Here is a 54560-nt window from a genome sequence, read left to right as displayed (position 1 = left end):
AAAACGATGTTCCCAACGCTGTCGCCGTTTTCTCTGTCCAGAAATAGCTGTGTGAAAACACCACAAGAAAGGCAGCAAAAAAGCGCATCTGGTCAACCGATGTCAGGCGCTGCGTTCGTGCCGACCGGCCCCCCTGAATATCGGTTGCGATGGGATTGAAACTATTCATCCTGTCCCGGTCCCTGTCTGAAGCAGACGCCGCGATGCGCCCTCAAGCACCAATGCCGTCAACCGTCCGCTGCGGTAGGCGCCGGTGTCGATGCCGATGCGATTGTGCCGTGTCTCCACAGTGTCGCTGATGCTGTGACCATGCACCACGACGAAGCCATGATCGCGGTCGTCATCGAGAAACGGTTGCCGGATCGAGAGCAGGTCGCGCCGGTCCTGCCTGGCAAGCACGACTCCCGGCCGGATGCCGGCATGGACAAACACATAGTCGCCGATCACGGCGTGGTGCTCCAGCGCTGCCAGAAAGGCCCGGTGGTGGGGCGGAATGCGCGACAGGGCATTGTCCAGGATGATGCCGCCCGCCGCCATCTCGCGACGGCTGATTCCATAGCTCTCGAGCGTTTCAAGCCCGCCATAGCCGATCCACTCGGACATCAGCTCGAAATTGCCGGCCAGGACGCTCGACATCGCGTCCTCGTGGTTTCCGGCGAGAAAGCGCCACGAGGCAAAGTCCGGCAGCGGCGAGGCGAGCCGCTCGATGATTGCGGCCGATGCCGGCCCCCGGTCGATATAGTCGCCAAGGAAAACCACCTCGGTGCGCACCGGCTCGGCCGCATGATCGGCGGTGATCATCGCCAGCATGTCCTCGAGCAGGTCGACACGGCCATGGATGTCGCCGATCGCATAGACGCGCAGGTCGTCGGGCACCGCCGGCGGCATGGCCGGCGACGCTGCCGGCGAGTTGCGGCTACGGGCGAACCAGCCGAACATCGTCAGGCGGCCGTCGCCACTTGCATGACCTTGGCCATGGCGGCGGCGCTTTCATCCATGTCGCCCTCGTCCAGCGTCGGATGGACAAGCAGGGTAAGGCTTTCGTCGGCAAGCCGCATCGCGCCGGGCAGACGCTGCGCCGGGCCGATGCCGGCATCGACAAAGGCCTTTTCGAGATAGATTTCACTGCAGCTGCCGGTGAAGCATGGAATGCCCTCGGCGGTCACCGCTTCGGCGATGCGCTGGTTGGTCCAGCCCGGCGCCAGCCGTTCGGTGCGGGCGAAGCAATAATATTTGTACCGCGCATGCGCGATGCCCTGCGGCGGCTTCGCCAGCCGGAGGCCCGCCAGCCCCGCCAGCCCGGCGTCGAGCCGCGCGGCATTGGCTTGTCGCTGCGCCGTCCATGCCGGCAGCTTGGCCAGCTGCAGGCGGCCGATGGCGGCCTGGATCTCGGTCATCCGCCAGTTGGTGCCGAAACTCTCGTGCAACCAGCGAAACCCCGGCGGGTGGCTCCTGCCGAACACCGCGGCCAGGGATTTTCCATGGTCCTTGAAGGCCCATGCCCGCTCGAACGCCGCCTGGTCGTGCAGCACGAGCAGCCCGCCTTCACCCGCCGTCGTCATGATCTTGTCCTGGCAGAAGGAGAAGGCCGCCGCATGACCGAAGGTGCCGACCGCACGGCCGTTGATCGCAGCCCCATGCGCCTGCGCGCAATCCTCGATGACCATCAGCCCGTGGCGTTCGGCCAGCGCCATGATCGCCGGCATGTCGCAGGGCCAGCCCGCCAGATGCACGGCGATGATGGCGCGGGTTGCGGGGGTGATGCAGGCGGCGATCGTTTCCGGCGTGATGTTCTGCGTGACCATGTCGACATCGGCAATGACCGGCACCGCACCGCGCATCACGACGGCACTCGCCGAGGCAATGAAGGTTCGCGCCGTGGTCACCACCTCGTCGCCGGGCCCGATGCCGAAAGCGAGCAGTGCGAGTTCGAGCGCCAGCGTGCCATTGGCGAGCGCGATCGCATGCGGCACGTCGAGCGCTGCCGCATAATCGGCCTCGAAGCCGCGGACCTCCTGCCCCGTCCATTGGTTGACCTTGCCCGAGCGCAGCACGGCGGCCGCCGCCGCCACTTCATCCTCGCCATGATGCGGCCAGGGCGCAAAACCACGGGTGCGGAGCGGCTCGCCGCCGTCGATTGCTAACGTCTGGTGCATGATTCAAGACCTGTTGAGAGAGATGCCGGATTTCCGACGACACATGTTCCTTCGGCAACCGGGCGGATGACGACCGCCCCGGCGCCGACAATGCAACTCCCACCGATGGCGATGCCGGGCACGACGACTGCGCCCACGCCGATCAGGCTCCGGTCGCCGATGCGGACCGCGCCACAGATCCGCGCCCCGGGTCCGACATGCACCGCCTCGCCGACAATGCAGTCATGGTCGACCGAGGCACCGGTGTTGACGATCGTTCCGCGACCCAGCCGCGTCTCGGCATTGACGATCGCTCCCGGCGCCAGCACGCACCCGGGGCCGATGCTCGCGCTCGGCGAGACGATGGCGCCGGGGTGGATGACCGTCGCCAGCGTCAGCGCCTGCTCCGCCGTCCACTCCATCACCGCCCATCGTGCCCCGTTGTCACCGATCGCCGGAACGATCGGCACCCGCGGGTGCGCCACGGCATGGTCGCGCCCGCCCACCACCTCGACACCGAGAAGCCGCCGGCCCCGGTTGCCGGGATCGTCATCGAGAACGCCGATCGCGGCGTGCGGCATGGCGGCGCGGATCGCCTCGATCACCACCTTGGCATGGCCCCCGGCGCCGAAGACGAAGATGTCGGTCACCGCTCGGGCCCCTCTCCGGTGAACACCGGCGTCGTCTGGTTGCCGGTGAACACCGGCATCGTCTGGTCTCCGCTCGCATCGACGTTGGAGCGACGCACGACCAGCCCGACAGTTGCCATGACGATCCGCAGATCGAGGCGGAACGATCGATTGTCGACATACCAGACATCGAGCGCGAATTTCTCGTCCCAGCCGAGCCCATTGCGGCCACTGACCTGCGCCAGCCCGGTCAGCCCCGGCCGCACCTCGTGGCGCCGCGCCTGGGTTGCCGAATAGAGCGGCAGATAGCTCGTCAGCAACGGCCGAGGGCCGACGATGCTCATGTCGCCGAGCAGCACGTTCCAGAGCTCGGGCAATTCGTCGATCGACGTCGAGCGCAGCACCCGGCCCAGCCGCGTGATCCGCGCCGTGTCGCCGGTATCGGGTCCGGACGCGACCGTCATCGTGCGAAACTTCACGATCCTGAAGATCCGGCCGTGGCGCCCGGGGCGCGGCTGGCGGAACAGCACCGGGCGACCATCGCAAACGAGGATCGCCACCGCCGCTGCCACCAGCACGGGGGACAGCACGACGAGCCCAACCAGCGCTGCCAGGATATCGAACGCGCGCTTCATGCCGCCAGCCCCATGCCCTCGACCATGTCGGCATTCACCTTGTTCACGTCGTAGCGATCCCGCGCATAGCTCAGGCTTGCGTCCGCCATCCGCTCGGTTTCCGCCCGGTCGCCGAGCAGCTTCAGGATGGCGTCGGCAAGCCCGGCCGGATCGTGCGGCGGCACCAGATAGCCATTCCAGCCGTCGCGCACCGTCTCGCGGCATCCGGGCACATCGGTGGTCACGATCGGGCGGCCGGTGGCCAGCGCCTCCAGCACCGTCCGCGGCGTCCCTTCATAATAGGAGGGCAGGCAGAACACCGTACAGGCGGCCAGCGCCGGACGAACATCCTCCAGCGCGCCGAGATACTCGATCGTCCCCTCGCGCACCCATTCCGCAACCTCGGACCGCGAGATGGCAACGGGATTGGCATCATCGAACCAGCCCGCGAGGCGGAACACGATCCGCGGATCCCTGCTGCGGACGATGCGGGCGGCCGCCACGAAGTCCAAGATGCCCTTGGCCTTCACCAGTCGTGCAATCAGCAGCACAACGCGACCTTCGGCAAGCGGCACCGGCAGGAACCGCTCGAGATCGATCCCCGACCCGCTGACAACGATGCTCCGCTGCGCCGGCGCCACCAGCCGCAGCCGCCGCAGCGTGGCTTCATCGTCGGGGTTCTGGAAGATGACCATTTCAGCACCCCCCAGTGCAGCGCGGTACAGCGGCGAGATCGCCAGCCGGATCATCCGTGCCCGCAGCGACGCGCTTTCGAACACATAGCCCAGCCCGGTGAGCAGCGCCGTCCGGTGGGGCACGCGTTCCAGCCGCGCAGCCAGCGTGCCGAGCACGACCGGCTTGATGGTGTAGCAAAGCACATGCGCCGGCCGGATGCGGCGGATCAGCTGCCGATAAACGGCAATCTCCCGGAGGTTCGCCATCAGCCCGGTGCCGGTTCGATCGACGGGCGTGTCATGCGCAGTCACGATCGACGCAAGCTCCGATGCCGCGATGATCGCCCGAACGCCGGGTGCTGCCACATGAACCTCATGGCCGAGCCCCACCAGCGCCCGGATCAACGGCCCGCGAAAGTTCACCAGCGAGGGCGCGAACGACGCAATCAGCAGAACTTTCGACATTTCCGCCTCCCGCCAGCAGCCTTGTTCACACGGCGAAAACCAATAGAAGTTAAGTTGCTCCCCGGCCCGTGCCGCTTGCGACCCCCGCATTCGACATCATCATCCGAGGACCCTTCATGAAACTGCAGACTGATCTCCTCGCTGCCGAGGAAGCATCGCGGATCTATGGTCGGCGCGGCGGACGCCGCATCCTCCACAGCATCTTGCCGACCGGCGCCTATGACTGGCTGCGCGGCTATCGCCTTCGCTTCAATGCTTCCGACCTCGGCCGCCGGTGGCACAGTTTCGAAGCCGGGCTGCTCGCCCTGACCGCACGCAGCGGCGTGCTGTCCGGCCTGCACTACACGCTCTTCTCGCGCGAGTTCGACCGCGAGCACCGCGCCGTGCTGGCCGCACGGGCGCGGCATGTCGCCGATGTCTATGCAGGGCGCGGCAACCTCTACATGCTTCGCCGCAACGTCCACCGGATCGAGAAGGGGCTCATCATGAAGCCGGCGCGGCCGCTGTTCGCGCTTGCCATGATCGAGGAGACCGTTCGCGCCTTCGGGGACTGCCTTGCCCGCGCGCAGGAAAACCAGTCCGCGGACATCGTCTCGCTGCAATGGGCGGACCAGATCCTGCAGGAGTATTTCGGCCGCGTCGACAATCACCCGATCGTGGCGCGGGCCCGCACCGCCTATGAGGCGGTGGTCGCACGTGAAGCGGCGCGGCTGGCCGACGAGCAGAACCGCACGCCCTTCAAGCGCGGCACGTCGGCGGGCCTGCCGACCATCGAGGCGATGGAAGCCCTGGCGCTCCACCGCCGCTCGGTGCGCTGGTTCGACGATCGCCCGGTGCCCCGCGCCGTCATCGACCGCGCCGTCGACGTCGCCGGTTTCTCGCCCACTGCATGCAACCGCCAGCCCTTCCGCTTCGAGGTGTTCGACACGCCGGAAGCCGTTGCCCGTGTGGGTGCCATCCCCAAGGGAACCCCCGGCTGGCTGCACCAGATTCCCTGCTTTCTGGTGATCATCGGAAAGTTCGAAGCCTTCCGCTTCGAGCGCGACCGGCACATTCCCTATATCGACGGCTGCCTCTCCGCGATGTCGCTGATCTATGCGCTCGAAGTGCAGGGGGTTTCGAGCTGCTGCGTCAACTTCCCCGACTATGCCGATACCGAGCGACGCATGGCCGAAACCCTCGGGCTTCCGCCCTGGGAGCGCGCGGTGATGTGCCTGGCCATCGGCTATCCCGACGCGGAAGAGCGCGTGCCCTATTCGCAGAAATTGCCGCTCGCCGCGCTCAGACGCTATAATCACTTCGCCGATCCGGACTGAACGTCGATCCCCAGCCCGGCAAAGGCGGCGTCAAGGCTGGCACGAAGCTGGTGACGGGCGGCATCACGGCATCCTGTCTGTTGCGCAAGCGCCGTGGCCCGGTCGTTCCTGATCTCGGCAATCCTGGCCAGGATGGCATCCTGCCACCCATCACTGCCGAGCCGGATCGGCTGGGCGTCGAAACCGGCCTGACGGAAGAACCCGGTCAGCTTGAAGGTGCCCGACTCGACCGGCACGACAACACTCCCCGCCAGGATCGCCAGCACACATGTGTGGAGCCTGCTGCTCACCACCACGTCAAAGGTGCCGAGCAGCGCCATATAGGCGCGATAGTCGGCGCTCTGGCCCACGGCAGTGATCTTGCGATCGGCGAGCAGCGGCTTCCAGAAAGGCTCGTCGGTCGACCATTCGTTGCTGGTCAGCACGGGATGGTGGCCGGCTTCGGCCAGGCGCACGAGCAACGCCCGCCATTCGGGCTCCAGCCCGGCCTGGTGTACCTGCAGTCCATTGATGGCAAGTGCCATCGGCGCGCGTGAAGCCGGATCGCTCACCGGCAGAAGCGGCGGCGTCAGCAGCGCCGCGTCCGGCAGCACGAGTGGCTTGGCCCGGCCGCCAGCCGCCGCATATCGGGTGCTGCTTTCGCTGTCGCGGAATTCGAGCAACGCACATTGGTCGAGCACAAAGGCCGACAACCGGCAAACGGTCTCGTCTTCCACTTCGAAGCTCAGGTTGACCATCGCCGTCGGAATGCCGAGCAATTGTGCGCACCGCACTTCGAGCAGGTAGGCGATCGCTGTGTCGGTGGCGTCGGACTGAAACTCGCCGGCCGGATTGACAACGACAAGCGCTGTTCCGGGAAACAATGCAAGGCGCTGGAAATAGGCGCGCTTCGCCAATCCAAGACCGGCGAGGCGACTGCGCAACGACAGCAATCGCCGGACCTGCCGAAAACGGACGACCTGACGGATGCGACCATCGTGCCGAATCTCGGCATCGATCGGCGGCCGGGGCACGCTTCGCGGGATCTGCGCCACCAGCCGATGGGCAACCTTGTCGAACGCTGCAACCGGGTCGGCAGCCTTTGCAAAGAAGCGCGCGCGATAGCGCTTCAGATACGCCGGCGCGCGCTCGACAGGCCGAACGGCATGTCCGGGGAAGCGCTCGGTCAGAAAATCGCGCCACGCGATCGACAACGCCTGGTTGCCCTGGTTCTGGGTTGCAGTCTTGGTGACCAGGATGATGTCGGTTGCTGCGGCATTCGGCGTCGCCATTCAATGATCCTGTGGTTTGATCGCCAGCCGCACACCGCGATTGACATAGTGCAGCCAAGGTTTGTCGGCGCCGAAATACTCGTCCACGGCCTTGCGGGACCCAGCCCAAACACCATAATCGTCGATGATCATGACGCCTCCGGGCTGCAGGCGCGGATACAGGATCTCGAGCTCCAGCTTGGTGCTTTCGTAAAAGTCGGTGTCGAGCCGCAGAATGCTGATCTTCTCCGGAAGATTGGCGGGATCGAGCAGTGTGTCCTCGACGCGGCCCTTGACGAGCTTCACCGCGACATCACCGACACACGACCGATACGCTTCGACAACCTTCTCGATCGGCACGAAACACCAGTCGGTCACAGCGCCCGAGTTCAAGGCCGCGAACTTCTTGCTCGCATCGACCGCAAAGCCCGGCTTCACATCATTCTCGGTCGGCGCGGTCATTCCCGCAAACGTGTCATAGCCCCAGATCTCCCGTTTGAAGCCAAGCTGCTGCCGCATCAGTCCCGCAATGATGAGATTGCCGCCCTTCCAGACGCCGCACTCGACAATGTCGCCCTCCAGGCCGGCGCGCTCGACCATCTTGATGGCCTGGATGAATGCCCATTGCGCAGGCGGGTTGGTCGAGGTGTAGGCCGATGCAATCTCGATGACGCGACGTTCCGCAGCTGTCGCATCGGGGATCAGCCAGGCAAGGTCATTCAGCGTCGGGGACAATTTCGTGCCGACGTTGATCAGCTTCTTGGAAAAATATGCACGCATTCGGCTATCCCCGCTCTTCTGTCTTCTTGATCGATTGAAACCTGTCGGCAGTCCGGTGCCACAACGCCGCTCGCGCAGTGCGCAACTGGATCGGCAACCAGCGGTCGGGCAGGAAAGCGGCAATCGCCAATGCCAGCAAGCCATAGGCCGGCAGCGTATAGGCAAGCGTCGCCAACAAACCGCCATCGGCCAGCGGCACAAGCGCATATTCGCCCAGCGCCAGCAGGGCCGCGCCAAGGCCGAGCCCGGGGGCCATCGCGCCCAGCAGCGCCAGCCTGCCGCCCGTCAACGTGCGCTCCTTGGCCCGCGCCGGGAGCAGCAAGGCAAGATACAGCGCCGCGCAGACGACGCCGGCCACGGCAGCAATGCCATGGGGCGCAGCCAGATATACGCCGCCCCCCATGACCACGCACAGGATGGCGTGGCGCAACATCATGTTCGGCATGGACCCGGTGGTCGCTGCCAGGGCATCGAAGAAATTGAGTGCGATCCGCGCCGGCAGCCCGAGGATGAGGATCGCCAGAACCGGCGCGGCCGCCTGCCACTGGTCGCCCAGAAGGATCAGGATGATCGGTTCGCGCAACACGACGCAGATCGCCGCAGCGCTGGCGGTCGCGATCGTCAGCAGGCGCAGCATCACCACCGCCTGGGCAACGACATTGCCGTCGCGCTTGCGCACCGCGATCAGCCCCTGCCGCGTCGGCGCGTCGAGCGCCACGAACGGCTCCTTGAACTGGATCGTGATGTTGTAGGCCCGCGTATAGATGCCGACGGCGGCCGGCCCGAGTGCCGCACCGACAGCGATCGTGTCGATCGAGGACCAGAACCAGGCAAGCACCCTCGAGCTCACACCATAGGCGCCGACCTGCCCGACGGCGGCGAGCGACAGGCGTTTCGGCCAGCGCAGGTCGATCGACGTCAGCCGTGCCAGCAGCACCACCGTGAAGAGCACCGACACATTCTGCGCGATGATGATGCTCCACAGGCCGACATCCAGCAGCGCCAGCACAACCGCCGTCACCAGATACACCGCCACCGAAGCGATCGACACGATCGCCACGGTGTTGAACCGGTGCTGCAGCCGCAGGACCGAGCTTCCGGCGACAAAGAACGTCTGCAGCAGCATCACCGGGAGGACGGCGCGCAGCGCGGTTGCCAGCTGCGGAATCCCCAGCGCCCGTTCGATCATCGGGGCCACCGCGAAGATCGCCGCCGCAAGGGGCATCATGAACAATAGCGTCGTCCAGATCATGCTCCGCATCGCATCGCGGGTCATTTCGGTGTGCCGAAGCGAGGGCAGGTCGATCGCGCCCTCGACGATGACGAGCGACAGGACGGTCAGCGTGGTGGTGAGGGCCACCACGCCGAATTCCGCAGGCGTGAGCAGCCGCGCCAGAACGACCATGCCGGCAACCGTCAGCAAGGTTCGCACAAGGCGCGCGGCGACCATCGAAGCACCACTGCGAAGCACCAGCCCCGAAGCGCTTTTCGCCTTGCCGCGTGGGATCGCGGTGCCGGCCCGGCCCGCATCACGAGGAATTTCGGTCATCGCCCCGTCCCCGCGCACGACTCGACCGAGGCCGGCGCATCCGCGAAATGCGATGGCGGCACGGCGGTGCCAAGGGCAGGGCTAAGCACAGCCGGCGCCAAAGCCTCTTGCCGGGCACGAAGCGCCAGCGCTTCACGCGCCGGCATGGCCGGGTTGGCGCCACCATAGGGCCGCGCCCCACGATCGAGGCGCCGGCGCGCCAAGACCGGCTCGAGGAGCAGCCCGCAGCAGACAGCGAAAATCGCCGACATCGCTGCAGTGCGCAGCGGATAGTCCACAAGGCTGTGCACGAGGATGATGGCAATCGAGACCGCCGCCACACGCGGCACTGCGCCGGCATTGTCGCTCCGGGCACGCCAGCTGGCGCGTGCAGCGCCCACGAACCACCAGAGGAAGCCGAAAATCAGCGCCGCTGCCGCCAGTCCGCCGGTCAGCCAGAGCTCGACATAATCGTTATGGGCATGGTTGACGAAGTTCGTGCCCAGGTTTGCATCACCGCCGACCAGCCTGAAGATCGGGTCGAAGGTGCCGAACCCCGTTCCCACGGGAAATGCACGCCAGCCAGCCTCCGCGGTCGTCTGCATCGCGACAAGGCGGGTATCGTCCTCGTTCAGCAACGCCGTCTTGCGGAAGGCCCGCGCCAGCGAGGGGCCGAAGGCAATCGCTGCAACGATGAGCGCGCTCACACTGCCTGCGGCAATGATCAGCAGCCGCGGGCTCTGCCCGCTATGCGCGCGCATGCGCAGCCCCAGGCTGGTGAGCAGCACCGGCAAGGCAAGGCCGATGCCCGCCCGCGAACCCGTGAACAGGATGCCCAGCAGCAATATTGCCAGCAGGCCGAGGAAGACGATGTCACGCGAGGACCAGCCCGGCATCCCCCGCCCCGGCATTCCCGTCACCGGCGTCCCGGCCACCGACAGGTGGAGCGTCAGCGCCGGAAGTGCCACGAGCAACAGCGTCGCCAGGTGGTTCCGGTTGGCGAAGAACCCCACGGCGCTGCCCCCGCTGGTGATGTCGTAAAAATAAAGGTCGCCCGACCCGAACTGCGCCATGCCGATCAGCGCCGACACCAGGGCCGCCCCGAGCACGGTCCAGCCAATCCATACCCGCTGGTCCGCTTCGAGCGTCATCACTGCCAGAACAAGTGCGGCGGCCGGAAGCAGGGCCAGCCACGATGCCAGCGTCGCCGACGGATCGAGCGAAACCGGCAGCCAGGGCAGAGCCATCCCGAGCGCTGCGAACCCGCCGGCAATCCCATCCCGAAACGGCAGGCCCTGCCACGCCGACGGCGCCATCGGCACAAGCTGCATCAGCGGCAGCAGCGCGGCGGCACCGGCAATCGCCAGCAATGCCACGTGCCGCCGGCCAAGGGTCTTGCCGCTCAGGCGGACAAGCGACAGGATCAAGAGCGGGATGGCGCAAAGCTGCAGGACCAGATTAGCAAGAACACCCGCCGCACTGGCCCCGCCGAGCACGATGCACGAAGCCAGGTAAATGCACAGGATCTGCGAATGGCGCGTGTCCGCGATCATCCAGCGCCGGTCCCGACGCGTTCGAGCCCCACCCTTGTCAGCACGGCGCGGCCGGGCGTCGACTGCGCTGTCGGCGCATAGACGAGTTGCAGCGTCGCCACAGGACATAGCGCGGAAACAGTGATTGGAACGCCGGCGGAGTCGCCGCCCATGCTGCCGTCATCAACCTTCATGCTGCCGAGTTCGCCCCGCGTGCGATCGCACGTCAGCAGCCACTTCAGCCCCTCGATCGAACCGGCAAGATCGGGCGCACTGGCGCTCGACAGGATATAGTCGCCCGGCGCAAGCAACAGCGTCTGGGTGGCAAGCGTCGCCGGCTCCGCGCCAAAGGTCTGCACCCGCAGCCGGCCACGCGAATTGAGCGGCTCGATCCGCGCCGATCCGGATGCCGTGTTGCTCAGCTCCCAGTTGAAAGGTGGCGGGCCGGCAGCCCCCTGGAACTCGGCATCGAACACCTGGTTCGCCGTCGCAAGCGCCGATCGCGGCGCATATCTGCTGTAGATCGTCCAGGCGCTGCGCACATCGCCGCGCGCCAGCGCCGTCTTCACGATGCGGGTCAGCTGTGCATCGCTCAGCCTGAATCCCCGGTTCTCACCCAGATCGAAGACCAGCCTGTAGAATGCCCTGGCAATCTGCCCCTCCCGCACCGCGGCATCGACAAAATCGGCCTGCCAGACCGGGTTATCGACCAGCGCCTCGGCAATGGCCTGCCGTGCCTCCGGCGCACCGACGAGCGGAATGATCACCGATACCAGCTTGCGCCGCAGGGCAGGGCGGATCCGCATCACCGCGTCGAGCTGCACCACCAGATCTGCAAAGCGGGCGGCGCGCAGATACCGGTCGGCCAGCCAAAGCCGGACGGCGATGTCCCGCGGGTCTCGCACAAGCGCCGCTTCGAACAATCTCGTCGCCAGGGCGGTGTCGCCGTCCGCTTCCGCGGTGCGCGCGGCCACGAGCAACGGGGTCGGAGACAGCGGCTGCCGCGCCAGCAGCACACGCGCATCGGCCATCAGGGCAGGCGGCGGCACCGCCGGAGCGGGGGCCATCGATGCCCGGTGGAGGCCGCGTTCAAGGTCGCCGGCGGGGCCGCCGCGCAGCCCGGGCAGCGCCGAATGGATCGCGGCTGCCGCCATGCCCGCAGCCGCAGCCGCGAGCACCCCAAGCCGAACATGATGGATCGGCAGGGCAGGGCTGCCCAAGCTCACGCAGCGTCCTGGTTGTCAAACTTGATGAAGCGCTCCTTGCCCGCCGCGACCTTGGCGGTGCCGGTTGCGCCATAGCTGTACCCATAGTCGCCGTAGCCTGAGTAGCCGCCATAGCCCATCCCCGACATCCGGACGTTGTACATGGTCAGCAGGCCGCCGAGAATCTGCGCGCCCGCCCCTTGCAGGCGGCTGATCGCGCGCCGCGCGGCAAGACGCCTGGTGCCCGCCTCGATCGTGAAGACGGTGCCCTCCGCCAGCGCCGAGAGCAGCGGCGCGTCGGCGAGGCCGAGCACCGGCGGCCCGTCGAGGATGATCATGTCGAACAGGTCATGGAGCCGCGCCAGCGTCTCGGCGGTGCGGGGGCTGGCGAGAAGTTCGGCCGGATTCGGCGGCACCGGGCCCGAGGGCAGCACATAGAGATTGTCCGTGCTGGTCGCGAAGATCGCGTTCTCGATATCGTCGGAGCCGGCAAGCAGGTTGGACAGGCCGAACTTGTCTTCACGCGCGACGGTCATCGTCGGCAGCCGCATGTCGGCATCGACAAGGAGCACGCGCCGCCCGGTGCGCGCAAAGGCATTGGCCAGCGCGAAGGCGCTGGTCGATTTGCCCTCGCTCTGCTTCGTGCTGGTCACCAGCAATGTTCTCGGCGCCCCCGAGGACGTTCCGAACTCGATCGCCGTCCGCGCCGATAGATAGGCATCGGCAATCGCGCCCTGCCCGCCGACGACCTTGTCGATCACCCGCTCGCCCAGCGGCAATTTCGGGATCGCCCCGAGAAGCGGCATGCGAAGCTTCTTCAGGACATCGTCGGGCGTCTTGATCGAGTCGTCGAGGAACTCGCAGATGAAGGCGCCAAGCAGTCCCAGCACAAGCCCGAGGGCGAGGCCTGCACCAAGATTGAACAGGACATTCGGCCGGACAAGGACGGCGTTGCGCGCATCATCGACAAGCAGGACATTGCTGGTGTCGGCACCGTCGGCGACATCCACCTGCTTGAAACGCTGGAGCAGGGCATCGAAGAACTGGCGGTTCGTATCGACCTCGCGGCGCAGGATGTTGTAGCGGATGCTCTTGTCGTTGATGTCGAGCACGCCCGACTTGAGCGCGGCGACGCGACGGTCGAGCGCCGCCTCGCGGGCGACAGCCGATTCGTATCCGGCCCGGATGGAGTTGCGGATCCGCACCTGCTCGGCGGCGATCGACCTGTCGATGTCGGCAAGCCGGGCTCGCATCTGCTCCATCTGCGGAAACACATCGCGGTAAAGACCGCCCATCTCGCTGTACTGGGCCGTGAGCGCCGCCCGCTGCTGGAGCAGCGCCTGGATCGTCGGATTGACCAGCTCCTCGGTCGATGTTTCCCCGGCCTGCCGGAACTTCTGCTCGGCCTCGATCCGGCTGCGCTGGGCATCCGACAGGGCTTCGTTGAGCTGGAGCAGCGACGATGAAATGAGCGAGGTCTCGCCACTCCCGGCCCCGGTGGCGGCCGACGGCTGAAGATTGATGATTCCCTCGTCGCGCGCATAGGTCGCGACGGCGCGCTCGGAGGCTTCGAGCCGCTCCTTGGCAACCTGCAGCCGCTTGGCGAGCAGATTGCGGATCAGCACCGTCGACCGCATCTGCCGCTCGAGGTTGGACGCAATGAAGCTCGACGCATAGGCATTCGTCACCCGCTCGGCCATCCCCGGGTCCGACGCCTCGAACGAGATGTTGACAAGCCGGCTATCGGGCACAGGCGTCACTTCAAACCCGTCGACCAGCACCTGCGCGGCCCGCGCGGAGGCTGCAGTCATGTCGCGATCGGGCAGATCATCGCTGGCAAAGCCATAGCCCGGCACACTGGCAAGGTTGAGCGAGCTGACCACGCGCTCGGCAAGCGAACGACTCGCGAGCAGCCCGAACTGGGTGCGAAGGTAATCGTTGCGCGCCATCGAGACCGACGCGGTGGCACTTTCGTCGGTGTTGATGACCTTGAATTCTTCGGCCGCAATCTCGAGCGTCGCCGATGCACGATACATTTTCGTGGTCATGAACGAAATCGCCGCGGCAAGCGCCACGCAGACGACCACGACAGCCGGAACGACCCAGCGCCACTTCAGCACCACCAGCCAGAGATCGGCATAGGCGGATCGGTCGACGTCATGGCCGAGGCCGTCGTAAAGCACGACATGCCCGCTGTCGGCCACGCGAACCGCACGCCGCCCGGGATTGTCCGGAGCAGCCCGCAAATGGTCGCCGGAACTGAAGGAGTCGGGATTGTGATCGTTCAAGGCGCTGTCCGTCGCTGGAGGGTCAGAAAGGTCTGAAAATGGCGAACAGCGGGAAGGTCGAGACAAAATCCCTGAACATCTGGCGACTGGCCGACCCGTCGACGACGATGAGATCGTCACCATGGATCACGGGGTCGGGATCTTCGCCGGCGCGGATCGTGCTCAGATCGAAAGCCGCCGCCTGGCGCCGGCCGTCGATCTGCCGAAACACCACGACGCGCTTGATGTTGGCATTCACATCCGGCCCGCGCGCGAGCGAAATGGCCTGCAGCAGCGTGATGTTGCCCGGAATGGGGTAGACGCCGGCCTGCTTGACCGAGCCATCGATGGTGACCAGCTGCGGGCGAACCGTCTTCAGCAGCACTTCCACCCGCGGCGAGCGCAGATAGGTCGCGTCGAGTCGCTTGGTCAGATCGGCCGCAAGCTGCGTGATCGTCTGCCCCTGCGCCGGTACCGCGCCGATCAGCGGGATCTGCACCTGCCCCGCAGCATCGACTTCCCGGTCACCCGACACCGCCTCGACCTGGAAGACGTTGACAGTGACGATGTCGCCAGGGCGCAGCAAATGCTGATCGGTACTGCTTGTCATGCGCGGCAGGTCGGGTGCCACGAAATCGGCGCGCGAATAGGCCACCGGGCCACCCCTGCTGCCGGCACAGCCAGCAAGAACCATCATCGCCGCAACGAGCGTCAGCGCCGATACCGGCCGGATCATCCTTCGCCCAGCGGTCCGATTCCACGCCAAGACATGGCGGCCAAGGGGTTTTCCTGTCCCTTCACTGTCCGGATACATACGATGACCTTTATTATTCAGATTAAACTGATCCGCAATTCGCAACGGCGCATTGGTCAAACTGACAGTCATGTGAAGTAAATTCTTTCACTCACATTAACAATACTGCTGCATTGCACGAAGTGCTTTCGTATTCGCCCTTGTTTCGCACTATCGCTCGACAATTGCAAACCGATTATAGCTTAAACACTTTTTCAATGCGGCCCTAATTATCTCGTAATTGGTCAACGAATAGTGAACCGAGGCGACCGAGCTTGGCAGGCGCGTACCAGCATGCTATTGCCGCATCTCGAATTTCAGCCTGTATTTGGAGAATAATAATGTCTGGCAGGAAGCTTGTTGCCGTAGCTCTGATGGCTGCGGTGGCGTCCATGCCGCTGGCGTCGTACGCCCAATCGACTGCGGGGGCCCGTGCGCCTGCGCCCGTTGGTGGGCAGGCCGATCTGGCGGACGCAGAGGGGACCGGTCTGGTCGGCGGCGAACTTTCGACGTTCCAGACGATCCTACTCAGCGTGACCGCACTGGCTGCCATCTCGGTCGGCGTCATGCTCGCGACCGAACTCGACGATGACGATCGGCCTGTCAGCCCCTGAGGTTTACCCCCTCGAATTGCCTCCCGGCCTGCGCTAGAGTGTGTTTCGCAAAAGTGGGCACCGGTTTTTCGACAAAAACACACGGAAACAAAGTTTTAGACCCTGTTGCGTTTTGATCACATCAAAACGCAACAGGGTTTAGCCTTGGTGCTGCGCCTCGAACGCTATCTGCAACGCCTCCGCCAGGGTGCGAACGCCCAGCCGGTCCATCATGCGGGCACGATGCATCTCGATCGTCCGCACGCTGCGGTTCATCTGATGCGCAATGACCTTGTTGGAAAGGCCGGCAGCAAGGCTACGGAGCAGCTCCCGCTCGCGAGCGGAAAGCCTCGCGATCCGCGTCTCCGCAGCAACAGCGCGGTCGTTGGCCGACGCTGTCACCGGCGGCCGGAAGCTGGCCTCCACCGCATCGAGCAGCCGCTGTCGCACAAACGGCTTCTGCACGATGTCCCTCGCTCCGAGCTGCATCAGCTGCACGGCCAGGGGAACGTCGGCATGCCCGGTGACGATGATCACCTGCGGCTTGTCGCGCCGCCCGGCCAGGGCCTTGAGCACCTCGACGCCCGACAGGTTCGGCATGTGCAGGTCGAGGAGCAGGCATCCCGGCTTTGAAGGCGCGCTGTCGGCCAGATAATCGCTTCCACTGGCACTGACGTTGACGGAAAAGCCTGCCGCAACGAGAATGAGCCGGCTTGCCTCACAAAAATGCGGATCGTCGTCAACAATGTGCACTTGGCGCATAGCAAAACTCAACACTACGAAATGGCATAAAAAGAATAAATACTAACAAAACACTCACATTGATTGCCGTCCGGCACGCGGCATCAATCTGAATATTGCTAGACGATATGCCACACCCGCAATGCAGGCAACAGGTTATGTTTACATTGGAAAATTGCGTAACTGCTGGCCGCTCGCACAGCGACGCTCGTCGCGGAAACATGGCGCTGGGCCCGAGGTTCACCGCACACGGCACATCGGTAACGGATTCGGACGCAAATTCCGGGCCAGATGCGCGCGGCTGACCGCGGCAACATCATCCCGCTGCAAAGTCGGGAACACAATCGGCCGCCATCTCCCGACGCCCGACCGAATGCGCTCAAACCCTGCGACCCATGCCCTGATGCAGGCCGCGAATGTGTCCGCAAATCAAGGCCAGGCTAGGACAGCCCGCGCCCAGGTCTAGAACGGCACATCGTCGTTGAGATCGTCATCGAACGCCGCCGGTCGGTTGGACGCCGGGCTGCCACCGCCAAAGCCGCCGCCGCGCGGCGCGCCATAATCGTCCCCACCGTCACGGCCACCGCCGCCACCACCGCCGCCGCCGCCACCGCCACCGCCACCGCCACCGGGGCCATCGAGCAGCGTCAGCTCCCCACGAAACGCCTTCAGCACCACCTCGGTGGTGTAGCGGTCCTGGCCCTGCTGGTCCTGCCACTTGCGTGTTTCGAGGCTGCCTTCGACATAGACCTTCGAGCCCTTGCGCAGATACTGGCTGGCGATCTTGCCGAGGTTCTCGTTGAAGATGGCCACATTGTGCCACTCGGTCTTTTCCTTGCGCTCGCCGCTCTGCTTGTCGCGCCACGTCTCCGAGGTGGCGAGCGGAAAGCGCACCACCGAGCCGCCATTGGCAAAGCTCTTCGCTTCCGGGTCCTTGCCCAGATTGCCGACCAGAATGACCTTGTTGACGCCTGCCATGTAAATTCTCCTGCCTGGTCGCACCCTAGCCAGCGCCACGGCCCTCGGCAACGGGAACACGCTGTGTTGGCTTGCCATGACACCTTGTTGCAGGCATTTTGTTGGGGACAAGTCGGGAGCGGGCAATGGCGGGCGAATTCGAGGCAGCAGGCGATCTGGTGATGGCTGGCGCCAGCGCCCGCGCGCTCGATACGCCGTCCGCCGGCGCTGCCCATGCGCCCTCCCATGGCGGAGCCGCCTGCGCCAATTGCGGTACCACCCTCACCGGAGAATTCTGCAGCCATTGCGGCCAACGCGCCCATTTTCACCGCACGCTCCACGAGGTCGGCCATGAGATCCTCCACGGCGTCACCCATTTCGACGGCAAGACCTGGACGACGCTGCCGATGCTGCTGCTCAGCCCCGGCCAGCTCACCCGCGAATACATCCACGGCAAGCGCGCGCGCTACATCGCCCCCGTCAGCCTGTTCCTGCTCGTCGTCTTCCTGATGTTCTTCGTGTTCTCCTTCGTGAAGATCACCGACAACACGCCCTATGATGCCGCCAACGCGAAAGCCAATCTCGCCGAGATCGACAGGGGCCTCGCCGATCTTGAACGCCAGCGCACCACCGCAGTCGCCAAGGGGGACCGTGAGGCCCTCACCGAAATCGCGGCCGCCATCACGGCCCTCAAGGCGCTTCGCCGCCCGCTGGCCACCCAGATCGCCAGCCCCGTCGATGGCGTGACGAGCATTCCGGAGATCATCACGCAAGACATCAAACGCGCCGCCGCCGAAGACAATCTCAAACTGAACCTCGGCAGTTCCGAGCTCAACCGCAAAGCCCGGGCGGCCTTCAAGAACCCCGAACTCGTGCTCTACAAGCTGCAGACCAAGGCCTATAAACTCAGCTTCCTGCTCGTGCCGATGTCGGTCCCCTGGCTGTGGCTGATGTTCTTCTGGCGCCGCGATATCCGCCTGTACGATCACGCGGTATTCGCGCTCTATTCGATCAGCTTCATGTCGCTGCTGTTCATCATCGGCAGCCTCGCACTCACCTTCGATTTCCTGCATTCGGGATTCTGGTTCGCGCTGGTCTTCGTGGTGCCCGGCATCCACATGTTCCTGCAGCTCAAGGGCGCCTACCAGCTCAGCAACACCGGCGCCCTCGTCCGCACCTTCCTGCTCTCCTGGGCCGCGGTCATCACCCTGTCGCTTTATCTGATGCTGCTCATCATCCTCGGCGTGATCGACTGAGCTATTCGGCCGCGTCGGCTGCCGGCAGCGCCTTCAGCTCGGCACCCGAGGGCAGGGTGGGCAGCGACGCCACCTGACCCAGTTCGCCGATCTCGTCGAGGCCGGTCGCTGCACCCAGGTCGCGGAAGCGCCGCGCCCGGCTCACCACCCGGCTCTCGGCCTGGTTCACCAGCTTGTTCCAGTTGCCCACCGTGCTCTCGAGGGACTTCTGCACGGCGGCAAAGTTGTTCCCCATGATGCGGATCGAATCGTAGAGGTCGCGCCCCAGCTTGGCGATCTCCGCCGCCTCCTTGGCCAGCCGCGCCTGGTCGCGCAGGGCCGCCACTGTCCGCGCCACCGCCACCAGGTTGACCGGACCCGCCAGCACCACCTGCCGCTTGAAGAAGTCGTTCATCAGCGCCCGGTCCTGCTCGAGGGCCGCCCCCAGGAAATTCTCGCCGGGCACGAACAGCACCACGAATTCCACCGCATTGCCGATGGCCTTGGCATAATCCTTCTTCGCCAGCCCGTCGGCATGGGTTCGCACCGCCCGCGCATGCGCCCTCAAGAAAACCGCCCGCGCCTCGGGGTCATCGGCTTCCGCCGCCGACACATAGCTGTCGATCGAGCATTTCACATCGATGATCAGCGCCCGGTCGCCCGGCAGCATCAGCTTGAAGTCGGGCCGCTGGCGGTTGCCCTCCTCGCCATCGACCGAGAATTGCGCCTCGAAATCGATGCCTTCCACCAGCCCCGCGGCTTCGAGCACATTGCGGCACTGCTCCTCGCCCCAACGCCCCGCCACCTTGCCCGAGGACCTGAGCGCCGTCTCCAGCTTCGCCGCCGCCCCGCTCACCGCCGCCTGCCCCAGCACCACCTGTTCGAGCTGCTGCTTCAGCTGGCCATAGCTTTCGGCGCGCACCGCCTCCACCTCGCCCAGCCGCGTCTCGTATTTCTTCAGCGTCTCCGCCACCGGCTGCAACAGCTGTTTCAAGCTCGCTTCGGAGGTCGTCGCCTGCTCGGTGAAGCGCGCCTGCGCCCGCTCCAGAAACGCCTTCTGCGCCCCCTCCAGCGCCTTGCCCGCCAGTGCCTCGAACCGCTCGGTGGTCCGCGCCACTTCCGCCACGAACGCCGCCTCGCGCGCCTCAAGTGTCGCCCTCAACCCCGCAAGCTCGCTCCCAAGCCGGCGGCTCTCGGCATCCGCCCCCTCCAGCTCGTCCAGCCGGTTCTTCAGCATCATCACTTCGGTGGCATTGGCCGCGCGCTTTGCCTGCTCCTCGCCCACCGTCTGCCGCAGCACATCGCGTTCCGCCGCCGCCGCCGCCGCCTCCGCGCGCGCGCCCGCCAAAGGCCGCGCCCAAAGTGCCCAGCCGAGCAGCAGGGCAACCACCAGCCCTGCACCAACGGCCATCATCACCTCAAGCATTCGAGTCTCCAGCGGAACGAGACGAGAACATACCCGTGCAGCGCGCCGCTGCAAACCCCCAAACCCTCTTGTTTTGCAGGTGCCCGGCGCCGCCCTTTGCGCGCATCATCCAGCCAATCGAACAGGAGACCGTCCATGCACCCGCACCAGATCGTCGCAGAAGGCCTGGCGTTCCCCGAAGGCCCGGTGGTGATGGACGATGGCTCGGTCATCGTCGTCGAGATCGCCGCCGGCCGTATCACCCGCGTCCTCCCCGATGGCCGCACCGAGACCATCGCCACCCCGGGCGGTGGCCCCAACGGCCTCGCCCTCGGCCCCGACGGTGCGCTCTATGTCTGCAACAACGGCGGCTTCGAATGGTCGAGCATGGAGGGGATGATGATCCCCGGCAACGCCGCGCACGATTATGCCGGTGGCCGTATCGAGCGCATCGACATCCGCACCGGACGCGTCGAGCGCTTCTACGATGCCTGCGATGGCGTGCCGCTGTCGGGCCCCAACGACATCGTCTTCGATGGCCAGGGCGGCTTCTGGTTCACCGATCTCGGCAAGCATCACGCCCATCACACCGATCATGGCGGGCTGTTCCACGCGAAAGCCGATGGCAGCGGCATAAGTTGCGCGGTGCGTGGCCCCAATTTCAACGGCGTCGGCCTCTCGCCGTCCGGCACAACCGTCTATGCCGCCACCACCTATGAGCGCACCATCCTCGCCTTCGAGGTCACTGGCCCGGGAACCGTCGAGCCCTCGCTGCTCGCCGCCGTCCCCGGCCGCGTCGTCACCAGCTTCCCCGGCCATGTTCTGCTCGATTCGCTCGCCATCGAAGCCGATGGCCGCATCGCCCAGGCCACGCTCGTCGCGCGCCCCGGCATCTGCTCGGTCCACCCCGAAACCGGCGAGCAGGAAGATTTCGCCTTCCCCGATCTGCTCACCACCAACATTGCCTTCGGCGGCGCCGACATGATGGACGCCTGGGTCACCCTCTCCACCACCGGCAAGCTCGCCCGCTGCCGCTGGCCGCGCCCGGGCTTGCGCCTCCACCATCAGGCGTGATCCGCAGCACAGCATGCGCTATAGGGCTCGACCATGCTCCAGATTGTCGAAGTCTCCCCCCGCGACGGCCTCCAGAACGAGAAGATCGAAGTCAGCACCGCCGACAAGCTGGCGCTGATCGGCCGGCTCATCGCCATGGGCGCCACCCGCATCGAAGTCGCGAGCTTCGTCAATCCGCGCCGCGTGCCGCAGATGGCCGATGCCGAAGCCGTCGTCGCCGGCCTCCCCGCAGCGCCGGGCGTCAGCTTCATCGGCCTTTGCCTCAACCAGCGCGGCGTCGATCGCGCCATCGCCAGCAAGGAAAGCGGCCGCGGGCTCGACGAAGCCGGCTGCGTGCTGGTCGCGTCGGACAAGTTCGGCATCATCAACCAGGGCCAGAGCATCGTGCAGGGCATCGCAGCCAACATCGCGATGCTCGCCAGCGCCCGCGCCGCCGGCCTCAAGGCACAGATCACCATCTCGGCGGCGTTCGGCTGCCCCTATGAAGGCCATGTGCCGCCGGCGCGCGTCATCGATCTCGCCCGCCGCATGGCCGATGCAGGTGCCGAGGAAGTGGCCCTCGCGGATACCATCGGCGTCGCGGTGCCCGGACAGGTCCGCGATCTCGTCGGGGCCGTCATCGAGGCGGTGGCACCCATCCCGGTGCGGCTGCACCTCCACGATACCCGCGGCCTTGCCCCCGCCAATGCCTGGGCGGGGTATGAGGCCGGGGTGCGGGTGTTCGATTCCGCCCTCGGTGGCCTCGGCGGCTGCCCTTTCGCACCGGGTGCGGCCGGCAACGTCGGCACCGAGGAACTGCTCTACCTGTTCAGCCGCTCGGGCCTCGACACCGGGCTCGATCTTGCCGCTGCGGTCGAGGCGAACCACTGGTTCACCGGCATCATGGGCCGCGCCTTGCCAAGCCGCGTCGGCAAGGCCGGCGATTTCATCATCGACGGCGCCCGCGTGCCCGCCGGACTCAGTCTTTCCTGAGCACCGCGAACGGGCTCGATGCCACCCGCGCCTGCTCCTCGCTGAGCACGCCGGGTGCCGGCTCGTCGCTGCGCGGATAGGGGTCGAGCGCCAGCGCCAGCGCCTGCGCCACATATTCGCCAAGGTCGATGATGTCCGAGGACAGCGGCTCCGAATCGAGGTCCTCGCTCGCCAGCTCCAGATCCTCCCCGGCCGGCGCTTCGGGAATCAGTCGCAGCGAGATCGGCTCGGCCAGCGCAAACGGCACCGGCGCCCGCGTGCGCACACACGGCTGGGCCCCTGCGGCCGAAAAATGCCCGGTCAGCAAGATCACGCCACCATCGGCGCGCAGCTCCAGCGTCGCTTCCAGCCGGTCGAGCGCCAGCAGGTCGAAGCGCGCCGCCAGTGCCGCCCGCTCGCCGGCATTGGCGCCAAGGCTGTGCTGCCGGCGCTGGCTCACGTCCGATGCGCGGACGGTGCGGCTGAACTCGGGCGCGATCGCGGGAGCCGTCATGCCGAAGGCCAGCCGCCGCCATGCAGCGTCGCAAACGGCGTCGCCGCCAGCCGCGCCTGCAGCCTTCGCGCCTCGGCGGTCACCCAGGCCAGCGCGTCTTCGGCGTGTGGCTGGCCGCGCCACAGGTTGCGGGCCAGCGCCTGCGCCAGCACCGCATCATCGGCCCCGGCTTCGCGATAAGCACCCAGCCGGCCGCCGAGTGCAGCCATCATCCGCCCGAGATGCTTGCCCACCACCTGGTCGCCCACGCCGTCCTGCCGCAGATTGCCGTCCATGTCGGTGATGAAGCGGTCGGTGATGTCGGCACTCGCCTGGGGAGCGGCCCGGTCGGTGTCGGCCTCCAGCCGCATCAGCGTCAGGCTGAGCACCAGCGCCACCATGTCGAAGCGCCCATCCATCGTGTCGGGCACTTCACCCGCCACATACCAGTCCGGCCGCCGCGCCTCACCGACGATCGCGGCATAGAGTGCGGTCCCCGGCTCGTCGGCAGGCATCGCGCCGATGGCGCGCTTGAGGGCGGAAAAGAGGCTCATCGGCGTTCGGATTCCCGCTTTGGCTTGGATAAAAGGGCAGAGTCGCATATTGAGCGGGTGCGCGCCGGATGCAACCGGGTGCGGCATGAGTGTCTGGAGTTGGTGATGCGCAAGGTTCATGTGGCAATGATGGTCGGGGCAGCGCTGCTGGCCAGCGGCTGCTCGCGGGTCGTTGCCAGCCAGGGCTATCTCATCGACGAGACACTGCTCACCTCGATCCAGCCGGGCGTGGACAACAAGCAGTCGGTCGAGCGCACGCTGGGCCGGCCCACGCTGGCAAGCCAGTTCGACGAGAAGGAATGGTACTACATCACCCGCAACACCGGCCAATACGCCTTCATCCAGCCCAAGGTGCAGAGCCAGACGATCCTGGTGGTGGCCTTCGACGATGATGGCAATGTCGCCACCGTCGAGCGGCGCGGCATGGAGAAGATCGCCAATGTGTCGATCGAGGGCGATTCCACCCCCACGCTCGGCCGCAAGACCGGGCTTCTGGAAGATATCTTCGGCAACATCGGCGCGGTCGGCGCCGGCGCGCCGGGCGGCCCCGGCGGCCCCGGCGGCGGCGGGCCGAACGGCGGGGGTAGGCAGTAGCGCAGCGCGGCATGAAATAGCGAAGCTATTTCAAGACTCGCGCAAGCCCGGCCGGCGAGGCGGCTGGCGCTTCGCCAGCCGAACTCGTCCGACGTCAGCCGTGGGCTTTGCCCACGGCCTTTTTTCTTTCCGCGCAATCCTAGAACGGCTTCACCGACCCCAACCAGGACGTCACCAGCAGCGCATACACCAGCAGCACCCAGCGCCGCGTCGCATCCATCGTCGCCCGCAGCGGCACTTCGGTGGCATCGGACGAGCCCTTTTCGATCAGCGCCATCAGCAGCGGCCCCACCGGCTTAAACCGGCGGTCGATCATGATCGCCGCCACGAAGATCAGCCCGAACAGCAGCGCCTTCGCCGCCAGCCAATCTTCCTCCAGCGGCGCCCCCGCAACCAGCGACACCCCGCCCAGCCCCAGGTAAAAGCCTGCCAGCGCCACCCGCAGCCACCCCTCCACGCGCCGATTCCGGCCGGCGCGCGGCGTCATGTCATGCGCATGCGCGTCCCACACCAGCCAGCTCCACCCCAGCCCGATGCCCCAGGCGAGCAGCACCACGCCGAAGGGCAGGGCAGGCCACCAGCCGCCGGCATGGAGCAGCGACATCGACACCGGCACCATCAGCGCCCAGGCGAAGCGCGGGCCGAGATCGGTGATCACCAGCAGCCGCAGGATCGTCAGCCGCTCGGGCAGCGAATAGCTTCGCCGGCGAAAATGCTGGCCGAGGATGAACACGCCCAGATCGCCGCCCAGCCACAGCACCAGCAGCAGCATGTGCACCCACACGAGGTTGGGATAGAGGCTCATCCAGGCCCCTCGAAGATCGCGACCTGCACATCGGCAGCCCCCAGCCGCAGCGGCTTGATCTCGTCCTGATATTGCGCGTCGTGCCAGAAGGCCTGCGCCGCCGCGAGGCTGGGAAAGCGCGCGCAGACGATGCTCTGCCCCATGTCCCAATTCTCGAGGCCAGTGCTCGCCTTGCCGATGAACGCATAGGCGCCGCCATGGCGCGGGTAGAGTCCGGAGGCGGCCAGCGCGTCCGCATAGGCCTTCATCCGCGCCGGATCATGGACCCGGGCAATCACGAGCAGAAACGCAGGCATGGTTTCTCCGCAACAATGCGATATGCGCATCTATGAAGGCAGAGAAAGGGGCTTGTCAAAAATTTGTCCGGACATTTAGATGTCGCCGGGGATGAATGGCAGGCAAGGCCTTGTCCGCAGCTCGCCCGATGGGGGTGCAGCCGGGCCGAGCGAGGGAAATGACGATGCGGGCTGCGCGTTTGAAGGCATTGCGGATCATGCTCGGCGCAGGAACGGCGCTGGCGTGCAGCGGCGCGGCAGCGGCGCAAACCCCACCCGACCAAACCCCACCCGAGCCCAACACCGCCCAACTCGGCGAGATCCTCGTCACGGCGCAGCGCCGCTCCGAGTCGTTGCAGAGCGTGCCGATCGCCATCACCGCCTTCTCGGCCGAGAGCCTCGAGGCCAAGGGCATCCAGTCGACGCTGCAGATGGTGCAGTTCGTCCCCAATCTGTTCGGCGCCAACAACACCGGCCTCGGCTCGGCCAACACCTATTTCATCCGCGGCCTCGGCAGCGTCGAATCGGTCGCCACCTTCGATCCGTCGGTCGGCACCTATATCGACGACATCTATCTCAGCCGGCAGAACGCCAACAACTTCAACTTCTTCGATATCGATCGCCTGGAAGTGCTTCGCGGCCCCCAGGGCACGCTGTTCGGCCGCAACACCACTGGCGGCGCCGTCAACGTCATCCTCAAGAAGCCCGGCACCGTGCTCGGCGGCTTCGGCGAGGTCGCCTATGGCGCCTACAACCGTGTCATGGTGCGCGGCTCGATCGACATGCCGCTGTCGAGCGGAATCGGTTTCAAGCTGTCGGGCTATTATCAGGACGATGCCGGCTATGTGCGCAACACCACCACCGGCGAGCGGCTGAACGATGTCGATGGCGCCGGCCTGCGCGGCGCGCTGCGCTTCGACATCACTCCCGATGTCGAATGGAATGTCTCGGTCGCCTATATCCGCTCATCGGGCGAAAACGCGGTCAACTTCGCCTGCGATCCGCGAGATCCCGCCAATTGCAGCGGCCGCTTCGCCACCACCGGCCTGCGTAAGACGACCAGCAGCACCGCACCGCTCGCCATCTCCGGCCGCAAGGCCGAGTTCGGCTTCGGCAACGAGACCGACACCATCATCGCCATCTCCAACCTCGAATGGCGCAGCGAGGCGGCAACGCTCAACGTCATTACCGGCGTGGTGGACCTGCAACAGAAGTTCCACCTCGATTTCGCCGATGGCCGCGGCCTGCCCACCGTCGCCGACCCCATTCCGGCGGTCCGCGGCTTCCCGCTCGGCGGCTTCGGCATCCTCAACGATGGCAAGCACAAGCAGTTCAGCCAGGAGGTCAAGCTCTCGGGCAGCCTGTTCGGCGGCGCCCTCGATTATGTCACCGGCCTCTACCTGCTCGACGAGGACAACACGACCGACTTCGCCGATACCTTTGCGGTCTTCACCGGCGCCCCCGCACCGCTGCAACTGCTGCTGGCGGACCGCACGCTGAACAACACCGCCAAGGCCACCGCCGGCTATTTCCAGGGCGATCTCAACCTTTCGGAGCAACTCAAGCTCACCGCCGGCATCCGCTACACCGACGAGACCAAGACCTTCCGCATCTCGGACAACCGCCAGGCCTGCAACGCCAGCCTCGCCGTCACCTGCCTCAACCAGACCAACCTCGTCGCCGCCAACGGCGTGCCGATCCCCACCAGCCAGAATGTGAAGATCTGGACGCCGCGCTTCGTCCTCAACTACACCCCCAGCGACAGCCTCCTGCTGTTCGCCAGCGCCACCCGCGGCTTCAAGTCGGGCGGCTGGAACGCGCGCGGCACCGCTGCAAACGAGCTGCTGCCCTTCGGCCCCGAAACCGTCTGGAGCTACGAGGCCGGCATCAAGTCCGAATGGTTCGACCGGCGGCTGCGCGTCAACGTCACCGGCTTCTGGCTCGACAACCAGGATCTGCAGGCGCCCTCCGCCTTCGTCCGCGCCAATGGCTCGATCGCCTTCATCGCCCAGAATTTCGCCGATTATCGCAACAAGGGCGTCGAGCTCGAAATCACCGCCGTCCCCGTCGATGGCCTCAACCTGTTCGCCAACATCGGCTTCCAGGACGATGAGTATCGCCTCGACCCAACCGCTCCGCGCACCAACGAATATGGCGTCACCTCGGTCGCCCGGCAGCTCCTCGATTGCCGCGCCCAGATCGCCGCCGGCCAGGTCCCTCTCAGCTCGTCCAATGCCGCGGCCGGCGCGCCCCCCAACAATGCGCCGGCCTGCGCCGCCGGCATCGTCGATGCCAATGGCAATCTCGCCAGCCCCGTCCGCACGCCGCAATGGACCGTCGCCGTCGGCGGCACCTATGATTGGCGGCTGCCCGCCCCCGGCATCATCATCACCCCTTCGGTCAATGTCAGCTGGCGGTCGAGCTATCAGACCGGCACCGCCAACGGCACCATCTACACCGGCGCCATCACCGCCGGGGCAGGGGGCGGCAACCGCACCTTCCCCGCCAATCCCTTCGGCGGCGATTTCATCACCGGCTCGGATGCCCCCGGCTTTGCCGTCGTCAACGCCGGAATCGCCATGCGCACCGACGATCGCAACTGGACGCTCGCCGTCGAATGCCAGAACTGCCTCGACAAGGTGTTCCTCGAAAGCACCCTCGCCAACTACACCTATCTCTCCTACCCGCGCTTCTGGCAGGTCCGCGCCAAGCGGGTCTTCTGATGGGCGGGGGCGGCTGATGGGCGAATTCCGCAAGGGCGGCCCGGTGCTGGCCGCGGGCATGATCGGCGTCGCCTGCGGTGCCTCGCCGATCCCGTTCAACGTGCTTCCCGCGGTCATCGGCCCCGTCCATGCCGAGCTCGGCTGGAGCTTCCTCGAAATCAACCTCGGCATCACCACCTTCGGCGTCATCGCGTCGCTGCTCTCGCCCGTCTATGGTGGTGCCGCCGATCGCTGGGGCGTCCGCCCGGTGGCGATTGCCAGCCTCGTCGCCTTCGGGCTGGCGTTCGCGCTTTTCGCCGTCATGCCCCCCACCAAGCTCGCCTGGTTCGGCATGTGGGCGCTCGTCGGCCTTGTCGGCATCGGCTCCACCCCGGTCACCTGGAGCCGGGCGGTCAACATGTGGTTCGTGCAGAATCGCGGCCTTGCGCTGGGCATCCTCCTGCTCGGCACCAGCCTCGCTGGAATCGTCGTGCCCCAGCTCGCCCGCGCCGCCATAGATGGTGCCTTCTTCGGCTCTGGCTGGCGCGCCGCCTTCCCCACGCTGGCGCTGCTGCCGCTGCTGGTGGCACTGCCGCTCACCCTCTGGCTTTTCCGCGAGCCCCGCCCCGAGGAGCGCCCCGCCGGGCTATCGGGTGCCGATGGCAAGCTCCTCGGCCTCTCGCTCGGCACCGCCGTGCGCGGCTACCGCTTCTGGGTCATCTGGGTGTCGATCGCCTGTGTGGCGCTGGCCTTCGGCGGCGCCTTCATCAACATGGTCGAGATCACCCGGCTCCACGGCTTCACCGCGGCGCAAGGGGCAACGGTGATGAGCGTGCTGGCACTCGGCATCCTCGTCGGCCGGCTCGTCACCGGCCTGTTGTTCGATCGCTTCTGGGCGCCGGCGGTGCTCGTCCCCATCCTCGCCGCCCCCGCCCTGTCATGCGTGCTGCTCATGGGCAGCGGCGCGCCGCTCGGCACGCTCATGGCCGCCGCGGTGCTGCTCGGCTTCGCCGCCGGGGCGGAATCGGACCTCATCGCCTATCTCGCCGGCCGCTATTTCGGCATGGCGCATTACGGCAAGATCTACGGCATGCTCTACATGCCCTTCGGCATCGGCTCGGCCATCAGCCCCGCCATCTATGGCGCGGTGCGCGATGCCACCGGCAACTACGATGCGATGCTCAGCGTGGCAGTGGGCCTGTTCCTCGTCGGCGCGCTGCTGCCGCTGCTGCTCGGCCGCTACCCCGAAGCCCCGGCGCTGGCACCCCCCGCACTGCCACCAACGGTGCCGGCATGAGGAGGCCCGCATGGAGCTCGATCGCCGCCGCTTCCTCGCCGCCACGCTGGCGAGCAGCCTGATGCCCGAGATGCTGCAAGCCGCCGAAGCCGTTACCGTGCCGCTCTACGCCGCCGTGGCGATGCAGCTCCGTGCCGAAAGCGTGGAAGCCGCCCCCGATCGCGCCGCCGCCCGCGCCGCGATGCTCGCACAGATCGACCGCGTCGGCGCCCAGATCCTCCAGGCAAAAATCTTCATCGAGCAATATGGCGGCAGCCCCCTCAAGCTCGCCGTGCTCCCCGAATATCTGTTCACCTCCTACCCCGGCCGCATCGGCATCGAAGCCTTTGCCGACAAGGCGGCCATCGCCGAGGGCGGCCCCGAATACACAGCCCTTGGCGCGCTCGCGCAACGGTTGAAGCTCCACCTCGCCGGCAACGCCTATGAGACCGACACGCACTTTCCCGGCCTGTATTTCCAGACCAGCTTCATCATCGGCCCCTCGGGCGATGTCGTGCTGCGCTACCGCCGCCTCAATTCGATGTACGCCGTCACCCCCCACGATCTGTGGGACCGCTATCTCGATATCTACGGCCTCGATGGCGTCTTCCCCGTCGCCGTCACCGAAATCGGCCGGCTGGCGGCGATCGCATCCGAAGAAATCCTCTACCCCGAAATCGCCCGTGCCCATGCGCTGCGCGGGGCGGAAGTCTTCGTCCATTGCTCGTCGGAAATCGGCTCGCCGATGCTCACCCACAAGGCGATCGCGCGGCGGGCCCGCGCCTTCGAGAACCTCGCCTATGTCGTCAGCGCCAACACTGCCGGCATCGGCGGCACCGCGATGCCGCTGGCATCCGCCGACGGCAATTCCGCCCTCATCGACTGGAAGGGCAATGTCCTCGCCGAATCGAACGCCGGGGAAACCTTCACGGCGTTCGCAGACATCGACATCACCGGCCTGCGCCGCGCCCGCCGCAAGCCCGGCATGACCAACTATCTCAGCCGCCAGCGGCTCGAGCTCTTTGCCGCCGCCTATGCCGGCTCGGTGCAACCCGCCAACACGCTCATCGAGAACGGCGCTGTGAAAACGCCGGACCGCGATCACTTCGCCCGCACCCAGGCCGCCGTCATCGAAAAACTCGCAAAAGCGGGTATCATCTGAGCCGGAGACCGATCATGGCGATTCACGACGATATCCCACCCCCCTATTCGATGGTCGGTACGCACGGTGTGTTCCCGAAAGCGAGCCATGACGAGCGCGCCCGCTTCAACTTCCTCGCCAACCTCAACAAGCATGTCGCCGGCTCGCTCGGCCCCGGCAACCGCCTCGCTTATGAAAAGCGCGCGCTCCCCAAATTCGTCGCCGACCATGGCCGCGAGCCCGCCGACCGCTTCGAAGTCCGCAAGGCGATGAACCAGGACCCCTATCACCGCTTCTGGAGTGCGCTGAAACGCAACAACATGGAGATGCGCCAGCAGAACGGCCGCGCCATCGTGCTCCGCCAGCTCGACGATCTCGATGCCCGCGCGCGCACCGCCTCGGGCAACTACCAGGGCCTTGAGCTCGACCCCTTGGTCGCAGTCCCGCCCTATCAGCGCGCCGTGGACATCCACTGCATGCCCGGCAGCTATCACGGCGAGGAGCGGCCAGGCGATGTGTCCGCCGGTGCCAACTACGATTGCGGCATCTTCGTCACCACCGGCGGCGGCATGGGCGCCCTGTCGGACGGCGGTGGCCAGGCGCTCGCCAAATGGGCGAAGGAAACGCGCCCCCACTGGTCCCCGCGCCGCATCCTCGATATCGGCACCACCGTCGGCCATTCCGCCCTGCCGCTGGCGATGGCGTTTCCGCAAGCGGAGGTCATCGCCATCGACACCGCCGCCCCGGTGCTGCGCTACGCTCATGCCCGGGCGCGCTCGCTGGGGGTGAACAACATCCGCTTCGTCCAGGCCAATGCCGAAAGCCTGCCGCAATTCGCCGACGGCCATTTCGATTGGGTGCAGACGACGATGTTCCTGCACGAGACCAGCGGCCAGGCGCTGCCCCGCATCATCGCCGAGGGATACCGCGTGCTCGCCCCGGAAGGCCTGATGTTCCACCTCGAACAGCCCCAATACACCCCCGAAATGCCCCTGTTCGAGCAGTTCATGCGCGATTGGGATGCCTTCAACAACAACGAGCCCTTCTGGTCGGCTATGCACGCCACCGACCTCCACGACATTCTGGAAGAAGCCGGATTTCCGCGCGCCGCCCAGTTCGAAGCCAAGGTCCACGCCGTGGTCGACGAAACGATCTTCCCCCGCTCGGTGGAAGGCGACGCCGAGGATTTCGGCCGCGCCGCCGTCTGGCACGCCTATGGCGCGTGGAAGCCATCGGGGAAACCATCGGGGAAACCCGCCGCATGAGTCTGGACTGGATCGACCGCGCCGGCGCCAAGCCAAAAGGTGCCCGGCCGAAGTATTTCGAAGATCCCGCCATCGACCGGCTGCTGTCGATCGTCATGGCGCTCGCCGGCGAAGTCGCCGTAGTGAAGGAGCGGCTCGACACGGTCGAACGGCTGCTCGATGCGCAGGGCAGCATCACCCGCGCCGATATCGAGGCCTATGCACCCGACCGTACGGCAGGCCATGAACGCGGTCTCATGCACCGCGAGTTCGCCGCGCGCATCCTTCGCGGGGTGCAGCAGGACATGGAAAGCCTGCAAACTGCCGAAAAGTCGATGGAAGACGTATCGAAGCAGTTGCGCGACGGCTGACTTGCGCTAAGCAATATGCAGAAGGCCGGCGAAAATGCCCGGTCACACTGCCAACGAAGGGGAGAACCATGGCAGAAGCGAAGAAGCTCGACGGCCTGCAGAAGCCGCTGACACCCTCGGCCGATCTGGCCGCAATCGTGGGCAAGGACCCGCTGCCCCGCGGTCAGGTTGTCAGCAAGATGTGGGAATACATCAAGAAGCACGATCTGCAGAACCCTGCCAACAAGCGCGAGATCATGGCTGACGACAAGCTGAAGAAGATTTTCGAGAAGGACAGCTGCTCGATGTTCGAAATGAACAAGCATCTGTCGCGCCACCTCAAGTAAGCGCTCTCACCAACCGACCCGAAAGCCCCGGTCACCGCCGGGGCTTTCTTTTTGTCAGTTCTTCAGCGCCGCCGCGCGCCGTGCGGCGAGGTCGAGCGCATGGCCCTCCAGCGTCGGCGCGAGGCACGCCTCCATGGCAGGGCGCGTCGTCACCGTTTTGGCGCACGCCAGAACCGCGTCGCACATCAGCGCGTCGAACACCGGGTCGCCGCTGCGCCGTTTCATCACGCAGCGCGCAACACCCGTCCTGCGGTCCGTCCTGGTTTCGAGCTTCAGCCGCTTCATCCGTTCGGCGACGACCAGCATTTCCGTCTCGGGGGGTGGCGCGCCCTGCGTCGCCACCAGCATTGCCGCAAGCATCGCCATCATTTGCCCAGCGCCACCACCAGCCGCAGCCCGATATTGTTGATTCCCGGGTTCTGCGCGGAAAACAGCGCGGCATGGCTGAAATGCTCGAAGGCCGCTTCCACCGCCACACGTTCGCTCAGCGTCACCCCGACCGAGAGATTGGGATTGAACAGCACCCGCGATCCGAACGATGTGCGCGTCGCCTCGATCTCCAGCCGCCGCAGCGCCTCGGCGAGCGCCAGCCCGGGCGCGAACGGATCGGGGGTGAAGCGATAGCCGTCGTGGACCGCCAGCCCGATCCCGATCTGGCCATAAACCCGCCCCTGCAACACATGCTGCCGCCATTCGGCCCCCAGGCTCGCGAAGTTGGTGCCGCCTTCGGTGTTGACCTGCAGCCGCGCCGTCAGCCGCGGCTTCAGCGCAAAGCCGAGCGGTGCGGTGCGATAGACAAGCTGCACATCGACGCTGCCCCGCTCCTCCTCGCCTTCATACAGGTCGAAGCCGGTCGGTGGCGCGGCGCGGAACGGTTTGCGAACGCCATGATCGAGAAGGCCGATCGCAATCTCCGGCCGCTCCTGCGCAGCAGCGGGCACTGCCGCGAGCCCAAGCACAAGACCGCACACGCCAAGCTTCAGCCCCACAAGGCCCCCCCGTCACAGACTCTGAATACCGGCGCCCTAAGCCAGCGGCTGCGTCCCGGTCAAATGACAATCTGCCTGCGTCCGGCGTCGAGCATGATGGCAAGGTCCGCCGCCGGCGGCGCCGCCAGTATCGCTCGTGTCAGCCGCTCATAATGCATCATGAACCGCGCCAGCGCCGCCGCGTCCATGCTCCCCGCATTGCTCCGTTCCTCCTGCTCGGCGCGCCAGCCGCACACGGTCGGCCAGTCAGGCGCCTGCAGCAGGATCAGCCGGTCGAGCCGCTCCCAAAGAGCAGCATAACGCCCGGCCAGCGATGCTGCGACATGCGCCCGCCACCGGCCGTCACTATCCTCCTCGGCCTCGAGCGCGTTGATCGGCGCCGACCAGTCCGCCAGGGGCCGCGCCCCCACGCACCAGCCCTCGAACAGCACGACCGCCGGCGCCTCCACCACCGGCCAGTCCGCAACCGGCGCCCTGTCGTCCGCCGGCTTGTCGAAGCGCGGCACCGCCACCGAACGGCCGGCCAGCAGCGCATCCAGCACCTCATGCGCCAGGTCGAGGTCATGCGTCCCCGGTGGCCCCCGCGTCGCCAGCAGCGGATGCACCCGTTCCGCCAGCGCCAGCCGGTCGGCGCGTGTCAGATACACATCATCAAGGCCCAGAATGGCAGTCGCCAGCCCGTCGGCCGCCAGCGCCGCGGCAATCCCCGCTGCCACCGTCGATTTGCCCGATCCCTGCGCCCCGCTCAGCCCCACCAGCAGCGGCCGCCCTGCCGCGCGCTGCCACCCGGCAATGCGCGCCGCCAGTTCGGCGGGCAAACCGACGGCAGGGGTCATGCGTGCTGGCGGATCTCGCGCGGCTCCGGCGCATGCAGCCGCAGCCGCTTCACCCGCCGCAGATCGCCGTCGATCACCTCGAAGCGCCAGCCCCCCGGCGCCTCCACGCTCTCGCCGGGTGCCGGCACGCGCCCCGCGAGCATGAATACCATGCCACCCAGCGTATCCACCTCGGCATCGATCTCGGCATCGCCGAACTTCAGCCCCAGCGTCTCTTCCAGCTCGTCGAGCGTCAGCCGCGCATCGGCCTCCCAAAGATCCTCGCCGATCGACTGGATGAGCGCTGCCTCGTCCTCGTCATGCTCGTCCTCGATATCGCCGACAATCTCCTCGACCAGGTCCTCGATCGTCACCAGCCCGTCGGACCCGCCATATTCGTCGATCATGATCGCCATGTGCGTCCGCCCGGCCCGCATCCGCGCCAGCAGATCGACGATCCGCATCGATGCCGGCACGAACAGTACCGGTCGCAACAGCGGCTCGATCGGCTGGTCGGCAAAGCGCGACGACGACACCGCATCGGAAAAGGTCTCGGCGATCAGCGTGTAGATGTCCTTCACATGCGCCATGCCGATGATCTGGTCGCGGTCGCCGCGCCACACCGGCACCCGGCTGTGCCCGGCTTCGCGAATGAAGGCGACAAGTGCCGGAAAACCCTGCGATTCATCGAACATCACCATGTCCGATCGCGGCACCGCGATATCACCCACCCGCCGCTCGCCGAAATGCAGGATGTTCTTGAGCATCGTCCGCTCGACCGCGGTCAGGTCGTCGTCCGAATCGACATCATCGCTGTGCTCGTCGATCGCCTCTTCCAGGCTCTCGCGGAGCGACGTTTCCGGCGCCTGTCCGAGCAGGCGCAGCACCGAGCGCCACAATCGACCCGTAAGGTCGGTGCTACTATCGCCTTCCTGGTCAGCCACGAGCTGCTTCAATCCGCATAGGGGTCGGGCAGGCCCAGCCGCGCGCACGCCTCGCGCTCGAGCGCTTCCATGGCATCAGCCTCACTCTCTCCGGTCTCATGGTCATAGCCTAGCAGGTGCAATGTGCCATGGACAATCAGCGCTTGCGCATAGTGTTCCACCGGCCAACCTTTTTCCGCCGCCTCGCGCGCGCAGGTCTCCGCCGCCAGCACGATGTCGCCCAGCAGCACCTCGCCATCATCGGTGTTCGCCAGCGCCTCGAAGCCGTCGCCATCGATCATCGGAAAGCTCAGCACATTGGTCGGCTTGTCCTTCTGCCGGAACTGCCGGTTGAGCGTGTGCACCTCGGCATCATCGGTCAGCCGCACGCTCGCTTCCACGCAGAAATCCGCCGTCGCCAGCCCTCCGCGCGGCGTCACGTCCAGCCCCGCCGCCACTGCAGCACTCGCCAGCGCCGACCAGTCCGCTTCCCCCCAAAGCGCACTGGCCACCTCGGTTTCGGTCAGCAACATGGCTCACGCATCCTGCGGCGGGCCTTCATAGGCATCGACGATATGCCCCACCAGCGGATGCCGCACCACTTCGCGGCTGCTGAAGCGCAGCGCCGAAATGCCCGGAATGCCGTCGAGCCGCCGCACCGCATCGATCAGCCCCGACGAATTGGGGCCGGGCAGGTCGACCTGGTTCGGGTCCCCGCACACCACCATCCGGCTCTTCTCGCCGAAGCGGGTGAGGAACATCTTCATCTGTAGCGGCGTGGTATTCTGCGCCTCGTCGAGGATGATGAACGCGGACGCCAGTGTCCGCCCGCGCATGAACGCCAGCGGCGCAATCTCGATCTCCCCCGAAGCCAGCCGCCGCTCCACCTGCTCGGCCGGCAGCATGTCATAGAGCGCATCGTAGAGCGGCCGCAGATAAGGGTCGACCTTGTCCTTCATGTCCCCCGGCAAGAACCCCAGCCGTTCGCCAGCCTCGACCGCAGGCCTCGACAGCACCAGCCGGTCGACCGACCCCGAAATCAGCTGGCTCACCGCCTGCGCCACCGCCAGATAGGTCTTGCCCGTCCCCGCCGGCCCGAGCGCGAAGATGATCGAATCGTGTGCCAGCGCCTCGATGTAGCGCACCTGGGTCGGCGAGCGCGCCACGATCGTCTTGCGCCGCGTGCGGATGGCAGCGGTGGTGGATTGCCCGCCATCGGCCGCCGTCAGCCCGTCGAGCGACGGATCGGCGGCAATCGCCACAGCACCCAGCACGTCACCGGCATCGACGCTGCCGCCATGCACCAGCCGCTGATAGAGCGACGCCAGCACATCACGCGCCCGCGCCGCCGCATCGGCCTCGCCCTCGATCTGCACCCGGTTGCCGCGCGCCGAGATATACACCCCGAGCTGGCCTTCGAGCGCGATCAGATTCTGGTCATACTGGCCGAACAGCGGCACCAGCAGCTGCGGCTTGTCGAACTCCACCTCGACGCGCACGCGCTCATTGCCGGCGACGGGGATGCGGGCTGCAGGGCGGGGCGTGGCCGGGCGCGGCTTCTTGCCCATCAGGCAGCGACCGACACGGGTGCAAGCACCCGGGCAGCAACGGAATTCGCAAAGGCATCCACGATTTCGATCTCCACCAGATCGCCGATCCGAGCGCTCGCATGCTCGATGACGGCGGATTGCAGCCAGGGTGTCTTGCCGATCAGCTGGCCAGGCTTGCGGCCCTGCCGTTCCAGCAGGATGGTGGTGATGCGACCGATGCTGGCCGTGTTGAATTTCTGCGCTTCCTCGCCGATCGCGGCCTGCAGCCGCGCCAGCCGCATGTCCTTCACATCCTCGGGCACCTGCTCGCCCATCGTCGCCGCCGGCGTGCCGGGGCGCGGCGAATATTTGAAGCTGTAGGCCTGCGCATAGCCAACCTCATGCACGATGCGCAGCGTGTCCTCGAAATCGGCATCGGTCTCGCCGGGAAAGCCCACGATGAAGTCGCCGGAGATCGCGATGTCCGCCCGCACCGCGCGCAGCGCCGCCAGCGTGGCGAGATAGCTCTCCCGCGTGTGCGCCCGGTTCATAGCCTTCAAAATGCGGCTCGATCCCGATTGCACCGGCAGGTGCAGATACGGCATCAGCTTCGCCACCTCGGCATGCGCGCGCAGCAGCGCTTCGTTCATGTCACGCGGATGCGAGGTGGTGTAGCGCAGCCGCTGCAGCCCCGGCACCGCCGCCACGGCGCGGATCAGCCCGGCAAAATCCATGCCGCCCCCGGAGCGAGAGTCTTCCCACGCATTCACATTCTGCCCGATCAGCGTGATCTCGACAGCCCCCGACGCCACCAGCGCCTCCGCCTCCGCCACAAGTGCCGCCGCCGGCCGCGAAACCTCGGGCCCGCGCGTATAGGGCACCACGCAGAAGGTGCAGAACTTGTCGCAACCTTCCTGGATCGTCAGAAATGCACTCGCCCCCGTCGCCCGGCGTTCCGGCAACTGGCCGAACTTGCTCGCCGCCGGCATGTCGGTGTCGATGACTGCCGGCCCCGCCCCCCGCTCGCGCGCCGCATCGAGCAGCGCCGGCAACCGATGATAGGCCAGCGGCCCGACCACGACATCGACCCCGGGGGCCCGCGCCGCAATCTCGCCGCCCTCGGCCTGCGCCACACAGCCGGCCGCCACGATGATCGGCTTGACCCTGCCGCCATTCAGCGTTCGGGCGCGCTTCTCGATCCGCCCGATGTCGGAAAACAGCTTCTCGGTCGCCTTCTCGCGAATATGGCAGGTGTTGAGCACGATGATATCGGCATCATCGGGGGACTCGGTCGCCCTATGCCCCTGCGCCACCAGCAGATCGGCCATGCGCTCGGAATCATGCACATTCATCTGACAACCGAAGGACTTGACATGAAATCGGGTCGGTTTGTCAGTCACGAGGTGCGCAGTCTCCATTTGAGTCCCCTCAACCCATAGCGCGCAGCACGGCACGGGTCACGCACTTGTATGACAATCAAGAAGATTGCGCCCGCATCAGCCGCCGATAGCCCTGCGTCACCACCGTCTCGCAATGCCGCGCCAGCGCCTTGCGCCCGTCGAAATCACCCGCGCACACCGCTTCGTGGAACAGCAGCTCGGCGCGCACCGCCCCCAGCCCCATGAAGTCCATTGCGTGCGGCATCAGTTCGGTGTCGCCCACCCACGCCAGTTCCGGCAGGTTGCGCCGCGTCACCGGCAGGCCGTTGACGCGGGTATAGGCGATCGTCACCGGCTGGATCAGCAGGTCCTCCACCCCGTCCGCCACCGCGAACAGGCTCGATTTGAACGGCAGCACCGCCACGCCATCGGAGTTGGTGCCTTCCGGAAACAGGATCAGGCTGTCGCCGCGCGCCAGCCGCCCCGAAATGCTGTCGCGCTGCGTTGCCGCATCGAGCCGCCGCCCGCGCTCGACATAGACCGTGCGCCCCATGTCGGCGAGCTTGCCGACCATCCCCCAGCCGCCGACTTCGGACTTGGCGATGAACGCCGCCCCGCGGAGGCGCGCCCCCAGCACCGGAATATCGGACCAGCTCAGATGATTGGCCACGAACAGCACCCGCTTGCGGCGCACCGGGCCGCCATGGCTGACAATGCGGATGCCAAGCGAACGCGCCAGCGCTCGGTGGAAAAGCCAGGGCAGGGCGGTCTGCCGCCCGGGCGCCAGCGGCCGCAGCATCAATTCGGCGGGCACCAGCAGCGAAGCAGTGGTCAGCGCTCCGGCAATTCCCTTGGCGGGGCCGAAGCGCTGGTGGCGACTTCTGCCCGCGGCCGGCGTCATTCCGGCTTGGTCACCGGCACACCGTAAAGCTCCATGCGATGATCGACGAGCCGAAAGCCCAGGCGCGCGGCGATGCGGCTCTGCAGCTCTTCCAGTTCGGCGTCATGAAATTCGACCACGTCGCCGGTCTCGACGTTGATCAGATGGTCGTGGTGCTCGTCCTGCACCATCTCGTAGCGCGAACGGCCGCCCTGAAACTCATGGCGTTCCAGAATGCCCGCCTCCTCGAACAGCTTCACTGTGCGATAGACGGTGGCAATCGAGATGCGTGAGTCGACTGCCGACACCCGGCGGTGCAGCGCCTCGACATCGGGGTGGTCGTCAACTTCGGACAGCACCGCCGCGATCACCCGACGCTGGTCGGTGATCCGCAAGCCCTTCTTGAGGCAAAGGGCCTCGATATCGATGCTACCACCCACTTCACTTCTCCTGCCGCCTGTTGCCGGAACATGCGCATGAACGGAAATAGGCCGGTGTCGGCGCGTGCGCAAGGCAAGCAGCGCCGTTGCCTGCGCGTGCAGGCCATACCATAAGCTTTGCGCACCGCCGACGATGCACGCATCGCCGGCGGTCCACAAAATCGGCCTCAGGCCGGGTTCTTGCGCGGCCGGCCGCGCGGCTTGCCGCCCGGCTTGCTGGTGCGCAGCGTGCCAAGCCCGATCGACTTGGCAAGTGTGCGCCGCTGTTCCGCGTAATTCGGTGCCACCATCGGGTAATCGGACGGAAGACCCCATTTCGTCCGATAATCATCCGGTGTCATGCCATAGCGCGTCATCAGATGTCGCTTGAGCATCTTCAGTTTCTTGCCGTCTTCAAGACAGACAATGAAGTCGGGCTTGATCGAGTTGCGCACCGGCACTGCCGGCTCCTGCTTCGGCGCGGGCGCCGGTTCAGGGCTGCCCAGGCGTGCCAGCGTCGAATAGACGCTCTCAATGACACTCGGCACATCGCCGGGCGCAACGCTGTTATTGGCGAAGTGCGAAGATACGATATCTGCAGTCAGCGCGAGCAATTCGGTATGCAATTGTGGTCCTTCTGACATTGGTCTTTTTCCTCGTGTACGCGGATCCCTCCTCCGCATCTGTGCCATGAGCGTTTGCAATCGCTTTTGCAAGACCGGGAAAGTGCTAACCCTAGTCGATCAGATGCCGCTGCATCGTAATTGCGGCAAAACGTGCACCATCCGAACCGGAATAATAGTTGATGCGTCGGCCGATGTCGAAAAAGCCGCAACCATGATAGAGCTGGCGTGCCGCATGATTATTTTCACGCACTTCCAGAAACATCCGTCCGCATCCCCGGCGCCGACTGTCGAGCAGCGCCTGGTCGACAAGCCCGCGACCGATCCCAAGGCCGCGTGCCAACGGAACAACTGCGACGAGCAACAGTTCCGCCTCGTCGAGCACAGCCCGGCTGAGCGAAAATCCGAGCAACCTCTCCCCCGACCCGTCGGACGGATCGACCGCGCGCCGCGCGAAGTTGCCATCGAGCGACAATCCACCCGCCATCTGCATCGTCGTCCAGGCTTCTCCGAAGCCCGGATCGAAGCTGGCGCGCATCACCGCCATCATCCGGTCTAGGTGGCGATCATCGGCCGGCAGGATCACCGGCGGCGCAAGCGTGCTCATCGCGCCTGATTATGCGCTAAGCGGACCAGGAGCAACCACGTCGGGCGGCCGGGCATAAAGCGCCGCCGGCGCCGCCTGCCGTGCCACGTCGGGAAGCTGCGCCAGCCATCCCATGTCGGGCTGCCCCACATGAACCGCCTCCGTGCCCGGTACCAGCAGCAGCACGCCGGCACCCGCAAAGGGCGCTGCACTCGGCCCAACCTCGTCCGGCGCCAGCAATTGCACGGCATCGGCGCCGAAATCCGCCGCCACCGTCTGCCGCAACAGCTGCCCGCGCCCCGCATCGAGAAGCACCGTCACCGCTTCCAGCCCCGGCTGCAGGGCAAAGGCCTGTGCCGCCACCAGGCTCGCGGCGCTCACGCCGTGCACCGGCACGCCCCAGGCCACGCCCAGTGCTCGCGCCGCCGCCACCCCCAGCCGGATGCCGGTGAAGCTGCCGGGCCCGATATCGACAAAGATCGCATCCGCCCGGCCGCGGTCGGGAAGTGCCGCCACCGCCGGCACCACCGCCTCGGCATGGCCGCGGCCGATGATGCGATGCTCATGCGCCACCAGCCGGCCATCCTCGAAAAGCGCACAGGAAAGCGCTGGCGACGATGTCCCGATTCCCAGAAATCGCCCGGGCCACCGCGGGTGGCTGCCATCGCTCACAGGATGCGGCACGCATCCTCGAAGGCCAGCCGCGGCAGCCGCGGGTGCAGCCCTTCCCCGGTGCCCTTGCCGATCGAGCAGATGAAGTTGGTCTCGACATCGGTGCCCGCCCAGAAGGCGGCATCCACCCCATCCTTGTCGAAGCCCGACATCGGCCCGCAATCCCAGCCCAGGGCCCGCGCCGCCAGAATGAAATAGCCGCCCTGCAGCGACGAATTGCGGAACGCCGTGTCGCGCGCCATCTTCTCGGAGCCGGTGAACCAGCTGCGCGCATCGGTGTGCGGAAACAGCTCGGGCAATTTGTCATAGAATTTCGTGTCGAAGCCGATGATCGCCGTCACCGGTGCCGCCAGGATCTTCGGCCCGTTGCTGCCGCTCGCCAGCGCCGCCAGCTTCGCCCGGGCATCGTCGGATGCCACGAACAGGAACCGCGCCGGCGAGCAATTGGCCGACGTCGGCCCCATCTTCACCAGGTCGTAGAGCGCGCGCAGGTCCGCCTCGTCGACCGCCGTGTCCGCCCAGCCATAGCGTGTGCGGGCCTCGGTGAAGAGCGTGTCGAGTGCGTGCCGGTCGACCATCTCAGGCTTCCACCGCGCGCACTTCGGTCACTTCGGGCACATAATATTTGAGCAGCGACTCGATCCCCATTTTCAGCGTGTAGGTGCTCGAGGGGCAGCCGGCGCACGCGCCCTGCATCTCCAGAAACACCGTCCCGGCCTTGAACCCGCGATAGACGATGTCCCCGCCATCGGCCGCCACCTGCGGCCGGATCCGCGTTTCCAGCAGCATCTGGATCTGCTGGGTGATCTCCGCATCGGCCGGATCGTCATCGATCACCGCCGCCGCCTGCTCCTGCACGAACAGCGGCGCCCCGCTGCTGAAATGATCGACGAGCACGCCCAGCACCTGCGGCTTCATGTCGGCCCAGTCCGCAGACCCTTCGGCCTTGGTCACGCTGATGAAATCCTCACCGAAATACACGCCGCTCACATCGCCGAGCGAGAACAGTGCCTGCGCCAGCGGCGAGGCTTCGGCCGCTTCGGGCGTGCTGAAGTCGGCGCTCCCGCCATCGGTCACTTGTCGGCCCGGCCGGAACATCAGCGTGGCAGGGTTGGGGGTGCGTTCGGTCTCGATAAACATGCGAAGTCTCCAATCGGCCTTTGTCCCGATGTGGCAAGGGGCAGGCGCCAAATCAAGGCAAATCGGAACGAATCAGTCCGGATTGTCAGCTGATCTCGATGATCCGGTCAGCGGTCAGCCCGCCCGGCACGGTGATGATCACGCACGGCAGCTGCCCGATCCGCTCGCCCGAGAAATGCGCGATCAGCGGCCCCGGCGAGCCCTTGGTCGCGGTGGCAAGCACCAGCGCCCTTATCCGCGGCTCGTTCTGGATATAGCCATGGATCGTCGGCCCCGCCTCGCCGCACAGCAGCACCGTCTGCGGCCGCGTGCCCGCCAGTGCCTCCGCCTCATCGGCATAGGCCGCGAGCAGCGCCTCGCCCTCTTCCGCCGCCTCGGCGCGAATGGCCTCCTGCACTGCACCCAGCGGCATGAACTCGGGCTCGCGCATCACATGCAGCAGCGTCACCGACGCATCGACATGGCTGGCGCGCTGTGCCGCGAAGCGCAGCGCCACCCGGCTCTCCTCGGTGCCATCGATGATGACGAGATAGGTTTGCGCGTTCGCCATGGCCGCCAGCCTAACAGCAACTGCGGCGGCTTAACAGCCGGCCAGCGGCGGCGCCGGCGCTGGAACCCAGTCCTCGCCCGCAAAGCTGATCGCGGGGCGAATGTGGTGCGCGCCGTCCGCATCCGCCACGATCAGCCCGGCATGCGTCAGCCCCTCGCCCAGGGATCGCACCGGCGCAAACGCCACATCGCGCCCGGCAAACCACCCCTCCCAAAAGGCCCGCGGCTGCGCTGCAAACGTCTCCGCCAGAAACGCCTTCACCACATCCTGCCCCGGCCCCGCCTCGCCACACGCCGCCTCGACCAGATCCGGCCGCCCGAGCGCCGTCAGCAGCGCCTCCACGAACTTCGGCTCGCGTCCGCACAGCACGACATGCCCGCCATCTGCGCAGCCATACACATTGTAGAACGCCGCCCCCCCCAGCGACCGCTGCCGCGCCGACACCGGGCCGGGGCCGCCGCGTATCGCCTCGCCAACGACATGCGCACTCCAGGGTGCGAGGCTGCCAAGCATCGAGCAGTCGATCGTCGCCCCCTCGCCAGTCCGGGTCCGATCGAACAGCGCCATCAACACCGCCGCCAGCCCCGTCAGCCCCGCCGCCATGTCGGCACTCGGCACGCCGGGCACCACCGGCACCCCATCAGCCCCGTCATTCAGCGCCAGCAGCCCCGCTTCGGCCTGCACCCCCAGGTCATGCGCCGGATGGTCCGCCATCGGCCCCGTCTGCCCGAACGCCGAAATCGAGCAATACACCAGCCGCGGAAACCGGGCCCGCACCGCCTCCGCCCCGAAGCCCAGCCGCCCGATGACGCCGGGCCTGAACCCCTCGACCATCACATCGGCGTCGCCAAGCAGGTCCCACAGCGCCGCCTTGCCCGCTTCCGTCTTCAAATCGAGCGCCACGCTCGTCTTGCCGCGGTTCAAATTCCGGAACCACACCCCATGCCCCGCTTCGAACGGCCCCATCGCCCGCGCCGGATCGCCCGCCGGCGGCTCGACCTTGATCACGCTCGCCCCCTGGTCGGCCATCATGCCCGTCAGCATCGGCCCGGGCAGGAACAGGCTCAGGTCCACCACCCGCACCCCCGACAATTTGCCCATCAGACCGTGCCGCTCGCCTTGAGCGCGGCGGCCTCCTCGGCGCCGATGCCGATCTCGGCCAGGATATCGAGCGTGTCCGCCCCCAGCTTGGGAGCAGCACGGTTCGGCAGCCGCGCGCCATCCTTGCGGATGGGGTTGGCGAGCACCCGCATCGGCCCCTCCGACTGCGGGATCGTCTCCACCATGCCATTGGCGGCAAACCACGGGCTGTCGAGCGCCTCCCCCAACGTATTCACCGCCGCCACCGGCACCTTGCCGCCAAGCACCTCGATCCAGTGCGCGGTCGTCCGGGTGCGCGTCACCGCCTCGATTTCGGCAACAAGCGCGGCGCGGTTCGCGAGCCGCCCGGCGGGCTTGGCAAAGCGCGGATCGACAACAAGCGCCGCAAGCCCGAGCAGCTCCGCCAGCCGCTCCCAGAATTTCGGCAGCTGCGCCATGATGAACACATGGCCATCGGCGGTGGCAATCAACTGCGACGGCACCACCGAAGGATGCGCCGACGCGGTGGTCCGGCCGATGTCATGTCCCTGGTTCAGATACCAATAGGCAGGATAGCTCGTCTGATGCAGCGCCGCGTCGAGCAGGTTGATGTCATAATCCCCCCCAAGCCCCGTCGACCGCGCCCCGATGATCCCCGCCAGCGTCGCGGTGGAAAGCATCGTGCCCGTGATGAAATCGACCATCGAAAGCCCGAACCGCGTCGGCGGCGAATCGGGCGCCCCGGTCAGGTGCATGAAGCCCGCCTCGGCCTGCATCAGATAATCATAGCCCGGCCAGGCCGCGCGCGCATTGTCCCGCCCATAAGCACTCGCATGCACGCACACGATGCCCGGCTTCATGGCACCCAGCGCTGCATAATCGAGCCCGAGCGCCGCCGGCTGGTCCCCGCGCGCATTGTTGGTCACGGCGTCCGCCGTCATCACCAGCCTGTGCAAAATCCGCTGCCCCGCCTCCGACTTCAGGTCGAGCGTCAGGCTGCGCTTGGAAAGGTTGAAGCTCTGGTAGAACAGGCTGTCATCCGCCCCCAGAAAATACGGCCCCGTCGCCCGGCTCGAATCCCCCCCGCGCGGCGGCTCGATCTTGATGACCTCGGCGCCGAGCTGCGCGAGAAACATCGTGCCATAGGGACCAGCGCCATATTGCTCGAGGCTGAGGATGCGCGTGCCGCTGAGGGGGAGGGTCACAAGCTGATCTTTTTCATTAGCTGCAAAGCCTTCTCGCTTCTCACAATATGGAACTTCCGTCCCGAAGAAGGCACTGACGGCAGGAAAACAATTCTAATCTCTTCCTCACGTTCGAAAAAAGCATCTTTTTCAAAAACGCCATCTCGCATTGGCCTATTAGAATAATTTAACTGCCCTTTCTCACGGTAATTCACATTGCGAAAAAAAAACGAGGAAAAAAACCCTGCGGAATCTATCAAAATCTGATAAGCAAAGAGTAAAATGTTATCTATTTCATAAATCTGATCGTAGCCCATTTCGATAAAATGCTCGTTCAACGAACTAACTGAAAGGCAATATAAATAACAGTCGAGATTTGATCGCCGAGTTATGGTATTATTATAAATGATGACATGTCCCGGCGTTTTTGCGATCTCAAGTAAGTTCTTCGCGATCACCGGCATGTGCTCAGATGGCTTTTCACCGTTATCAAAATTTGGTGGATTATCGATTGTCCACCAGTCGCTACCTTCCATTGAGTCGCCGACAGCGGTCTCTAAAGACCGCATATCTCCCAAGCTACGAAATAAAAATGATGCGTCTATGATATACTGCTCGTCGTTTTGATTCACGTATCTATATGCTTTCTTAACAAACCAGCCGGGAGAATAGCCAGTAAAATCAAGTCGAAGATCTAAACTTATAATCATTATTATACCGGGTTCCTTTTCACCCACTGCTTCGCAATGATCATCCGCTGCATCTCGTTCGTCCCCTCGCCGATGCACATCAGCAGCGCGTCGCGATAGTAGCGCTCGATCTCATATTCCTTCGAATAGCTGTAGCCGCCGAAAATGCGCATCGCTTCCTCGGCGTTCTTCACCGCGGCTTCGGACGCGAAATACTTCGCCATCCCCGCTTCCATGTCCACCCGCTCGCCGCGATCATAGGCTTCCGCTGCATCGAGCGTCAGCAGCCGCGCCGCGCGCGCCCGCGTCACCATCTCGCCCAGCTTGAGCTGGATCGCCTGATGCTCGGCAATCGGCTTGCCGAAGGTTTTCCGCACCTGCGCATAATCGGTCGCCAGCCGCAGCGCTCCCTCCGCCAGCCCCACGCCGCGCGCCGCGACATTGATCCGCCCCAGCTCCAGCCCGCCGGTCGCCTGGAAGAAGCCCTGGCCCTCCTCGCCGCCAATCAGCTGGTCCGCCGGCAGCCGGCAATCCTCGAAGATCAGCTCGCCCGAATCGATCGCCTTGTACCCCAGCTTCTCGATCTTCTTGCCGGTCTTGAAGCCCTCATGCCCCTTGTCGGCAATGAACATGCTCATCCCCTGGTAGCGCGGGCTCGCCTCGGGGTTGGTCTTCACCAGCAGCGCAAAGGCATGCCCCTTGATGCCGTTGGAAATCCAGGTCTTGGTGCCGTTGATGACATACTCATCGCCCTCACGCCTCGCAGTGGTGCGGATCGCCTGCAGGTCGGTCCCCGCATCGGGCTCGGTCAGCGCCAACCCGCCCCTGATCTCGCCGCGCGCCATCTTCGGCAACCATTTCGCCTTTTGCGCCGGCGTGCCGAACTTCTCGATCGCCAGCGCCATGATCAGATGGCTGTTGAAAATCCCCGTCGGTGCCATCCAGTAGCTGCTGATCCGCGCCACGATCTTGGCATAGGTCACCGCCGGCAGCCCCAGCCCGCCATAGTCCTCGCCGATGGTGGCCCCGAACAGCCCCAGCGCCACCATCTGGTCCACCGTCTCGGTCGGCCATTTGTCGGCATGGTCATGTTCCATCACCACCGGCCGCAATTCGCGCGCAATCCACTTGTCGATCGCATCGAGCAGCTGCGCCTCGAAATCGGGGTCGATGCCGCGGGTCTGCTTGTAGGCGCTGGCCATGGTCCTCAATCCTCGGTCGGGCCGCAGCCCTGTTTCCAGATCAGCATGGTGCGGAAGAAGTCGCACACCACCACGCCGTCCTGGTTCCTGCCTGTCGTCTTGATCGTCACCAGCCCCTGCTCGGGCCGCGATTTCGAGCAGCGCTTCTCGATCACTTCCGATTCGGCATAGAGCGTATCGCCCGCAAACACCGGCGCCGTCATCCGGATCTCCTTCCACCCCAGGTTCGCCACCGCCTTCTGGCTCACATCGGAAACGCTCATCCCCACCAGCATCGCCACGGTGAGCGGCGAGTTGACCAGCGGCCGCTTGAACTCGGTCTTCGCCGCATAATTGACGTCGAAATGCGAAGGATGCGTGTTCATCGTCAGCAGCGTGAACCACACATTGTCCGCCTCGGTGATCGTCCGCCCCGGCCGATGCTCATACACATCGCCCACCACAAACTGCTCGAAATAGCGGCCATAGGTCTCGCGATACCGCTGCGGGCCGACTTCGATCACTCCAGGACGCATGGCATCTTCCTCTTGACGTCTTCGGCTTGACAGGGGCCTAATTTGTCCGGACAAATCCGCCTGTCAATGTATTGCTTTGGCAAAAGCCGCCGCGCGCGGCACGATCATTCGGGGGATGTGACATGTTGAAGCCGATGCTCGCCACTTTGGCACTCGCAATTGCAATAGCCTCGCCGCTCGCCGCCCAATCGAAAAAGCGCCTCGATCTCGCCAACCCTGCCGATGCGCTCACCGCCTTCCGCAAGGTGCAATGCTCGGTCAAGGACAATGAGCCCGTCGTCTATCACTGGGAAGGCGAGATGTACGCGCGCGTCGAAGGCGAGCCCGACAAGCATCTCTTCAACCTGCAGGGCATGAACATCCGCCAGTGCGTGAGCGTCGAGGACGCGAAGCGCGGCAAGGGCTTCCGCCAGGTCAGCCGCGAGCTGATGTTCTACACCGACACCAAAACCGGCGAAATTGTCCGCCAATGGGCCAACCCCTGGACCGGCAAAACGGTCGAAGTCGTCCATGTCGCCAACGATCCAGTCAACATGCGCGCCCCCATGTTCCCCACCAACGCCGATGGCACCCCCTACAAGCTCAATGCCCGCATCCAGAACGGCCGCGTGTTCATGCCCACCGTGGTGCCGCTCTGGTATCTCAACCCCATGGGCGGCGACTATCAGCCCTATGTCGGCAACCAGTATCACTCGATGGAGATCTTCGATTTCGTCGTCGAAGAGGCTGATCTGCTCGATGCCACAAAGCCCCGCGCCAATCCTTCCGTCGCCTGGGTCCGCCTGAGCCCCTGGCTGCCCTTCATGGAAATGACCGGCCGCGGCGGCGTCCTCGTCTTCAACGCCGTCGGCCAGACGCTCCCGAACGGCATCGCCGGCCTCCCCAAGGTCGTCACCGACGAAATCGCCGCCCGCTACCCCGAATACACCGCCCCCCCGCCAGGCAACGACACCCGCCCCAACGAAACCAGCTGGACCTTCTTCAAGAAACGCATCGACGCCAAAAAGGCCGCCGCGGCGAAATGATCAGCTGAAGGTGCCTCCGGCGGCTGGGGCCTTGGGCCCCAGACCCCATTCTTGGGCCGTCGCTCGATTTGAACTGTCCGGAGCTTGCAAAGGCCAATTCAAGGGGTCCGGGGCCCGAGGCCCCGGCCGCCGGAGGCCCCTTCAAAACCCCTGAGGCACCCGCGGCTTCGGCTCGGGCGCCTCCCCGCCGTTCATCCGCGCAATGCCCAGCCACTCCGCCACGGGCTTCACCGTCGGCCCCTGGATCAGGCTGGACAGCACCACCACGAAGAACACGACGTTGAAGATCGCGAACGCCCCCGGCACGCCGGCCACAATCGGAAAGGTGGCGAGCACGATCGGCACAGCGCCGCGCAGCCCCGCCCAGGACACGAACAGCTTCTCCCGCCAGCCATAGCGGCGAAATGGCGCGAGGCAGAGGAACACGCTGAGCGGCCGCGCCACGAGCATCAGGATGAAGGTGATGGCAACGCCGGGCAGGATCACATCGCCAAGGTTGGTCGGCGTCACCAGCAGCCCGAGCGTCAGGAACATCACCACCTGCGCAAGCCAGGCGATGCCATCCTGAAAAGTGGAGACCATCTTGCGCGCTGCATAGACGCGGTTGCCGGCAACGAGCCCGGCAACATAGGCCGCCAGAAAGCCGTTGCCGCCCGCGGCTTCGGCCAGGCCATAGGCCACAAGCGCACCGGCGATGGGAATCACGAACGCAGTTCCCCCATCGGGGTAGGCCGATCGCTTCAGCAGTTCCGGCATCATCCATCCGGCCGCCACGCCGATCAGCCCGCCCATCGTCATCTGCTGCCCAAAATCCACCGCCATGCCGGTCAGCGGTGCCGCCGGCGCTGCCATCAACAGCAGCACGGCACCCACCAGAAAGATCGCCATCGGATCATTGGTGCCCGATTCGAACTCGATCAGCGCCGGCACATCGCCGTCCACATCGAGGCCCGTCGATCGCAGGATGGCAAACACCGCCGCCGCATCGGTCGATGCCACCACCGCCCCCAGCAATGCCCCCTGCAGCAACGTCATGTCGAAGATCAGCGCTGCTGAAACCGCGATCGTGCCGGCGCTGATGATCACCCCGAAGGTGGCGAGGCAAAGCGCCGGCAGCGCCACCTTGCGCACCGCCTTCCAGTCGGTATCGAGTCCGCCCGAAAACAGGATGAAGATCAGGCACGCAACGCCCACGCTCTGCGTCAGCAGGTAATTGTCGAAGGCAATCCCGCCCGGGCCATCGACGCCGGCAAGCATGCCCAGCCCCAGGAAGCCGATCAGCGCCGGCAGCCCGAACCGGCTCGAAAACGAACCCGCCACGACCGTCGCCAGCAGCAGGATGCCGATCGCAAGCAGGGCAAATTGGGGCGATGGGGCGGGCATGGGGCTTTAGACCGGTGCCACCGCCCCTTTGCAAGGCCGCGGGCACGAAACCCCGTGCCTCATACTTGCCGCATCCGTGCGGCAAGGGCAGATGCAGGCAACCTCATGACTCTCTATCTCCCCATCGCCGAAATGTCGGTCAACTGGCTGGTCATCATCCTGCTGGGCGGCGGCGTGGGCTTTCTGTCGGGCATGTTCGGGGTGGGCGGCGGCTTTCTCACCACGCCGCTGCTCATCTTCTACGGCATCCCCCCCGCCGTCGCCGTCGCCTCCTCGGCCACGCAGATCACCGGCTCGAGCGTCTCGGGCGCACTCGCCTATTGGCAACGCGGCCAGGTCGATCTCAAGATGGGCGGGGTGCTTGTGGCCGGCGGCGTCATCGGCGCCGGGCTCGGCCAGATCGTCTTCACCTGGCTGCAGTCGCTCGGCCAGATCGATGTGTCGATCAACATCATCTATGTCCTCTTCCTTGGCGTCATCGGCGCGCTGATGCTCAAGGAGGCGCTCGGCGCGCTCTTGGCCGCCCGCTCGCCCACACCCGGCCCGCCCCGCCGCCGCGGCCATGTTCCCTGGATCGCCGCCCTTCCGGGCCGCACCCGCTTCTACAAGTCCGGCCTCTACATCTCGCCGCTCGCCCCGCTGGCACTCGGCGTCGTGGTCGGCATCCTCACCGTCATCATGGGCATCGGCGGCGGCTTCATCATGGTCCCCGCCATGCTCTACCTGCTCGGGATGTCCGCCTCGAGCGTCGTCGGCACCTCGCTCTTCCAGATCATCTTCGTCACCGGTGCGGCCACGCTCCTCCATGCCACCAGCTCGCGCTCTGTCGATATCGTGCTGGCGCTGCTGCTCCTCGTCGGCGGCGTCGCCGGCGCGCAGGTCGGCGTGCGTGCTGCCCAGAAGCTCAGCCCGGAAAAACTCCGCCTCGCCCTTGCCCTGCTCGTGCTCGGCGTCGCCATCCGCCTGCTGTTCGGCCTCACCGTGCAACCCGCCGATGTCTTCACCCTGCAGGAAGCCGGCTGATGCGGGCCCTTCTGCTCCTGCTGCTCCTGCTCGCCGCACCAGCACAAGCGCAAACGAGCCGCAATCCCCAAAGAAACCCCGGCCTCATCAGCGAGCTCAGCCAGGCACGCATCGACATCAACACCACCTTCAGGGGCGTCGAGCTGCTCGTCTTCGGCGCTATCCAGTATCCCGGCGGCCGCGTCCCCGATACCGCCCCCGATGTCGCGATCGTCGTCCGCGGCCCCGCCGAGCCCGTCACCGTGCGCAAGAAGGGCAGGGTGGCGGGCATCTGGGTCAACACCGATGCCGTCCGCTTCGAAAGCGTCCCCGGCTTCTACGCCGTCGCCACCACCAGGCCCATCGCCGACCTTGCCGACGACCGGGTGATGGCAATCTACGAGCTTGGCGTCGGCAGCCTCCAGCTTTCCCCGGCATCGGGCGAGAGCGAAGCCGAGCGCGCCGAATTCGAAGCCGGCCTCATCGCCGTCAAGCGCCGCGCCGGGCTGTTCGCCGAAGATCCCAGCGGCGTCCAGGTCACCGGCCAGGTGCTCTACCAGGCGCGGCTGCAGCTGCCGAGCGCCGTCCCGGTTGGCGAATACTCGGCCGAGATCTTTCTCATCGAGGAGGGCAGGGTGGTCGCCAGCGCCACCATGCCGATCGAAATCGACAAGTCCGGCTTCGAGCGCTGGATCTATCTCATGGCGCAGGAAAACAGCCTGCTCTACGGGCTGGCGGCAGTGTTCGCGGCGCTGGCATCCGGCGGCATCGCCTCGCTCGTCACCCGCCGCCGCTAGGCCAAACAACCGTAAAATATGTCCGCCGAATGTGCATGGCCGAATCAGTGGCGTTCCTGTACGAACATTCACGGAGCAATATCGGTTTCGTTGCATATCACTTCACCGCATCGCCGCCGACGGGCACCAAACTTTGACGAACATGAAAGACGTGGAAAGAAAATGAGCTTTGATAAACGCGGGCGTGGTCCCGGGCGTGGTGGTGTCGACAAGCGCGAGCGCGGGTTCGATCAGTTTGAGAGCGGCTTCGGCGGTGGGGACCGTTTTGGTGGCGGCGATCGTTTCGGCGGCGGTGGTGATCGATTTGGCGGCGGCGGCGGTGATCGCTTCGGCGGCGGCGGCGGTGGTCGCGGCGGCGGTGGCGGCTTCGGCGGCGGCGGCGGTGGCGGCGGTGGTCGCTTCGGCGGCGGCGGTGGTGCCGGCGGCGGCGGCGGCTTCGGCGGACCCCGTGCCCCGCGGGACATGAGCCCCGGCATCAACATCGGCACCGCAACCGGTGTCGTCAAGTTCTTCAACGCCCAGAAGGGCTTCGGCTTCGTCGTCCGCGATGATGGCGGCGAAGACGTGTTCGTGCACATCTCGGCCGTGGAAGCGGCCGGCCTCACCGGCCTCGCCGATGGCCAGCCGATGAGCTTCACCCTCACCGAGCGCAACGGCCGCATCTCCGCGACCGACATTGCCATCGATGGCGAGCCGATGCCGGTCAGCGACCGCCCGGCCCCGCCGCGTGACCGTGATGCCGGTGGCTTCGGCGCCCCCGGTGGTGCTGGCGGTGGTGATCGTCCGCGCCCGATGCGCCGCGATGCCCCCCCGGTCACCGACGGCCAGCGTGTCGAAGGCACCGTGAAGTTCTTCAACAACCAGAAGGGCTTCGGCTTCATCCAGCGTGAAGACGGTGGTGGTGATGCCTTTGTGCACATCTCCGCAGTCGAGCGCGCCGGTCTCAACGGCCTGGCCGAAGGCCAGCGCGTGTCGTTCGAGCTGGAAGAAGATCGTCGCGGCAAGCAGGCAGCGGTGAACATCACCGAGCTGTAAGCTTCGCACGACCTGAACAACAAGGAGCGGCGGGCCGGCAACGGTCTGCCGCTTCTCTGTGTCAGCTCCCAGAATCAGAAACGCAGCCTCATGAAAAAATCCCGCAGCAGCGCCGCCGCCGCTGCTTCGCCCACGCCGCCCACAACCTCGGGCACATGATGCGCCTGGGGATGGCTGAACACCCGCGCCCCGTGCAGCACCCCGCCCGACTTGGGGTCTTCGGCGCCGAACACCAGCCGAGCCACCCGCGCCGCCGCAATCGCCGCCGCACACATGGCGCAGGGCTCGAGCGTCACGAACAGCGAACACCCGGTCAGCCGCTCGCTCCCCACCGCCGCACAGGCGTCGCGAATAACAAGCATCTCGGCATGCGCCGTCGGGTCCGCCCGCTCGCGCGTCCGGTTGCCGGCGCGCGCCAGCACCGTGCCGTCCGGCCCCAGCAGCACCGCCCCCACCGGAACCTCGCCCCGCGCCCCTGCCGCTGCCGCCTCCTCCAGCGCCATCGCCATCGCCTGCGATGCCGGAAACCCGTTCACGCCACGCCCTTCAGCAGCGCGTCCGCCGCCGCCCCGGCCCGCTCCACCAGCGCCTCCGGCCCGCCGGCCAGGTAGCCGTCGATCGCCAGCAGCCCGAAGCCATGCACCAGCGCCCAAAGCGCCTCCGCCGCCGCCGGTCCGGCCCCCATCTCTCGCAGCAACCGCGCCAGGCTCGCCGCCGGCCGCGCCGCCGCCGCCGCCAGCGCCGGATGCGCCCCCCGCTCCGCCATCTCGGGCCCCTTCATCAGCCGGTAAAGTGCAGGATTCTCGATCACGAAGCGCACATAAGCCCGCGATCCCGCCACCAGCGCCGCCCGCGGATCATCCACCCCCTGGGTCGCCGCCATCTTCGCCGCATACAGCCGCTCGAACCCCACCACCGCCACCGCCGCCAGCAGCGCAGTGCGATCGGCAAAGTGATGATACGGCGCCATCGCACTCACCCCCGCCGCCCTCGCCACCCCGCGCAGGCTCAGCGCCGCCAGCCCGTCCCGCTCCAGGATCGTCAGCGCCTCCGCCACCAGCGTGGCGCCCAGGTCGGGGGCCGCAACATTCATCGCCCTTCCTTCGCTTGACGCTGCACTGCCGTCAACATATACACTGTAAGCATACAGTGTAAGGACAATCCCGATGCCCCTCATCGTGATGACCGGCGCCACCACCGGCATCGGCCGCGCCGCCGCCACCATCCTGCTCGCCCGGCCCGGCACCCGCCTCATCGCCGGCGTCCGCACCCCCGGCACCGCACCCGCCGGCGCCCCACCCCTCAGCGCCGAGGAACGCCCGCTCGATCTCGCCAGCCTCGCCAGCGTCAGCACCTTCGCCGCCAGCCTCGCCGGCGAAGCCATCGACACCCTCATCCTCAACGCCGGCACCCAGCACCCCCATGTCGACGCCCGCAGCGCCGATGGCCATGAGCTCACCTTCGCCACCAACCACCTCGCCCACGCCGCCCTGCTCGCAGCACTCGCCCCCCAACTCACCCGCCGCGTCATCCTCACCACCAGCGGCACCCACGATCCCGCCGAGCGCACCGGCCTCCCGCCCCCGCGCCACATCGAAGCCCGCCGCCTCGCCGACCCATCGACCGACCCCGGCCTCGATCCCCGCCCGCTCACCGCCGGCCTGCGCGCCTACACCAGCTCCAAACTCGCCAACCTCATGACCGCCCGTCACTTCGGCCGCCTCCACCCCGCCCTCACCGTCCTCGCCTATGATCCCGGCCTCACCCCCGAAACCGGCCTCGTCCGCCACCAGCACTGGGCCGTCCGCCACCTCGTCTGGCCACTCCTCCCCCTCATCAGCCGCTTCCGCCCCACCATGAACACCCTCACCGCCGCCGCCACCGGCCTCGCCACCCTCGTCGACACCACCCCACCCCCAGGCCGCACCTACGCCTCCCTCCGCCGCGCTGTGCTCACATGGCCCGACCCATCGGTGCTAGCCCGCGACGACGCTGCGGCGGCGACGCTATGGGAGGATTCCATGGCACTTGTCGGACAGGCCTGAATGCCTCCGGCGGCTGGGGCCTCAGGCCCCAGACCCCATTGGGGTCTTGAACGTATAAAATAGAACGACCGCTAACGCCCCGATTGTGTTGAAGAAGTCAGCGTTGTTCGCGGGCCGATAGGGCGATGTGAGCGGTGCGAGCGCGGGCGGTGTCGTTCAGGCCGGCACCGGAT

Annotated in this window: 60 protein-coding genes (1 of these 60 running past the window's edge); 17 read left to right on the top strand and 43 right to left on the bottom strand. The window is 66.2% G+C overall.

Annotation, left to right across the window (positions count from 1 at the left end):
- The 6 genes in view from FHS79_RS13520 to FHS79_RS13495 are tightly spaced (at most 2 nt apart) and all read right to left on the bottom strand, a layout consistent with a single transcriptional unit that may run on beyond the window.
- Positions 1-169: the 5' portion of an acyltransferase family protein gene (locus tag FHS79_RS13520; protein ID WP_184201051.1), read on the bottom strand. The gene continues 953 nt to the left of window position 1, outside the view; only the first 169 of its 1122 coding nucleotides appear in the window; its start codon is at positions 167-169; its stop codon lies beyond the left edge, outside the window.
- Complete coding sequence (locus FHS79_RS13515) at positions 166-939, bottom strand: metallophosphoesterase (RefSeq protein WP_184201049.1); 774 nt, start codon at positions 937-939, stop codon at positions 166-168. The genes FHS79_RS13520 and FHS79_RS13515 overlap by 4 nt, the downstream gene beginning before the upstream one ends.
- Positions 940-941: 2 nt before the next feature.
- On the bottom strand, positions 942-2156 hold the full coding sequence (locus FHS79_RS13510) for a DegT/DnrJ/EryC1/StrS family aminotransferase (RefSeq protein WP_184201046.1): 1215 nt from the start codon (positions 2154-2156) through the stop codon (positions 942-944).
- Positions 2141-2785, bottom strand: a complete 645-nt coding sequence (locus FHS79_RS13505) for a NeuD/PglB/VioB family sugar acetyltransferase (RefSeq protein WP_184201043.1) — start codon at positions 2783-2785, stop codon at positions 2141-2143. Before FHS79_RS13505 ends, FHS79_RS13510 begins: the two co-directional genes overlap by 16 nt.
- The gene (locus FHS79_RS13500; RefSeq protein WP_184201040.1) at positions 2782-3399 is read right to left on the bottom strand and encodes a sugar transferase; all 618 of its coding nucleotides are present in this window, start codon (positions 3397-3399) and stop codon (positions 2782-2784) included. The genes FHS79_RS13505 and FHS79_RS13500 overlap by 4 nt, the downstream gene beginning before the upstream one ends.
- Positions 3396-4517: a glycosyltransferase family 4 protein gene (locus tag FHS79_RS13495; protein WP_184201037.1), complete on the bottom strand. Its 1122-nt coding sequence runs from the start codon at positions 4515-4517 to the stop codon at positions 3396-3398. Before FHS79_RS13495 ends, FHS79_RS13500 begins: the two co-directional genes overlap by 4 nt.
- Positions 4518-4633: 116 nt before the next feature.
- Between FHS79_RS13495 and FHS79_RS13490 the strand changes: the two genes are divergently transcribed.
- Complete coding sequence (locus FHS79_RS13490; protein WP_184201034.1) at positions 4634-5833, top strand: nitroreductase family protein; 1200 nt, start codon at positions 4634-4636, stop codon at positions 5831-5833.
- On the opposite strand, the gene FHS79_RS13485 is transcribed toward FHS79_RS13490, so the two are convergent.
- The 7 genes from FHS79_RS13485 to FHS79_RS13455 are packed head-to-tail and all read right to left on the bottom strand — an operon-like array spanning position 5812 to position 15269.
- Positions 5812-7104 carry a polysaccharide pyruvyl transferase family protein gene (locus FHS79_RS13485; RefSeq protein WP_184201031.1) on the bottom strand — a complete coding sequence of 431 codons (1293 nt, stop codon included), beginning with the start codon at positions 7102-7104 and terminating at the stop codon, positions 5812-5814. The two genes, FHS79_RS13490 and FHS79_RS13485, sit on opposite strands and share 22 nt — an antisense overlap.
- Positions 7105-7863 carry a TylF/MycF/NovP-related O-methyltransferase gene (locus tag FHS79_RS13480; RefSeq protein ID WP_184201028.1) on the bottom strand — a complete coding sequence of 253 codons (759 nt, stop codon included), beginning with the start codon at positions 7861-7863 and terminating at the stop codon, positions 7105-7107.
- A 4-nt stretch (positions 7864-7867) separates the two neighbouring features.
- Positions 7868-9412: an oligosaccharide flippase family protein gene (locus FHS79_RS13475; protein WP_184201026.1), complete on the bottom strand. Its 1545-nt coding sequence runs from the start codon at positions 9410-9412 to the stop codon at positions 7868-7870.
- Positions 9409-10944, bottom strand: coding sequence for an O-antigen ligase family protein (locus FHS79_RS13470; protein ID WP_184201022.1), 1536 nt, complete (start codon positions 10942-10944; stop codon positions 9409-9411). The genes FHS79_RS13475 and FHS79_RS13470 overlap by 4 nt, the downstream gene beginning before the upstream one ends.
- The gene (locus FHS79_RS13465; RefSeq protein ID WP_184201018.1) at positions 10941-12149 is read right to left on the bottom strand and encodes a tetratricopeptide repeat protein; all 1209 of its coding nucleotides are present in this window, start codon (positions 12147-12149) and stop codon (positions 10941-10943) included. The genes FHS79_RS13470 and FHS79_RS13465 overlap by 4 nt, the downstream gene beginning before the upstream one ends.
- Complete coding sequence (locus FHS79_RS13460; protein WP_184201015.1) at positions 12146-14416, bottom strand: GumC family protein; 2271 nt, start codon at positions 14414-14416, stop codon at positions 12146-12148. Before FHS79_RS13460 ends, FHS79_RS13465 begins: the two co-directional genes overlap by 4 nt.
- Positions 14417-14438: 22 nt before the next feature.
- Positions 14439-15269, bottom strand: coding sequence for a polysaccharide biosynthesis/export family protein (locus FHS79_RS13455; RefSeq protein WP_184201012.1), 831 nt, complete (start codon positions 15267-15269; stop codon positions 14439-14441).
- A 260-nt stretch (positions 15270-15529) separates the two neighbouring features.
- Between FHS79_RS13455 and FHS79_RS13450 the strand changes: the two genes are divergently transcribed.
- Positions 15530-15802, top strand: a complete 273-nt coding sequence (locus FHS79_RS13450) for a hypothetical protein (protein ID WP_184201009.1) — start codon at positions 15530-15532, stop codon at positions 15800-15802.
- 138 nt (positions 15803-15940) lie between these two features.
- Here the strand turns inward: FHS79_RS13450 and FHS79_RS13445 are convergent, their stop codons facing one another.
- Positions 15941-16534, bottom strand: a complete 594-nt coding sequence (locus FHS79_RS13445) for a response regulator transcription factor (RefSeq protein WP_184201006.1) — start codon at positions 16532-16534, stop codon at positions 15941-15943.
- A gap of 450 nt (positions 16535-16984) precedes the next feature.
- Positions 16985-17500 (bottom strand): single-stranded DNA-binding protein, encoded by a 516-nt coding sequence (gene ssb, locus FHS79_RS13440; RefSeq protein WP_207792353.1) that lies wholly within the window; start codon positions 17498-17500, stop codon positions 16985-16987.
- 125 nt (positions 17501-17625) lie between these two features.
- On the opposite strand from ssb, the gene FHS79_RS13435 reads away from it, so the two are divergent.
- Positions 17626-18735, top strand: coding sequence for a DUF3667 domain-containing protein (locus FHS79_RS13435; protein ID WP_184201003.1), 1110 nt, complete (start codon positions 17626-17628; stop codon positions 18733-18735).
- 1 nt (position 18736) lies between these two features.
- On the opposite strand, the gene FHS79_RS13430 is transcribed toward FHS79_RS13435, so the two are convergent.
- On the bottom strand, positions 18737-20140 hold the full coding sequence (locus FHS79_RS13430; protein WP_184200999.1) for a DNA recombination protein RmuC: 1404 nt from the start codon (positions 20138-20140) through the stop codon (positions 18737-18739).
- A 135-nt stretch (positions 20141-20275) separates the two neighbouring features.
- Here FHS79_RS13430 and FHS79_RS13425 point away from each other — a divergent pair, with 135 nt between their 5' ends.
- Positions 20276-21193, top strand: coding sequence for an SMP-30/gluconolactonase/LRE family protein (locus tag FHS79_RS13425; RefSeq protein ID WP_184200996.1), 918 nt, complete (start codon positions 20276-20278; stop codon positions 21191-21193).
- Between the two features lie 33 nt (positions 21194-21226).
- Positions 21227-22165, top strand: a complete 939-nt coding sequence (locus FHS79_RS13420; RefSeq protein WP_184200994.1) for a hydroxymethylglutaryl-CoA lyase — start codon at positions 21227-21229, stop codon at positions 22163-22165.
- On the opposite strand, the gene FHS79_RS13415 is transcribed toward FHS79_RS13420, so the two are convergent.
- Together FHS79_RS13415 and FHS79_RS13410 are read right to left on the bottom strand one after the other, a co-directional pair.
- Complete coding sequence (locus FHS79_RS13415; RefSeq protein ID WP_184200991.1) at positions 22152-22658, bottom strand: YceD family protein; 507 nt, start codon at positions 22656-22658, stop codon at positions 22152-22154. The genes FHS79_RS13420 and FHS79_RS13415 overlap by 14 nt on opposite strands.
- Positions 22655-23191, bottom strand: a complete 537-nt coding sequence (locus FHS79_RS13410; RefSeq protein WP_373289721.1) for a ubiquinol-cytochrome C chaperone family protein — start codon at positions 23189-23191, stop codon at positions 22655-22657. The genes FHS79_RS13415 and FHS79_RS13410 overlap by 4 nt, the downstream gene beginning before the upstream one ends.
- Positions 23192-23296: 105 nt before the next feature.
- Here FHS79_RS13410 and FHS79_RS13405 point away from each other — a divergent pair, with 105 nt between their 5' ends.
- Complete coding sequence (locus FHS79_RS13405) at positions 23297-23785, top strand: outer membrane protein assembly factor BamE (protein ID WP_184200988.1); 489 nt, start codon at positions 23297-23299, stop codon at positions 23783-23785.
- A 139-nt stretch (positions 23786-23924) separates the two neighbouring features.
- Here the strand turns inward: FHS79_RS13405 and FHS79_RS13400 are convergent, their stop codons facing one another.
- Both FHS79_RS13400 and FHS79_RS13395 read right to left on the bottom strand, forming a co-directional pair.
- Entirely contained in the window at positions 23925-24590 is a 666-nt protein-coding gene (locus FHS79_RS13400) for a hypothetical protein (RefSeq protein WP_184200985.1), read from the bottom strand.
- Complete coding sequence (locus FHS79_RS13395; RefSeq protein ID WP_184200982.1) at positions 24587-24886, bottom strand: DUF1330 domain-containing protein; 300 nt, start codon at positions 24884-24886, stop codon at positions 24587-24589. Before FHS79_RS13395 ends, FHS79_RS13400 begins: the two co-directional genes overlap by 4 nt.
- A 164-nt stretch (positions 24887-25050) precedes the next feature.
- Here FHS79_RS13395 and FHS79_RS13390 point away from each other — a divergent pair, with 164 nt between their 5' ends.
- The 6 genes from FHS79_RS13390 (at position 25051) to FHS79_RS13365 (ending at position 31925) form a co-directional block, all read left to right on the top strand.
- The gene (locus FHS79_RS13390) at positions 25051-27588 is read left to right on the top strand and encodes a TonB-dependent receptor (protein ID WP_243452883.1); all 2538 of its coding nucleotides are present in this window, start codon (positions 25051-25053) and stop codon (positions 27586-27588) included.
- Positions 27589-27604: 16 nt separating this feature from the next.
- Positions 27605-28864 carry an MFS transporter gene (locus FHS79_RS13385; protein ID WP_207792352.1) on the top strand — a complete coding sequence of 420 codons (1260 nt, stop codon included), beginning with the start codon at positions 27605-27607 and terminating at the stop codon, positions 28862-28864.
- A gap of 10 nt (positions 28865-28874) precedes the next feature.
- Positions 28875-30005 carry a nitrilase-related carbon-nitrogen hydrolase gene (locus FHS79_RS13380; RefSeq protein ID WP_184200979.1) on the top strand — a complete coding sequence of 377 codons (1131 nt, stop codon included), beginning with the start codon at positions 28875-28877 and terminating at the stop codon, positions 30003-30005.
- A 14-nt stretch (positions 30006-30019) separates the two neighbouring features.
- The gene (locus tag FHS79_RS13375) at positions 30020-31249 is read left to right on the top strand and encodes a class I SAM-dependent methyltransferase (RefSeq protein ID WP_243452882.1); all 1230 of its coding nucleotides are present in this window, start codon (positions 30020-30022) and stop codon (positions 31247-31249) included.
- A complete protein-coding gene (locus tag FHS79_RS13370; RefSeq protein WP_184200976.1) occupies positions 31246-31599 on the top strand; it encodes a hypothetical protein in 354 nt (117 codons plus the stop codon). Before FHS79_RS13375 ends, FHS79_RS13370 begins: the two co-directional genes overlap by 4 nt.
- 68 nt (positions 31600-31667) lie before the next feature.
- Positions 31668-31925: an SWIB/MDM2 domain-containing protein gene (locus tag FHS79_RS13365; RefSeq protein ID WP_184200973.1), complete on the top strand. Its 258-nt coding sequence runs from the start codon at positions 31668-31670 to the stop codon at positions 31923-31925.
- Between the two features lie 54 nt (positions 31926-31979).
- Here the strand turns inward: FHS79_RS13365 and FHS79_RS13360 are convergent, their stop codons facing one another.
- The 20 genes from FHS79_RS13360 to FHS79_RS13265 all read right to left on the bottom strand — a co-directional run bounded on the left by FHS79_RS13360 (position 31980) and on the right by FHS79_RS13265 (position 47100).
- Positions 31980-32294, bottom strand: a complete 315-nt coding sequence (locus FHS79_RS13360) for a hypothetical protein (protein ID WP_184200971.1) — start codon at positions 32292-32294, stop codon at positions 31980-31982.
- Complete coding sequence (locus tag FHS79_RS13355) at positions 32291-32866, bottom strand: acyloxyacyl hydrolase (protein ID WP_243453454.1); 576 nt, start codon at positions 32864-32866, stop codon at positions 32291-32293. The genes FHS79_RS13360 and FHS79_RS13355 overlap by 4 nt, the downstream gene beginning before the upstream one ends.
- A 107-nt stretch (positions 32867-32973) precedes the next feature.
- Positions 32974-33750 carry a kinase gene (locus FHS79_RS13350; RefSeq protein WP_184200966.1) on the bottom strand — a complete coding sequence of 259 codons (777 nt, stop codon included), beginning with the start codon at positions 33748-33750 and terminating at the stop codon, positions 32974-32976.
- Positions 33747-34673, bottom strand: a complete 927-nt coding sequence (locus FHS79_RS13345) for a hemolysin family protein (RefSeq protein ID WP_341534462.1) — start codon at positions 34671-34673, stop codon at positions 33747-33749. The genes FHS79_RS13350 and FHS79_RS13345 overlap by 4 nt, the downstream gene beginning before the upstream one ends.
- An 8-nt stretch (positions 34674-34681) precedes the next feature.
- Positions 34682-35185: an rRNA maturation RNase YbeY gene (gene ybeY, locus FHS79_RS13340; protein ID WP_184200963.1), complete on the bottom strand. Its 504-nt coding sequence runs from the start codon at positions 35183-35185 to the stop codon at positions 34682-34684.
- 3 nt (positions 35186-35188) lie between these two features.
- Positions 35189-36220 (bottom strand): PhoH family protein, encoded by a 1032-nt coding sequence (locus FHS79_RS13335; RefSeq protein WP_184200960.1) that lies wholly within the window; start codon positions 36218-36220, stop codon positions 35189-35191.
- Positions 36220-37599 carry a tRNA (N6-isopentenyl adenosine(37)-C2)-methylthiotransferase MiaB gene (gene miaB / locus FHS79_RS13330; RefSeq protein WP_184200957.1) on the bottom strand — a complete coding sequence of 460 codons (1380 nt, stop codon included), beginning with the start codon at positions 37597-37599 and terminating at the stop codon, positions 36220-36222. Before miaB ends, FHS79_RS13335 begins: the two co-directional genes overlap by 1 nt.
- Before the next feature lie 58 nt (positions 37600-37657).
- Positions 37658-38461 carry a lysophospholipid acyltransferase family protein gene (locus tag FHS79_RS13325; protein ID WP_184200954.1) on the bottom strand — a complete coding sequence of 268 codons (804 nt, stop codon included), beginning with the start codon at positions 38459-38461 and terminating at the stop codon, positions 37658-37660.
- Positions 38458-38880: a Fur family transcriptional regulator gene (locus FHS79_RS13320; protein ID WP_184201117.1), complete on the bottom strand. Its 423-nt coding sequence runs from the start codon at positions 38878-38880 to the stop codon at positions 38458-38460. Before FHS79_RS13320 ends, FHS79_RS13325 begins: the two co-directional genes overlap by 4 nt.
- Before the next feature lie 167 nt (positions 38881-39047).
- The gene (locus tag FHS79_RS13315) at positions 39048-39503 is read right to left on the bottom strand and encodes a Ros/MucR family transcriptional regulator (RefSeq protein WP_184200951.1); all 456 of its coding nucleotides are present in this window, start codon (positions 39501-39503) and stop codon (positions 39048-39050) included.
- Between the two features lie 91 nt (positions 39504-39594).
- Positions 39595-40089, bottom strand: coding sequence for a GNAT family N-acetyltransferase (locus FHS79_RS13310; RefSeq protein ID WP_184200948.1), 495 nt, complete (start codon positions 40087-40089; stop codon positions 39595-39597).
- A gap of 9 nt (positions 40090-40098) precedes the next feature.
- Positions 40099-40752: a tRNA (adenosine(37)-N6)-threonylcarbamoyltransferase complex dimerization subunit type 1 TsaB gene (gene tsaB / locus FHS79_RS13305; RefSeq protein WP_341534461.1), complete on the bottom strand. Its 654-nt coding sequence runs from the start codon at positions 40750-40752 to the stop codon at positions 40099-40101.
- Entirely contained in the window at positions 40737-41318 is a 582-nt protein-coding gene (locus FHS79_RS13300; protein WP_184200945.1) for a malonic semialdehyde reductase, read from the bottom strand. Before FHS79_RS13300 ends, tsaB begins: the two co-directional genes overlap by 16 nt.
- 1 nt (position 41319) lies before the next feature.
- A complete protein-coding gene (locus FHS79_RS13295) occupies positions 41320-41880 on the bottom strand; it encodes a NifU family protein (protein ID WP_184200942.1) in 561 nt (186 codons plus the stop codon).
- Positions 41881-41965: 85 nt separating this feature from the next.
- Entirely contained in the window at positions 41966-42430 is a 465-nt protein-coding gene (locus tag FHS79_RS13290) for a universal stress protein (protein WP_184200939.1), read from the bottom strand.
- A gap of 30 nt (positions 42431-42460) precedes the next feature.
- On the bottom strand, positions 42461-43531 hold the full coding sequence (locus FHS79_RS13285; protein ID WP_184200937.1) for a CaiB/BaiF CoA transferase family protein: 1071 nt from the start codon (positions 43529-43531) through the stop codon (positions 42461-42463).
- Entirely contained in the window at positions 43531-44715 is a 1185-nt protein-coding gene (locus tag FHS79_RS13280) for a CaiB/BaiF CoA transferase family protein (protein ID WP_184200934.1), read from the bottom strand. Before FHS79_RS13280 ends, FHS79_RS13285 begins: the two co-directional genes overlap by 1 nt.
- Positions 44712-45404, bottom strand: a complete 693-nt coding sequence (locus FHS79_RS13275) for a hypothetical protein (RefSeq protein ID WP_184200932.1) — start codon at positions 45402-45404, stop codon at positions 44712-44714. The genes FHS79_RS13280 and FHS79_RS13275 overlap by 4 nt, the downstream gene beginning before the upstream one ends.
- Positions 45405-45406: 2 nt before the next feature.
- Positions 45407-46585 carry an acyl-CoA dehydrogenase family protein gene (locus tag FHS79_RS13270; RefSeq protein WP_184200929.1) on the bottom strand — a complete coding sequence of 393 codons (1179 nt, stop codon included), beginning with the start codon at positions 46583-46585 and terminating at the stop codon, positions 45407-45409.
- A 5-nt stretch (positions 46586-46590) separates the two neighbouring features.
- Positions 46591-47100, bottom strand: coding sequence for a MaoC family dehydratase (locus FHS79_RS13265; RefSeq protein WP_184200926.1), 510 nt, complete (start codon positions 47098-47100; stop codon positions 46591-46593).
- A gap of 122 nt (positions 47101-47222) precedes the next feature.
- Between FHS79_RS13265 and FHS79_RS13260 the strand changes: the two genes are divergently transcribed.
- Entirely contained in the window at positions 47223-48125 is a 903-nt protein-coding gene (locus FHS79_RS13260; protein WP_184200923.1) for a DUF1838 family protein, read from the top strand.
- Between the two features lie 141 nt (positions 48126-48266).
- Here the strand turns inward: FHS79_RS13260 and FHS79_RS13255 are convergent, their stop codons facing one another.
- Positions 48267-49508: a potassium/proton antiporter gene (locus FHS79_RS13255; protein ID WP_184200920.1), complete on the bottom strand. Its 1242-nt coding sequence runs from the start codon at positions 49506-49508 to the stop codon at positions 48267-48269.
- 105 nt (positions 49509-49613) lie between these two features.
- Between FHS79_RS13255 and FHS79_RS13250 the strand changes: the two genes are divergently transcribed.
- The 3 genes from FHS79_RS13250 to FHS79_RS19200 all read left to right on the top strand — a co-directional run bounded on the left by FHS79_RS13250 (position 49614) and on the right by FHS79_RS19200 (position 52342).
- Complete coding sequence (locus tag FHS79_RS13250) at positions 49614-50531, top strand: sulfite exporter TauE/SafE family protein (RefSeq protein WP_184200917.1); 918 nt, start codon at positions 49614-49616, stop codon at positions 50529-50531.
- Positions 50531-51307, top strand: a complete 777-nt coding sequence (locus tag FHS79_RS13245; RefSeq protein WP_184200914.1) for a TIGR02186 family protein — start codon at positions 50531-50533, stop codon at positions 51305-51307. The genes FHS79_RS13250 and FHS79_RS13245 overlap by 1 nt, the downstream gene beginning before the upstream one ends.
- A 162-nt stretch (positions 51308-51469) precedes the next feature.
- Entirely contained in the window at positions 51470-52342 is an 873-nt protein-coding gene (locus FHS79_RS19200) for a cold-shock protein (protein WP_184200911.1), read from the top strand.
- Between the two features lie 74 nt (positions 52343-52416).
- Here the strand turns inward: FHS79_RS19200 and FHS79_RS13235 are convergent, their stop codons facing one another.
- Entirely contained in the window at positions 52417-52851 is a 435-nt protein-coding gene (locus FHS79_RS13235) for a nucleoside deaminase (RefSeq protein ID WP_184201109.1), read from the bottom strand.
- Positions 52852-52874: 23 nt separating this feature from the next.
- Complete coding sequence (locus FHS79_RS19195) at positions 52875-53435, bottom strand: TetR/AcrR family transcriptional regulator (protein WP_184200908.1); 561 nt, start codon at positions 53433-53435, stop codon at positions 52875-52877.
- 73 nt (positions 53436-53508) lie between these two features.
- Between FHS79_RS19195 and FHS79_RS13225 the strand changes: the two genes are divergently transcribed.
- Positions 53509-54387 (top strand): SDR family NAD(P)-dependent oxidoreductase, encoded by an 879-nt coding sequence (locus tag FHS79_RS13225; RefSeq protein WP_207792351.1) that lies wholly within the window; start codon positions 53509-53511, stop codon positions 54385-54387.
- Positions 54388-54560 lie beyond the last annotated feature (173 nt).

The sequence above is a fragment of the Polymorphobacter multimanifer genome (assembly GCF_014205635.1).
In the GTDB taxonomy this organism is placed as follows: Bacteria; Pseudomonadota; Alphaproteobacteria; order Sphingomonadales; family Sphingomonadaceae; genus Sandarakinorhabdus; species Sandarakinorhabdus multimanifer.
The sequence above is the reverse complement of the archived record's forward strand: the minus strand, read 5'-3'. Positions and strand labels throughout refer to the sequence as shown.

What these genes read in the sequence shown, in the direction of transcription:
- FHS79_RS13420 (WP_184200994.1), top strand. Translation starts at nt 21,227, where the DNA reads ATGCTCCAGATTGTCGAAGTCTCCCCCCGCGACGGCCTCCAGAACGAG.
- FHS79_RS13270 (WP_184200929.1), bottom strand. Translation starts at nt 46,585, where the DNA reads ATGGCCAGCGCCTACAAGCAGACCCGCGGCATCGACCCCGATTTCGAG.
- FHS79_RS13470 (WP_184201022.1), bottom strand. Translation starts at nt 10,944, where the DNA reads ATGATCGCGGACACGCGCCATTCGCAGATCCTGTGCATTTACCTGGCT.
- FHS79_RS13365 (WP_184200973.1), top strand. Translation starts at nt 31,668, where the DNA reads ATGGCAGAAGCGAAGAAGCTCGACGGCCTGCAGAAGCCGCTGACACCC.
- FHS79_RS13360 (WP_184200971.1), bottom strand. Translation starts at nt 32,294, where the DNA reads ATGATGGCGATGCTTGCGGCAATGCTGGTGGCGACGCAGGGCGCGCCA.
- FHS79_RS13265 (WP_184200926.1), bottom strand. Translation starts at nt 47,100, where the DNA reads ATGCGTCCTGGAGTGATCGAAGTCGGCCCGCAGCGGTATCGCGAGACC.
- FHS79_RS13370 (WP_184200976.1), top strand. Translation starts at nt 31,246, where the DNA reads ATGAGTCTGGACTGGATCGACCGCGCCGGCGCCAAGCCAAAAGGTGCC.
- FHS79_RS13480 (WP_184201028.1), bottom strand. Translation starts at nt 7,863, where the DNA reads ATGCGTGCATATTTTTCCAAGAAGCTGATCAACGTCGGCACGAAATTG.
- FHS79_RS13325 (WP_184200954.1), bottom strand. Translation starts at nt 38,461, where the DNA reads ATGACGCCGGCCGCGGGCAGAAGTCGCCACCAGCGCTTCGGCCCCGCC.
- FHS79_RS13300 (WP_184200945.1), bottom strand. Translation starts at nt 41,318, where the DNA reads ATGGTCGACCGGCACGCACTCGACACGCTCTTCACCGAGGCCCGCACA.
- FHS79_RS13285 (WP_184200937.1), bottom strand. Translation starts at nt 43,531, where the DNA reads ATGGGCAAATTGTCGGGGGTGCGGGTGGTGGACCTGAGCCTGTTCCTG.
- FHS79_RS13310 (WP_184200948.1), bottom strand. Translation starts at nt 40,089, where the DNA reads ATGAGCACGCTTGCGCCGCCGGTGATCCTGCCGGCCGATGATCGCCAC.
- FHS79_RS13260 (WP_184200923.1), top strand. Translation starts at nt 47,223, where the DNA reads ATGTTGAAGCCGATGCTCGCCACTTTGGCACTCGCAATTGCAATAGCC.
- FHS79_RS13475 (WP_184201026.1), bottom strand. Translation starts at nt 9,412, where the DNA reads ATGACCGAAATTCCTCGTGATGCGGGCCGGGCCGGCACCGCGATCCCA.
- FHS79_RS13495 (WP_184201037.1), bottom strand. Translation starts at nt 4,517, where the DNA reads ATGTCGAAAGTTCTGCTGATTGCGTCGTTCGCGCCCTCGCTGGTGAAC.
- FHS79_RS13400 (WP_184200985.1), bottom strand. Translation starts at nt 24,590, where the DNA reads ATGAGCCTCTATCCCAACCTCGTGTGGGTGCACATGCTGCTGCTGGTG.
- FHS79_RS13275 (WP_184200932.1), bottom strand. Translation starts at nt 45,404, where the DNA reads ATGATTATAAGTTTAGATCTTCGACTTGATTTTACTGGCTATTCTCCC.
- FHS79_RS13405 (WP_184200988.1), top strand. Translation starts at nt 23,297, where the DNA reads ATGCGCAAGGTTCATGTGGCAATGATGGTCGGGGCAGCGCTGCTGGCC.
- FHS79_RS13350 (WP_184200966.1), bottom strand. Translation starts at nt 33,750, where the DNA reads ATGACCCCTGCCGTCGGTTTGCCCGCCGAACTGGCGGCGCGCATTGCC.
- FHS79_RS13450 (WP_184201009.1), top strand. Translation starts at nt 15,530, where the DNA reads ATGTCTGGCAGGAAGCTTGTTGCCGTAGCTCTGATGGCTGCGGTGGCG.
- FHS79_RS13425 (WP_184200996.1), top strand. Translation starts at nt 20,276, where the DNA reads ATGCACCCGCACCAGATCGTCGCAGAAGGCCTGGCGTTCCCCGAAGGC.
- FHS79_RS13490 (WP_184201034.1), top strand. Translation starts at nt 4,634, where the DNA reads ATGAAACTGCAGACTGATCTCCTCGCTGCCGAGGAAGCATCGCGGATC.
- FHS79_RS13385 (WP_207792352.1), top strand. Translation starts at nt 27,605, where the DNA reads ATGGGCGAATTCCGCAAGGGCGGCCCGGTGCTGGCCGCGGGCATGATC.
- FHS79_RS13485 (WP_184201031.1), bottom strand. Translation starts at nt 7,104, where the DNA reads ATGGCGACGCCGAATGCCGCAGCAACCGACATCATCCTGGTCACCAAG.
- FHS79_RS13390 (WP_243452883.1), top strand. Translation starts at nt 25,051, where the DNA reads ATGCGGGCTGCGCGTTTGAAGGCATTGCGGATCATGCTCGGCGCAGGA.
- FHS79_RS13375 (WP_243452882.1), top strand. Translation starts at nt 30,020, where the DNA reads ATGGCGATTCACGACGATATCCCACCCCCCTATTCGATGGTCGGTACG.
- FHS79_RS13510 (WP_184201046.1), bottom strand. Translation starts at nt 2,156, where the DNA reads ATGCACCAGACGTTAGCAATCGACGGCGGCGAGCCGCTCCGCACCCGT.
- FHS79_RS13245 (WP_184200914.1), top strand. Translation starts at nt 50,531, where the DNA reads ATGCGGGCCCTTCTGCTCCTGCTGCTCCTGCTCGCCGCACCAGCACAA.
- FHS79_RS13380 (WP_184200979.1), top strand. Translation starts at nt 28,875, where the DNA reads ATGGAGCTCGATCGCCGCCGCTTCCTCGCCGCCACGCTGGCGAGCAGC.
- FHS79_RS13410 (WP_373289721.1), bottom strand. Translation starts at nt 23,191, where the DNA reads ATGAGCCTCTTTTCCGCCCTCAAGCGCGCCATCGGCGCGATGCCTGCC.
- FHS79_RS13295 (WP_184200942.1), bottom strand. Translation starts at nt 41,880, where the DNA reads ATGTTTATCGAGACCGAACGCACCCCCAACCCTGCCACGCTGATGTTC.
- FHS79_RS13255 (WP_184200920.1), bottom strand. Translation starts at nt 49,508, where the DNA reads ATGCCCGCCCCATCGCCCCAATTTGCCCTGCTTGCGATCGGCATCCTG.
- FHS79_RS13225 (WP_207792351.1), top strand. Translation starts at nt 53,509, where the DNA reads ATGCCCCTCATCGTGATGACCGGCGCCACCACCGGCATCGGCCGCGCC.
- FHS79_RS13335 (WP_184200960.1), bottom strand. Translation starts at nt 36,220, where the DNA reads ATGGGCAAGAAGCCGCGCCCGGCCACGCCCCGCCCTGCAGCCCGCATC.
- ssb (WP_207792353.1), bottom strand. Translation starts at nt 17,500, where the DNA reads ATGGCAGGCGTCAACAAGGTCATTCTGGTCGGCAATCTGGGCAAGGAC.
- FHS79_RS13250 (WP_184200917.1), top strand. Translation starts at nt 49,614, where the DNA reads ATGACTCTCTATCTCCCCATCGCCGAAATGTCGGTCAACTGGCTGGTC.
- FHS79_RS13235 (WP_184201109.1), bottom strand. Translation starts at nt 52,851, where the DNA reads ATGGCGATGGCGCTGGAGGAGGCGGCAGCGGCAGGGGCGCGGGGCGAG.
- FHS79_RS13435 (WP_184201003.1), top strand. Translation starts at nt 17,626, where the DNA reads ATGGCGGGCGAATTCGAGGCAGCAGGCGATCTGGTGATGGCTGGCGCC.
- FHS79_RS13415 (WP_184200991.1), bottom strand. Translation starts at nt 22,658, where the DNA reads ATGACGGCTCCCGCGATCGCGCCCGAGTTCAGCCGCACCGTCCGCGCA.
- FHS79_RS19200 (WP_184200911.1), top strand. Translation starts at nt 51,470, where the DNA reads ATGAGCTTTGATAAACGCGGGCGTGGTCCCGGGCGTGGTGGTGTCGAC.
- FHS79_RS13430 (WP_184200999.1), bottom strand. Translation starts at nt 20,140, where the DNA reads ATGCTTGAGGTGATGATGGCCGTTGGTGCAGGGCTGGTGGTTGCCCTG.
- FHS79_RS13290 (WP_184200939.1), bottom strand. Translation starts at nt 42,430, where the DNA reads ATGGCGAACGCGCAAACCTATCTCGTCATCATCGATGGCACCGAGGAG.
- miaB (WP_184200957.1), bottom strand. Translation starts at nt 37,599, where the DNA reads ATGGAGACTGCGCACCTCGTGACTGACAAACCGACCCGATTTCATGTC.
- FHS79_RS13500 (WP_184201040.1), bottom strand. Translation starts at nt 3,399, where the DNA reads ATGAAGCGCGCGTTCGATATCCTGGCAGCGCTGGTTGGGCTCGTCGTG.
- FHS79_RS19195 (WP_184200908.1), bottom strand. Translation starts at nt 53,435, where the DNA reads ATGAATGTTGCGGCCCCCGACCTGGGCGCCACGCTGGTGGCGGAGGCG.
- FHS79_RS13395 (WP_184200982.1), bottom strand. Translation starts at nt 24,886, where the DNA reads ATGCCTGCGTTTCTGCTCGTGATTGCCCGGGTCCATGATCCGGCGCGG.
- ybeY (WP_184200963.1), bottom strand. Translation starts at nt 35,185, where the DNA reads ATGTTGCTGACCGAAACCGAGGTGGCCAGTGCGCTTTGGGGGGAAGCG.
- FHS79_RS13315 (WP_184200951.1), bottom strand. Translation starts at nt 39,503, where the DNA reads ATGTCAGAAGGACCACAATTGCATACCGAATTGCTCGCGCTGACTGCA.
- FHS79_RS13515 (WP_184201049.1), bottom strand. Translation starts at nt 939, where the DNA reads ATGTTCGGCTGGTTCGCCCGTAGCCGCAACTCGCCGGCAGCGTCGCCG.